Source organism: Desertibaculum subflavum (assembly GCA_003576705.1).
GTDB lineage: Bacteria > Pseudomonadota > Alphaproteobacteria > Ferrovibrionales > Ferrovibrionaceae > Desertibaculum > Desertibaculum subflavum.
This window is the reverse complement of record QOZS01000005.1, coordinates 1-56120: the sequence shown is the minus strand read 5'-3', so window position 1 is coordinate 56120 and position 56120 is coordinate 1. Positions and strand designations below refer to the sequence as shown.

General features: G+C 69.1%; 52 protein-coding genes (1 of these 52 running past the window's edge). 17 read left to right on the top strand and 35 right to left on the bottom strand.

What is annotated here, in order from left to right; translation table 11 throughout:
* Nucleotides 1–659 carry the 5' portion of a rod shape-determining protein gene (locus tag DT074_RS04020; RefSeq protein ID WP_119418527.1) on the bottom strand. The gene continues 385 nt to the left of window position 1, outside the view, so 659 of the gene's 1044 nt are visible here — the first part of the coding sequence; the start codon lies at nt 657–659; its stop codon lies off the left edge, out of view.
* Between the two features lie 131 nt (nt 660–790).
* Entirely contained in the window at nt 791–2035 is a 1245-nt protein-coding gene (locus DT074_RS04015) for a CaiB/BaiF CoA transferase family protein (RefSeq protein WP_119418526.1), read from the bottom strand.
* Between the two features lie 135 nt (nt 2036–2170).
* Between DT074_RS04015 and DT074_RS04010 the strand changes: the two genes are divergently transcribed.
* A complete protein-coding gene (locus tag DT074_RS04010; protein ID WP_368744410.1) occupies nt 2171–2671 on the top strand; it encodes a peptidoglycan-binding domain-containing protein in 501 nt (166 codons plus the stop codon).
* 67 nt (nt 2672–2738) lie between these two features.
* On the opposite strand, the gene DT074_RS04005 is transcribed toward DT074_RS04010, so the two are convergent.
* Together DT074_RS04005 and DT074_RS04000 are read right to left on the bottom strand one after the other, a co-directional pair.
* Nucleotides 2739–3659, bottom strand: a complete 921-nt coding sequence (locus tag DT074_RS04005) for a hypothetical protein (protein ID WP_368744409.1) — start codon at nt 3657–3659, stop codon at nt 2739–2741.
* A 19-nt stretch (nt 3660–3678) separates the two neighbouring features.
* Nucleotides 3679–4512 (bottom strand): alpha/beta fold hydrolase, encoded by an 834-nt coding sequence (locus DT074_RS04000; RefSeq protein ID WP_162914601.1) that lies wholly within the window; start codon nt 4510–4512, stop codon nt 3679–3681.
* A 235-nt stretch (nt 4513–4747) separates the two neighbouring features.
* On the opposite strand from DT074_RS04000, the gene DT074_RS03995 reads away from it, so the two are divergent.
* On the top strand, nt 4748–5938 hold the full coding sequence (locus tag DT074_RS03995; RefSeq protein WP_368744408.1) for an alpha/beta hydrolase: 1191 nt from the start codon (nt 4748–4750) through the stop codon (nt 5936–5938).
* Here the strand turns inward: DT074_RS03995 and DT074_RS03990 are convergent.
* From DT074_RS03990 to DT074_RS03955, 8 genes are all read right to left on the bottom strand, one after another.
* Entirely contained in the window at nt 5935–6411 is a 477-nt protein-coding gene (locus tag DT074_RS03990; RefSeq protein ID WP_119418524.1) for a DUF1772 domain-containing protein, read from the bottom strand. The genes DT074_RS03995 and DT074_RS03990 overlap by 4 nt on opposite strands.
* 68 nt (nt 6412–6479) lie before the next feature.
* On the bottom strand, nt 6480–7490 hold the full coding sequence (locus DT074_RS03985; protein ID WP_119418523.1) for a phosphotransferase: 1011 nt from the start codon (nt 7488–7490) through the stop codon (nt 6480–6482).
* A gap of 94 nt (nt 7491–7584) precedes the next feature.
* On the bottom strand, nt 7585–8604 hold the full coding sequence (gene ilvC, locus DT074_RS03980) for a ketol-acid reductoisomerase (protein WP_119418522.1): 1020 nt from the start codon (nt 8602–8604) through the stop codon (nt 7585–7587).
* 40 nt (nt 8605–8644) lie between these two features.
* Nucleotides 8645–9151 (bottom strand): acetolactate synthase small subunit, encoded by a 507-nt coding sequence (ilvN, locus tag DT074_RS03975; protein ID WP_119418521.1) that lies wholly within the window; start codon nt 9149–9151, stop codon nt 8645–8647.
* Between the two features lie 75 nt (nt 9152–9226).
* Nucleotides 9227–10993, bottom strand: a complete 1767-nt coding sequence (locus tag DT074_RS03970; RefSeq protein WP_119418520.1) for an acetolactate synthase 3 large subunit — start codon at nt 10991–10993, stop codon at nt 9227–9229.
* A gap of 103 nt (nt 10994–11096) precedes the next feature.
* The gene (gene miaA, locus DT074_RS03965) at nt 11097–12059 is read right to left on the bottom strand and encodes a tRNA (adenosine(37)-N6)-dimethylallyltransferase MiaA (RefSeq protein WP_119418519.1); all 963 of its coding nucleotides are present in this window, start codon (nt 12057–12059) and stop codon (nt 11097–11099) included.
* 55 nt (nt 12060–12114) lie between these two features.
* Nucleotides 12115–12945, bottom strand: a complete 831-nt coding sequence (locus DT074_RS03960) for a matrixin family metalloprotease (protein WP_119418518.1) — start codon at nt 12943–12945, stop codon at nt 12115–12117.
* Nucleotides 12946–13136: 191 nt separating this feature from the next.
* Entirely contained in the window at nt 13137–13688 is a 552-nt protein-coding gene (locus DT074_RS03955; protein ID WP_119418517.1) for a PRC-barrel domain-containing protein, read from the bottom strand.
* A 431-nt stretch (nt 13689–14119) separates the two neighbouring features.
* On the opposite strand from DT074_RS03955, the gene DT074_RS03950 reads away from it, so the two are divergent.
* The gene (locus DT074_RS03950) at nt 14120–15610 is read left to right on the top strand and encodes a DEAD/DEAH box helicase (RefSeq protein WP_368744407.1); all 1491 of its coding nucleotides are present in this window, start codon (nt 14120–14122) and stop codon (nt 15608–15610) included.
* Between the two features lie 74 nt (nt 15611–15684).
* Here DT074_RS03950 and DT074_RS03945 read toward each other — a convergent pair whose 3' ends face one another.
* The 4 genes from DT074_RS03945 to DT074_RS03930 form a co-directional block, all read right to left on the bottom strand.
* Nucleotides 15685–16218, bottom strand: coding sequence for a hypothetical protein (locus DT074_RS03945; RefSeq protein WP_162914600.1), 534 nt, complete (start codon nt 16216–16218; stop codon nt 15685–15687).
* 65 nt (nt 16219–16283) lie between these two features.
* Complete coding sequence (locus DT074_RS03940; protein ID WP_119418514.1) at nt 16284–16613, bottom strand: antibiotic biosynthesis monooxygenase family protein; 330 nt, start codon at nt 16611–16613, stop codon at nt 16284–16286.
* Complete coding sequence (locus tag DT074_RS03935) at nt 16613–17503, bottom strand: alpha/beta hydrolase (RefSeq protein WP_162914599.1); 891 nt, start codon at nt 17501–17503, stop codon at nt 16613–16615. Before DT074_RS03935 ends, DT074_RS03940 begins: the two co-directional genes overlap by 1 nt.
* Nucleotides 17504–17597: 94 nt before the next feature.
* On the bottom strand, nt 17598–18161 hold the full coding sequence (locus DT074_RS03930; protein ID WP_119418512.1) for a TetR/AcrR family transcriptional regulator: 564 nt from the start codon (nt 18159–18161) through the stop codon (nt 17598–17600).
* A 198-nt stretch (nt 18162–18359) separates the two neighbouring features.
* Here DT074_RS03930 and DT074_RS03925 point away from each other — a divergent pair, with 198 nt between their 5' ends.
* Together DT074_RS03925 and DT074_RS03920 are read left to right on the top strand one after the other, a co-directional pair.
* Nucleotides 18360–18842, top strand: coding sequence for a YHS domain-containing (seleno)protein (locus DT074_RS03925; RefSeq protein ID WP_119418511.1), 483 nt, complete (start codon nt 18360–18362; stop codon nt 18840–18842).
* A 183-nt stretch (nt 18843–19025) separates the two neighbouring features.
* Entirely contained in the window at nt 19026–19715 is a 690-nt protein-coding gene (locus DT074_RS03920) for an ArsR/SmtB family transcription factor (RefSeq protein ID WP_119418510.1), read from the top strand.
* Nucleotides 19716–19727: 12 nt separating this feature from the next.
* On the opposite strand, the gene DT074_RS27900 is transcribed toward DT074_RS03920, so the two are convergent.
* From DT074_RS27900 to DT074_RS03905, 4 genes are read right to left on the bottom strand one after another with little or no spacing between them, the layout of a single operon-like run.
* A complete protein-coding gene (locus DT074_RS27900; protein WP_162914598.1) occupies nt 19728–19892 on the bottom strand; it encodes a hypothetical protein in 165 nt (54 codons plus the stop codon).
* Nucleotides 19856–20815 carry a hypothetical protein gene (locus tag DT074_RS03915; protein WP_119418509.1) on the bottom strand — a complete coding sequence of 320 codons (960 nt, stop codon included), beginning with the start codon at nt 20813–20815 and terminating at the stop codon, nt 19856–19858. The genes DT074_RS27900 and DT074_RS03915 overlap by 37 nt, the downstream gene beginning before the upstream one ends.
* Nucleotides 20816–20865: 50 nt before the next feature.
* Nucleotides 20866–21048, bottom strand: coding sequence for a hypothetical protein (locus DT074_RS03910; RefSeq protein ID WP_119418508.1), 183 nt, complete (start codon nt 21046–21048; stop codon nt 20866–20868).
* Nucleotides 21049–21108: 60 nt separating this feature from the next.
* Nucleotides 21109–21795 carry a YggS family pyridoxal phosphate-dependent enzyme gene (locus DT074_RS03905; RefSeq protein ID WP_119418601.1) on the bottom strand — a complete coding sequence of 229 codons (687 nt, stop codon included), beginning with the start codon at nt 21793–21795 and terminating at the stop codon, nt 21109–21111.
* Between DT074_RS03905 and DT074_RS03900 the strand changes: the two genes are divergently transcribed.
* Nucleotides 21794–22408 (top strand): thiamine phosphate synthase, encoded by a 615-nt coding sequence (locus DT074_RS03900; RefSeq protein WP_119418507.1) that lies wholly within the window; start codon nt 21794–21796, stop codon nt 22406–22408. The genes DT074_RS03905 and DT074_RS03900 overlap by 2 nt on opposite strands.
* Before the next feature lie 97 nt (nt 22409–22505).
* Here DT074_RS03900 and DT074_RS03895 read toward each other — a convergent pair whose 3' ends face one another.
* The 5 genes from DT074_RS03895 to DT074_RS03875 all read right to left on the bottom strand — a co-directional run bounded on the left by DT074_RS03895 (nt 22506) and on the right by DT074_RS03875 (nt 28494).
* Nucleotides 22506–23336 (bottom strand): hypothetical protein, encoded by an 831-nt coding sequence (locus tag DT074_RS03895; RefSeq protein WP_119418506.1) that lies wholly within the window; start codon nt 23334–23336, stop codon nt 22506–22508.
* A 101-nt stretch (nt 23337–23437) separates the two neighbouring features.
* Nucleotides 23438–24547: a GTP cyclohydrolase II gene (gene ribA / locus DT074_RS03890; RefSeq protein ID WP_119418505.1), complete on the bottom strand. Its 1110-nt coding sequence runs from the start codon at nt 24545–24547 to the stop codon at nt 23438–23440.
* Nucleotides 24548–24603: 56 nt separating this feature from the next.
* Nucleotides 24604–25830: an amidohydrolase gene (locus tag DT074_RS03885; RefSeq protein ID WP_162914597.1), complete on the bottom strand. Its 1227-nt coding sequence runs from the start codon at nt 25828–25830 to the stop codon at nt 24604–24606.
* A gap of 33 nt (nt 25831–25863) precedes the next feature.
* Entirely contained in the window at nt 25864–26469 is a 606-nt protein-coding gene (locus tag DT074_RS03880) for a hypothetical protein (RefSeq protein WP_162914596.1), read from the bottom strand.
* Nucleotides 26470–26541: 72 nt separating this feature from the next.
* On the bottom strand, nt 26542–28494 hold the full coding sequence (locus tag DT074_RS03875; RefSeq protein WP_162914595.1) for a beta strand repeat-containing protein: 1953 nt from the start codon (nt 28492–28494) through the stop codon (nt 26542–26544).
* A gap of 159 nt (nt 28495–28653) precedes the next feature.
* Here DT074_RS03875 and DT074_RS03870 point away from each other — a divergent pair, with 159 nt between their 5' ends.
* Nucleotides 28654–29868: a cobalamin-independent methionine synthase II family protein gene (locus tag DT074_RS03870; RefSeq protein WP_119418501.1), complete on the top strand. Its 1215-nt coding sequence runs from the start codon at nt 28654–28656 to the stop codon at nt 29866–29868.
* 6 nt (nt 29869–29874) lie between these two features.
* Here the strand turns inward: DT074_RS03870 and DT074_RS03865 are convergent, their stop codons facing one another.
* Nucleotides 29875–31209: an adenylate/guanylate cyclase domain-containing protein gene (locus tag DT074_RS03865; protein ID WP_119418500.1), complete on the bottom strand. Its 1335-nt coding sequence runs from the start codon at nt 31207–31209 to the stop codon at nt 29875–29877.
* Between the two features lie 216 nt (nt 31210–31425).
* On the opposite strand from DT074_RS03865, the gene DT074_RS03860 reads away from it, so the two are divergent.
* The 5 genes from DT074_RS03860 to DT074_RS03845 all read left to right on the top strand — a co-directional run bounded on the left by DT074_RS03860 (nt 31426) and on the right by DT074_RS03845 (nt 37400).
* On the top strand, nt 31426–33330 hold the full coding sequence (locus DT074_RS03860) for a propionyl-CoA synthetase (protein ID WP_119418499.1): 1905 nt from the start codon (nt 31426–31428) through the stop codon (nt 33328–33330).
* Between the two features lie 713 nt (nt 33331–34043).
* Nucleotides 34044–35018: a quinone oxidoreductase family protein gene (locus DT074_RS03855; RefSeq protein ID WP_119418498.1), complete on the top strand. Its 975-nt coding sequence runs from the start codon at nt 34044–34046 to the stop codon at nt 35016–35018.
* Nucleotides 35015–35221 carry a hypothetical protein gene (locus tag DT074_RS27895; protein WP_162914594.1) on the top strand — a complete coding sequence of 69 codons (207 nt, stop codon included), beginning with the start codon at nt 35015–35017 and terminating at the stop codon, nt 35219–35221. The genes DT074_RS03855 and DT074_RS27895 overlap by 4 nt, the downstream gene beginning before the upstream one ends.
* Entirely contained in the window at nt 35208–36626 is a 1419-nt protein-coding gene (locus DT074_RS03850; protein WP_162914593.1) for an amidase, read from the top strand. The genes DT074_RS27895 and DT074_RS03850 overlap by 14 nt, the downstream gene beginning before the upstream one ends.
* A gap of 12 nt (nt 36627–36638) precedes the next feature.
* Nucleotides 36639–37400 carry a sulfite exporter TauE/SafE family protein gene (locus DT074_RS03845; protein WP_368744406.1) on the top strand — a complete coding sequence of 254 codons (762 nt, stop codon included), beginning with the start codon at nt 36639–36641 and terminating at the stop codon, nt 37398–37400.
* A 4-nt stretch (nt 37401–37404) separates the two neighbouring features.
* Here DT074_RS03845 and DT074_RS03840 read toward each other — a convergent pair whose 3' ends face one another.
* The 6 genes from DT074_RS03840 to DT074_RS03815 all read right to left on the bottom strand — a co-directional run bounded on the left by DT074_RS03840 (nt 37405) and on the right by DT074_RS03815 (nt 44236).
* The gene (locus DT074_RS03840; protein WP_119418495.1) at nt 37405–38424 is read right to left on the bottom strand and encodes an endonuclease/exonuclease/phosphatase family protein; all 1020 of its coding nucleotides are present in this window, start codon (nt 38422–38424) and stop codon (nt 37405–37407) included.
* Between the two features lie 6 nt (nt 38425–38430).
* Entirely contained in the window at nt 38431–39399 is a 969-nt protein-coding gene (locus DT074_RS03835; protein ID WP_119418494.1) for a hypothetical protein, read from the bottom strand.
* A 75-nt stretch (nt 39400–39474) separates the two neighbouring features.
* The gene (locus DT074_RS03830) at nt 39475–41445 is read right to left on the bottom strand and encodes an acetoacetate--CoA ligase (protein WP_119418493.1); all 1971 of its coding nucleotides are present in this window, start codon (nt 41443–41445) and stop codon (nt 39475–39477) included.
* A 16-nt stretch (nt 41446–41461) separates the two neighbouring features.
* On the bottom strand, nt 41462–42166 hold the full coding sequence (locus tag DT074_RS03825) for a superoxide dismutase (RefSeq protein WP_119418492.1): 705 nt from the start codon (nt 42164–42166) through the stop codon (nt 41462–41464).
* Between the two features lie 104 nt (nt 42167–42270).
* Complete coding sequence (locus DT074_RS03820) at nt 42271–43071, bottom strand: crotonase/enoyl-CoA hydratase family protein (protein ID WP_119418491.1); 801 nt, start codon at nt 43069–43071, stop codon at nt 42271–42273.
* 70 nt (nt 43072–43141) lie between these two features.
* Nucleotides 43142–44236 (bottom strand): alpha-hydroxy acid oxidase, encoded by a 1095-nt coding sequence (locus tag DT074_RS03815; RefSeq protein ID WP_119418490.1) that lies wholly within the window; start codon nt 44234–44236, stop codon nt 43142–43144.
* Nucleotides 44237–44347: 111 nt separating this feature from the next.
* Here DT074_RS03815 and DT074_RS03810 point away from each other — a divergent pair, with 111 nt between their 5' ends.
* The gene (locus DT074_RS03810; protein WP_368744405.1) at nt 44348–45622 is read left to right on the top strand and encodes an MgtC/SapB family protein; all 1275 of its coding nucleotides are present in this window, start codon (nt 44348–44350) and stop codon (nt 45620–45622) included.
* Nucleotides 45623–45628: 6 nt separating this feature from the next.
* On the opposite strand, the gene DT074_RS03805 is transcribed toward DT074_RS03810, so the two are convergent.
* Nucleotides 45629–46153, bottom strand: a complete 525-nt coding sequence (locus DT074_RS03805; RefSeq protein ID WP_162914592.1) for a PAS domain-containing protein — start codon at nt 46151–46153, stop codon at nt 45629–45631.
* Between the two features lie 397 nt (nt 46154–46550).
* Between DT074_RS03805 and DT074_RS03800 the strand changes: the two genes are divergently transcribed.
* Nucleotides 46551–47600, top strand: coding sequence for a zinc-dependent alcohol dehydrogenase family protein (locus DT074_RS03800; protein ID WP_119418488.1), 1050 nt, complete (start codon nt 46551–46553; stop codon nt 47598–47600).
* Between the two features lie 7 nt (nt 47601–47607).
* Here DT074_RS03800 and DT074_RS03795 read toward each other — a convergent pair whose 3' ends face one another.
* Together DT074_RS03795 and DT074_RS03790 are read right to left on the bottom strand one after the other, a co-directional pair.
* Entirely contained in the window at nt 47608–51930 is a 4323-nt protein-coding gene (locus DT074_RS03795) for a translocation/assembly module TamB domain-containing protein (RefSeq protein ID WP_119418487.1), read from the bottom strand.
* Nucleotides 51931–51932: 2 nt separating this feature from the next.
* Nucleotides 51933–53699, bottom strand: coding sequence for an autotransporter assembly complex protein TamA (locus DT074_RS03790; protein ID WP_119418486.1), 1767 nt, complete (start codon nt 53697–53699; stop codon nt 51933–51935).
* A 178-nt stretch (nt 53700–53877) separates the two neighbouring features.
* Between DT074_RS03790 and DT074_RS03785 the strand changes: the two genes are divergently transcribed.
* The 3 genes from DT074_RS03785 to DT074_RS03775 are packed head-to-tail and all read left to right on the top strand — an operon-like array spanning nt 53878 to nt 56036.
* Entirely contained in the window at nt 53878–54669 is a 792-nt protein-coding gene (locus tag DT074_RS03785; RefSeq protein ID WP_119418485.1) for an SDR family NAD(P)-dependent oxidoreductase, read from the top strand.
* 32 nt (nt 54670–54701) lie between these two features.
* Nucleotides 54702–55757 (top strand): alcohol dehydrogenase, encoded by a 1056-nt coding sequence (locus DT074_RS03780; protein WP_119418484.1) that lies wholly within the window; start codon nt 54702–54704, stop codon nt 55755–55757.
* A 24-nt stretch (nt 55758–55781) separates the two neighbouring features.
* Nucleotides 55782–56036: a Rossmann-fold NAD(P)-binding domain-containing protein gene (locus DT074_RS03775; protein WP_119418483.1), complete on the top strand. Its 255-nt coding sequence runs from the start codon at nt 55782–55784 to the stop codon at nt 56034–56036.
* Nucleotides 56037–56120 lie beyond the last annotated feature (84 nt).

Genomic DNA, 56120 nt, shown 5'->3' with positions numbered 1-56120 from the left:
CCGATCTGCTTCTTGATCCGCTCCGCGCTCGCCTCGCCGACGAGCAGATTATGGTTGCGGCGGATATAGGCGATGATCGCCTCGTCCATCTTGTCGCCGCCGACGCGCACCGAGCGCGAATAGACGATGCCGCCGAGCGAGATCACCGCGACCTCGGTGGTGCCGCCGCCGATATCGACCACCATCGAGCCGGTCGGCTCGGTCACCGGCAGGCCGGCGCCGATCGCCGCCGCCATCGGCTCTTCGATCAGGTAGACGCGGCGCGCACCGGCGCTTTCCGCGGATTCCTGAATGGCGCGGCGCTCCACCGCGGTCGAGCCCGACGGCACGCAGATGATGACCTGCGGCGAGGCGAAGGAGCGGCGGTTGTGCACCTTGCGGATGAAGTGCTTGATCATCTCCTCGGCGATCTCGAAATCGGCGATCACGCCGTCGCGCAACGGTCGGATCGCTTCGATATTGCCGGGCGTGCGGCCGAGCATCAGCTTCGCCTCGTCGCCGACGGCGAGCACCTGCTTCTTGCCCTTGTTGTTGACGATGGCGACGACCGATGGCTCGTTCAGCACGATGCCGCGGCCTTTGACATAGACGAGGGTGTTGGCCGTGCCGAGGTCGATCGCCATGTCGGCCGACAGCATGCCGAAGAGGTTTGAGAACATGTTTGTTAGCGATCCATTCGATGCGGCAACATGGCGTGCCCCCACGACACCGGAAGCGAAAGATCTCCCCTCCCACACCCGGTGGCGGCCACGCGCGTTAATCATGAATTGGCCGCGTTAACGCAAGCTTTCTACGCTGACTTTCTTTGGCCTCGCAACGGCTTTGTTGCCCTTTTGCCGCGTGTTTCGGCTTTCTCGGCGGCTTTGCGGATCTCTGGGCCGTGTTGATTCAGCACCGGCGCTGGCCGGACCGCCCGCGCCGGGGTTACCGAAAGCTTAACGGGATTGCCGAGCACCCGAGTCGCACCGGCCCGTGGATGCTTCAGCGCCACCACCATGCCGCGCGCATGCGTGTGCTCGCCCTCCAGCACCTCGTCGTAACCCTGCACCCGGCCGTAGGGAATGTCGTGCGCTGCCAGGAACGTCTCCCATGCCGCGGTCGGTCGTTTGGCGATTTCGTCGTTCAGGATGGCGACCAGGGCGGCGCGGTTGCGCACGCGGTCGGCATTGCTGGCGAAGCGCGGATCGGCCAGCAGATGCGGTCGATTGAGGCCGGTGCAGAGCCGCTGCCAGAGATGCTGCGCCGCCGCGCCGATGGTGATCCAGCCGTCCTTGGTGCGGAACACCTGGTAAGGCGAGGAGCCGCGATGCGCCTGGCCGAGCCTGGGCGGCGCCGCGCCGGCGGCGAAGTAATGCGCCGCCTCGTAGAGGCCGAAGGCGAGCGCGGAATCGTAGAGCGAGACGTCGACCCGCTGGCCTTTTCCGGTGCGCTGCCGGGCCAGCAGCGCCGCCAGCACGCCGACCGCCGCCTGCAAGCCGGCGCCGATATCGGAGATCGGCATCGGCACGCGGTGCGGCGGCCCGTCCTCGGCACCCGTCACCGACATGATGCCGGACAAGGCCTGGGTCATCAGGTCGAAGCCGCCGCGCGCTGCCCACGGGCCGTTCTGGCCGAAGCCCGAGACCGAGCAATAGATCAGCCGCGGGTTCAGCCGGCGCAGGGCAGGCCAGCCGAGACCGATCTTCGCCGCCGTGCCCGGCTTGAAATTCTCCACGAAAACATCGGCCTGGGCGACGAGCTTGCGGCAAAGTGCCAGATCATCCTTGCGCTTCAGGTCGAGCGCGATCGAGCGCTTGCCGCGGTTGACGATCATGAACGGCACGCTCTCGCCGCCGACATGCGGCGGCATGGCGCGCGCATCGTCGCCACTGCCCGGTCGCTCCACCTTGGTCACCTCGGCACCGAGATCGGCCAGGATCATGGTGCAGTAGGGCCCGGACACATGACCGGTCAGGTCGATCACCCGGATGCCGGCGAGCGGCCCGCTACGGCCGGCCGGCTTCGGCCGCCGGCGCTTCTGCCCCTGTGTCCCCATTTTCGGCCCAATCCCGCCCGAATTCGCCGCCATGATCGCAGATGATCTATGTCACTGCCCAACCGGCGGCGACGCGGCTATGTATAAGCCACACCGATTCGGCAGTCGAACCATCGGGTTAAAGGAGCGGGACACATGCTGGCAACATCGCCCACCCGGATTCTGCTCATGCTGTCGCTGGTTGGACTTGCCGCCTGCGGCAGCCGGCCGGAGGACCGCGCCATCACCGGCGCAGGCGTGGGCGCCGCCGCCGGCCTGGCCGTCGGCGCGGTGACCGGGCTCACCCTGCTGCAGGGCGCCGCCATCGGCGCCGTGGTCGGCGGCGTCACCGGCGCGGTGACCGACGAAAAGGACGTCAATCTCGGCACGCCGGCCTGGCGCAAGGGGTCGAGCGGCGGCAGCGCCGGCGTTCCGGCCAACCAGCCGCCGCGCGGCGCCGCCCAGGCCGCCCACAACGATCTGGTCTATCGCACCCAGTCGGCGCTGGCGGCGCGCGGCTACGATGTCGGCACGCCGGACGGCGTGATGGGCCCGCGCACCCGCACCGCCATCGAGCGCTATCAGGTGCAGCACGGCATTCTGGTCGACGGCCAGGCGAGCGAGAACCTGCTCCTGCATATCCAGCAGCAGAGCTGAAGGCCCAACTTGGTATCGGCGGGACCGGCCGGCGGTTCGACGCACCGCCGGCCTGCCGCGGCTGCCCCTAGCAGAAAGTGGGCACGATCTCCGCCAGGCGCTGCCGGCTTTCGGGGTGCAGCGCGCCGACGCTCGCCAGGAAGTTCGGGTGCCCCATGCCCGAGCCGATGAAGGTCCAGCGCTGCGCCTGGTGCTGCTGTTTCGTCAGGGCGTCACGCTCGGCGGCGGTGAGCACCCGCCCGCTGGCCCGGACCAGCGCGTCGAGGTCGAAGGCGACCTGCTGCGCCAGCCCGCCATCGATCATGCCGCCGATCTCCAGATAGCCGTCGACCGCCTTGGCGAAATCGGTCCCGCTCATGTCCTTGGCCAGCTCCTCGACCATCAGAGTGTCGAGCTTGGCGTGCTGCGCCTCCTCCATCCAGTGATGGCGCAGCAGATCGCTGAACTGCCGGTCGAGCGTCGCGTCGTCCTTCACGCTCTCGACATAATGCTTCTGCGTCATCCACTCGATGTGCAGGATCAGCAGCGCGACCGACAGCGGATGGTGCGCCAGCACCGCCTGGGCGATCGCCTCGGGCGGGCCGATCACGTCGCAGTTGGTGGCAAAGCCGGCCTCGAACTCGCGGCGGAACCGTTTGAACAGGTCGATGTGCTTCGCCTCCTCACCGGCGAATTGCAGGAAGGCGCGGGCCCGCGCGTCGTCGCCGGCGAGCCTCGGCCGCGCGTGGTCGAGCACGAAGGGCAGGATGAATTCCTCGACCAGGCCGAAGATGTAGAGATAGCCGTTGCCGCGGATCTGGTTGAGCAGGAGCCGCTCCTCGGCGTCCAGCAGGTCGATCGCCGCGGTGCGCGCCAGCGCCTCCGGCATGAACGGTTTCTCGAAGTCGAGCCGACGGTCGCCGCCGATGATGTCCTCGACGCGCCAGCTGATGCGCTGCGAAGCCGCGAGCGTCGCCGCGTAGGTGAAGCCGTGCTGATGCATGATCATGTCTCCGTTCGTTGGGCCGCTAGCCATCGGTTCCTGTGCGCGGCGCCTGGACACAGGCGGTATTCGCCTCGATGTGCTCGAGGATCAGGGGGTTCACGTCGTCGGGGCGCAGGATCGGCGCCATGTGGTTGCCGCCGTCGATGGTCCGGTGCCGTGCATTGGGCAGGGCGCAGGCCACGAGCCGCGTGATCGTCCGCGACGGCTGCGGCGAGCGGTTGCCGCACAGAACCAGGGTCGGCACCTCGATCGCGCGGTAGGCGGCGAGCGGCGTCGGCTCCTCGAGCAATCCGTGGAAATGGTGCGCGACATGCACGGCGAGCGCGGCGAACTGCGCCCGCTTCTCTTCGCCGAGCGCCGCCCAGCTGCCCGGCCCGCTCCAGTAGTCGATGAACACCGCCATGCCGGCGCGGTAATCGCCTGAGATCACGCCGCGATTGACCGCATCGACCACGGCGCGGATCTCATTCAGGAGATGCGCCTCGCGCCCAGCTTCCTTCAGCAGGTGAAAGCAGCTCGGCTCGATCAGGGTCAACGATTGCAGCCGCTCCGGATGCTCGAGCGCGAAGCGCAACGCCACACCGCCGCCATAGGAATGCCCGACGAGGTGGAACGGCGCCTCCTCCCCGACTGTCGCCTCGGCGATGACGCGCGCTTCCTCGGCCAGCGTCAGCGGGCCGGCGCCGTGCCATCCGCCGCGCCCGCCATGCGCCAGCAGATTGACGGCCACCGGCCGCAGCGCGTCTGCGAACCGGCCCGTCAGCCCGCACCATTGGCGCGCCGAACTGGCCGAGCAGTGCACCAGCACCACGCGAGCCCGCCTTGCTGTGCTGGTCCTGTCGATCCGAATGTGCACGCCGCGCCTCCTTTGCGTTCCGGCTGCGATCTGCGGCGGAACCTATGGGCGCGGCGCCCGGCAAGCTTGTCGGATTCCTGGAGAATTCCTGCAGAGGGCTTGGATTTTCGTGGCGGTCGCGGATTGTGAACTCGACCACAGAGCGAGGGCGCGATCCGCGCTATTCTGGCTCTATTGGCCTGGGAGGCCTCACGCGCGGCACGCTGGGCGCATTGGCCTGGCCGAAGGGGACGCGTTGGCAGATACGCCATTGATTCGCTTCGCCGATTGCGAGCTCGATCTCGTCGCGCACGAGGTCCGTCGGGCCGGAGAGCCGTGCGCGGTGGAGCCGCAGGTCTTCGACCTGCTCGTTCATCTCGCGCGCAATCCCTGCCGCCTCGTCAGCAAGGACGAATTGATCGCCGAGGTCTGGGGCGGCCGGATCGTGTCCGACGCGGCGCTGTCCAGCCGCATCAAGTCGGCACGCCGGGCGATCGGCGACGATGGCGAGCAGCAGCGCCTGATCCGCACCGTGCACGGCCGCGGCTTCCGCTTCGTCGCCACGCTGGAAGCCGCCTTGCCTGCTATTGAGCCCGCCGAGATGCCGCGACAGGACATCCAGTTCTGCCGAACCGCCGACGGCGTGCGCATCGCCTATTCGCGGATCGGCAGCGGCCCGGTCCTGGTCCGGACCGGCAACTGGATGACGCATCTCGAATACGATCTCGAGAGCCCGATCTGGCGTCACCTCTGGCGCGGCCTCGCGCGCGAGCGCTGCGTGGTCCGCTACGACGCGCGCGCGAACGGCCTGTCGGACTGGGATGTCGGGGAACTCTCGCTCGACGCATTCGTGCGCGACCTGGAATCGGTGATCGAGGCGAGCGGCGTCGACCGGTTCGACCTGCTCGGCATCTCGCAAGGCTGCCCGGTCTCAATCGCCTACGCCGTGCGCCATCCGGACCGCGTGCGCCGCCTGGTCCTCTATGGCGGCTTTGCCGTCGGCCGCGCCAGGCGCGGCGCTGTTGAGCGGGAGCAGAACGCGGCCAGCCTGACGCTCGTGCGCCATGGCTGGGGCCAGGAGAACCCGGCCTTCCGCCAGCTCTTCACCTCGCAATTCGTGCCCGACGGCACCAAGGAGCAGGAGAACTGGCTCAACAACCTGCAGCGCGTGACGGTCTCGCCGGAGAATGCCGCGCGCTATCTCGCCGCCGTCGGCGAGTTCGACGTGTCCGACATGCTGGGCGAGGTGCGCACGCCGACGCTGGTGATGCATGCGCAAGGCGACGCGCGCGTGCCGTTCGAGTCCGGGCGGCAACTTGCCGCCGGCATTCCCGGCGCGCGCTTCGTGCCGCTGGAGAGCCGCAACCACCTGATCCTGGAGGGGGAGCCGGCCTCCCCGCGGTTTCTCGCCGAGCTGCGCGCCTTCCTGGATGCGCCCGCCACTTAGATCGGGCGGTCGAGCGGATAGCCCTCGCGTTTCCAGACCAGCAGCGACAGAACCAGCGCCGCCACCGCCAGCAGGTTCAAGCCCGCGCTGGCGGCATGCGAGTATTCCCACTCGGCCCGGAGCCGCTCCCAATCGGATGGTACCATCGTCCAGTTCGCGGTCGCGCGGTTCGCCGGATAGGTCCAGGTCCAGAAGATCCCTTGCGTGCCGGCGATGCAGAGGAAGGCGATCAGCGCCCAGCTCCGCGCCGCGCCCTGGCGACGCAAGGTCCAGGCCAGGGCGAGCGACGACAGCAGCGCCCCGAACACCAAGACGCCGAGCAGCGCCCAGCCGCGATAGATCTGCTGCGCGACGAAGTAGTCGGCCTCCGTCATGCCGATTTTGTTCGGCAGCGCGAACAGATGCGCCAGCGCCGGCCCGAGCGCCAGCGCGGCGAAAATCAGTGCCATGAAGTAGAGGATGCGGGTCGCCATCAGCCGCTAACGCCGCAGCGCCAAAACGAGTTCCGCGGCTGACGACGGGGGCCCCTGCGCCCTTCCCTTCAGTCGTCGGCGATGGCGGTGTCCAAACCTGGCGGCAAGTCACCGGACAGGAATGCGGCGAGGAACATCTTCCCCATGACGTGCTTGGTCTCCAGCGTGCCGGGCTTGAGGCGGCCGTCGCGGATGGCGCTTTGAAACGACGCCACACCGGGCGCGGAGAGATCGTCGTCGGGTGCCGCCCGAGATCCGGTCGCGGAGGCGCTGAGCAGGACGCCCGCGAAATAGAGGCGTGTGAGCGCGCGCACCGGTTTCAGCCGCTCACGCAGCGCATCCTCCGGTGCGCGACCGAGCCACGCCTGCAGCAAGAGCTCCTCCAGATCCGGCGTCCGCGCCAGGTTGTCGAGCATGATCGCCACATCGACCAGCGGATCGTTGCGATAGGCCGATTCCCAATCGATCAGCCACAGGCGCGCGCCGTCGTACAGAATGTTGCGGGGGTTGCAGTCGTTGTGGCTCGAAACCGGCGCCGTCGTTCCCGCGGCATAGGCTTCGCGGATCTGCTCCAGGCGCTCGACATGCCGGTCGAGCAAACCGGCGGCGAACAGGCCGGTCCGGCGCACATGCGCGAACAGGCGCGCGACGATATCCGGGTAATCGACGAAGTGCGGGAAGACCGGCGTCGCCTGCAGGCGCGCGACCAGCGCGCCGAGTGCCGCCGCCAAGGCGCGCGGCCCGCCGGGAAAGGTGTGCAGCGGCTTCGCGGCGATGTAGTCCATGATGGCGACGCGGCCGACCTCGTCGACATGGCGGAGCCGAGGCGCGACCCCCGCCGCCGCCGCGATGCGCATGGACAGATACTGGCGCGGGTTGCGGAGCGGACTGGCAGCCCCCTCCGCGCGCAGCACGAAGTCCCGCTCGCCGACCCGCAGCCGGAAGATCGCCGCACTCGTCGCGCCGCCGGCCATGCGTCCGACGACGCCGATCGGCGCGGCACCGAATGCGGCGGACAGCGCTGCGCGGATGCTTTCGCGTTGTTCGACGGAAAGGGAGCCGAAGCCGTCATCGATCATGACGGCTCCCTACCACGCAGCGTTCCGACCCGGCGAAAAAAGGGCGGACCTTTCGGGCCCGCCCCTCTGTCGTTCCCGCCTTTCGCGAGGCGCGTCAGTTCTTCGTCTTGTCGACCAGCTTGTTCTTGGCGATCCAGGGCATCATGGCGCGCAGCCGCTCGCCGACCTGCTCGATCGGATGCTCGGCGAGCTTGGCCCGTGTCGCCTTGAACGAGGTCTGGTTCACCTTGTTCTCCAGCATCCAGTTGCGGGTGAAGCGGCCCGACTGGATGTCGTCCAGCACCCGCTTCATCTCCGCCTTGGTCTCCGCCGTGATGATGCGCGGCCCGGTGACGTATTCGCCGTATTCCGCCGTGTTGGAAATCGAGTAGTTCATGTTGGCGATGCCGCCCTCGTAGATCAGGTCGACGATCAGCTTCACCTCGTGCAGGCACTCGAAATACGCCATCTCCGGCGCATAGCCCGCCTCGACCAGGGTCTCGTAGCCGGCCTTGATCAGCTCCACCAGGCCGCCGCACAGCACGGTCTGCTCGCCGAACAGGTCGGTCTCGCATTCCTCCTTGAAGCTCGTCTCGATCACGCCGGCCCGGCCGCCGCCGATCGCCGAGGCGTAGGAGAGCGCGATCTCCAGCGCGTTGCCGGAGGGGTTCTGGTGCACCGCGACCAGGCAGGGCACGCCGCCGCCGCGCTGGTACTCCGAGCGCACGGTGTGGCCCGGGCCCTTCGGCGCGATCATGAACACGTCGATATCGGGTCGCGGCTCGATCAGGTTGAAATGGATGTTGAGGCCGTGCGCGAAGGCCAGCGCCGCGCCCTGCTTCATGTTGGCGCGCAGGTCGTTCTCCCACAGCGCGCCCTGCCCCTCGTCCGGGGTCAGCACCATAGTCACGTCGGCCCATTTGGCGCCCTCGGCGGGCGTGATGACAGCGAGCCCGGCACCCTCCGCCTTGGCGATGCCGGCCGAGCCCTTGCGCAGCCCGACCTTGATCTCCTTGGCGCCGCTTTCCTTCAGGTTGATGGCATGGGCATGGCCCTGGCTGCCGAAGCCGACCACCATGATCTTCTTGCCCTTGATCAGGTTCAGGTCGGCATCGCGATCGTAATAGACACGCATGGCTGTATCCCCTCGCTGGGTCCCTTGATTGTAGCCGGTTTCAGGTGGTGGCAGCGCCGCGGCTGATGGCGACGACGCCGGTACGGGAGAGCTCGACCAGGCCGAGATCCTTCATCAGCTGGATGAAGGCATCGATCTTCTCGGTGGTACCGGAGATCTCGAACACGAAGGAGTTCTTCGAGGTGTCGACCGCGCGGGCGCGGAAGATGTCGGCGACGCGCAGCGCCTCGACCCGCTTGTCGCCGGTGCCGGCCACCTTCACCAGCGCCAGCTCGCGCGCCAGGAACGGGCCTTCCATCGTCAGATCGGTCACCTTGTGCACCGGCACCAGGCGGCCGAGCTGGTGCTTGATCTGCTCGATCACCATCTCGGTGCCGGAGGCGACCACGGTGATGCGGGAGATGTTCGCCACCTCGTCGATCGCAGCGACGGTCAGGCTCTCGATGTTGTAGCCGCGGCTGGAGAACAGGCCGATGACGCGGGCGAGCACGCCCGCCTCGTTGTCGACCAGCACGGAGAAGGTATGTCGGCGGAGTTGTTCGCTCACGTTGGCGTCCCGCGGGCCCGGACGGCCCGCTCCCCTATCGGCGTTGCGGTTGGCGACGGCTGGATCCGGTCCCGGCTAGACCAAAGCAAGGCCGGCGTCGGTTACCCTTGCCTTTGGCTCGCCTACCTCGTCGCCGAGGATCATCTCGTTATGGGCGGCGCCGGACGGCACCATGGGGAAGCAGTTCTCCGCCTGGTCGACCGCGATATCGGCGATGACCGGCTTCTTCACCTTGATCATCTCCTTGATCAGGTCGTCGACCTCGGAGGGCTTGCTGGCACGGAGCCCCACGGCGCCGAACGCCTCCGCCAGCTTCACGAAGTCCGGCAGGCTGTCCATGTAGCTCTCGGAATAGCGCCCGCCATGCAGCAGCTCCTGCCACTGCCGCACCATGCCCATGTAGCGGTTGTTCAGGATGAAGGTCTTCACCGGCAGGCGGTACTGGGCGAGGGTCGACATCTCCTGGATGTTCATCAGGATCGAGGCCTCGCCGGCCACGTCGATCACCAGCGCGTCGGGATGCGCCACCTGCACGCCCATCGCGGCCGGCAGGCCATAGCCCATGGTGCCGAGCCCGCCCGAGGTCATCCAGCGGTTCGGCTTCTCGAACTTCAGGAACTGGGCCGCCCACATCTGGTGCTGGCCCACTTCCGTGGTGATGTAGGCGTCGTCTCTCCCCTTGATCGCCGCATAGAGCCGTTCGAGGGCGTATTGCGGCTTGATGATGTCGTTCGAGGCCTTGTAGCGCAGGCAGTCGCGTGCCCGCCATTGGTCGATCTGTTGCCACCAGGCATCGATCGCCTCCTTGCGCGGCCGGCGCGTATCGGCCCGCCACAGCTTGATCATGTCCTCCAGCACATGCGCCACGTCGCCGACGATCGGCACGTCGACCCGCACGTTCTTGTTGATCGAGGAGGGGTCGATATCGATGTGGATCTTCTTCGAGTTCGGCGCGAAGGCATCGAGCCGGCCGGTGATGCGGTCGTCGAAGCGCGAGCCGACCGCGACCATCACGTCGCAGCCGTGCATGGCAAGGTTCGCCTCGTAGGTCCCGTGCATGCCGAGCATGCCGAGGAACTGCCGGTCGCTGGCCGGATAGGCGCCGAGGCCGAGCAGGGTCGAGGTGATCGGGAACCCCGTCATCTTGACGAAGTCGATCAGCAGCTTCGAGGCGTTGGGGCCGGAATTGATCACCCCGCCGCCGGAATAGAACAGCGGCCGCTTGGCATTGACCAGCAGCTCCACCGCCTCGCGGATCTTGCCGATGTCGCCTTTCACCTGCGGACGATAGCTCTTGTGCTTGCCGGCCTTGGGCGGGACATAGGTGCCGGAGCCGAGCTGGATGTCCTTCGGCAGGTCGACCACGACCGGGCCGGGCCGGCCCGAGGTCGCGACGTAGAACGCCTCGTGGATCACCCGCGCAAGGTCGTTGATGTCCTTCACCAGGTAGTTGTGCTTGGTGCAGGGCCGGGTGATGCCGACGGTGTCGCATTCCTGGAACGCGTCGTTGCCGATCAGATGGGTCGCCACCTGGCCGGTCAGGCAGACCACTGGAATGCTGTCCATCAGCGCGTCGGTCAGACCGGTGACGGCATTGGTCGCGCCGGGGCCGGAGGTGACCAGCACCACGCCGGGCTTGCCGGTCGAGCGGGCATAGCCTTCGGCCGCGTGCACGGCGCCGCCTTCCTGGCGCACCAGGATATGGCGGATCGCGTTCTGCTTGAAGAAGGCGTCGTAGATCGGAAGGACGGCGCCGCCCGGATAACCGAATACGACCTCTACACCCTGATCGGCCAATGCCTTCAGGATGATTTCGGCCCCGGTCATCTGGTCGGTGGACATGGCCTTTCCTTCGACAAAACAGCGGCTTGGAGCGCGGGACAAACGATCCCGGACCCGCCACGCCGCTGGCCGCGGCGAGTTAAGGGAGGCGCAAGCTAGAACCTCACCCCGACTCGGTCAACGGAATTCGACGAATAAACGATAAGATTTCCGCCTCCAGACTTTCCGAAAATTGCGCCACGCGGAGCCGCTCCGATGGAAGCTGATGCCGGAACCAAGTGGTCTGGCGCTTGGCGTAGCGGCGGGTCGCCAGCACCGCCTGCTCGATGGCGGTATCGAGGCCGATCTCGCCCCGGAGATGCGCCGCAATCTCCGGCACGCCGAGGGCCTTCATCGCCGGCAAAGCCGGATCGAGCTCGAGGGCGAGCAGTCCTCGCACTTCGTCGAGCGCCCCCTGCGCCACCATCTGGCGGAACCGCATCTCGGCCCGCTCCCGCAACAGATCCCGCGGCGGGTCGAGCCAGATCCAGACCGCCGGCTCGTCGAGCGAGGGTCCGGCCGCGCCGCGGGCCTGCCAGGCGGCGAGCGGCTTGCCGGTGGCCGCCAGCACCTCCATCGCGCGCAGCGTGCGCTGCGGATCGCTCGGCCGGATCGACGCCGCCGAGGCCGGGTCGAGCTCGGCGAGCCGCGCATGGAAGGCCGCCTGCCCTGCCGCCACCTGTTCGGCCCGCAGGCGGTTGCGCAGCGCCGGCGATATCGCCGGAATGTCGGCGATGCCTTGCTTCAAGGTCCGGAGGTAAAGCCCGGTGCCGCCAGCGATGATCGGCACCTGGCCCGCTTCGCGCGCCGCCGCCACTTCGGCCAGCGCCAGGTCGCGCCAGCGCGCCGCCGAGCAGGCTTCCGCCGCCGCCAGCACGCCGTAGAGCCGGTGCGGCGCCCGCGCCTCCTCCGCCGGGCTTGGCCGCGCGGTGACGACACGCAGCTCGCGATAGACCTGCATGCTGTCGGCATTGATGACGACGCCGCCCAGCCGCTCGGCGAGACCGAGTGCCAGCGCCGACTTTCCGCTCGCTGTCGGGCCGGCGACGATCACCGTGGGCAGGGCTGCAGTGTCTTCGGAAGTCATCAAGGGGCGCTCGGTCGGCGCCCCTCCTAGCTGGTAATGCCGACGTTGAGGAGCGCTATTGCAGTGCCATGCCGCGGGGATCGGCCGGACGGGCCGGGAGTACCTGCGTCGGGCTCTTCGCCACCGGCAGGCCGCGCCGGCCATAAAGCGAGATGGCGCCGGCCAGGTCGCCCGGCTGCAGCACCCGGAAATGCTCCTCGTAGGCAAAGCCCATCAGCTGGCCCGACGGTCCGGGATGGTCCAGGCCGATGGCATGGCCGATCTCATGTGCGATCGTGTAGCGCAGGTCGTAGACCTCGACATCGCCGCCGAAGCCGAGCTTCCACGGCTTCTCCGGATTCAGGCAGATCAGCGCCTTGTCGATGCGGCGGATCGAGCCCGCCACAGGCTGCACGTTTGTCGGCCCGGCACCGGTCAGGGTCACCGGCGGCCTGCGGTCGTAGATCACCTCGGTGAAGGCGCGGCCGCGCGGCACCGCCTGGGCGCCGATCAGAATGTCGGCGACGGCCGGATGGTCGACCCGCTGGAAGCTGATATTGGCCGCCCGCTCCCACATCTCGAAGGCGGCAGCGACCTCCCCCGGCACCCTGGCCGGATCGATGCCGGAAGCGGCGAGCAGCTCGTCCATCGGTTTCAGGCCGCGGCAATTGCGGGTCTCGCCGAAATCCATCGCCGCCGGGACCAGCATGTAGCGGACCTTGGCGCCGGCGCCGATGGCGCTCGCCCCCCACTTCACCTGATGGCCGTCCAGCTGCAGCAGGCGGTAGTCGACGCTCCGCCGCGCGGCGGCGCCCCGGTCAGCAGCCTTGGTGATGTCGTCGGCATGAGCGGCTGGCAGTGCCGCGGCCGACAAGGCGAACAGAACGCCCCCCAGCAGCTTTCTCACTCAACCTCCGCGGCCCCAGACCACCCGAAGGAACGGAACCGCAAACTCGCGACCGATTCCAAGCAATATTGTTGCAATGCGGCAGGGGTCCGCGCAAGTAGGCCAGATGGGCGAAGCGGCGCGCCGGATGCGCGCGCGAAGACCGGCGGCAGCCCGGAGGCTGCCGCCGGCCGACGCGGTTCAGCTGGTGATCACTGCGGCGGGCGCGGCGCCCCGCCGGTCGCTCCGCCCGGCGTGGTCGGGCGGCTCATGTCCCGCGTCTTCTGCTCCGCGCGGATGCGCTCGGATTCTCGCTCCGACTTGAGCTGGGCCAAGGTCTTGAATTCCGGGGCTTTGGCCAGCTCCTCGCTGCTCATCGGCACGATGGCGAGCTGTTTGCCGCCCTTTTCGTCGAATTTGAGGCTCTCCCACGGCACCGCGACCGTCTTGGTGCCGATGCCGAGGAAGCCGCCGACCGACAGGACGGCGCCGGTGACCTGCTGGTCCTGGTCGATCAGCAGGTTCGAGATCTTGCCGACCGTCGCACCGTCCGGCGCGAAGACCGGCATGCCGATCACCTCGGCCGTCGATTTCTCCGTTTCATGCTGCACCACCAGGACGCTGCTGGAACCCGGTGCGGCCGGCGTGGTCGCCTGGGGCGTAGCCGCAGGCGGCGACGATGTCTGAGCGATCGCGGTGCCGGCCAGGAGCATAGCCAGCGCACCACCCAAGGCGGCGCGACGGATAACCTGCTCATGGGACATGACACACCTCTCTTCGTTTGCCCTGATTCACACGACAGCAACGCTTAGATAGGTGCGACGGTGCCTGCCGGTAGCCGCCGGCCCGACAAGGTCACGTTGGCATCACACCCAGCGGCAGCGAGCGAGAATTTTCCGATCGAGGGGCGTCCGCTTGGCAGATGCCGAAAGCGGGCTTGACATTGCTGCGCCGCAGCATCACATTGCGCGGGACCGCTGGACGGTCATTGGTGTTTCGGCCGCGTGAAGCGGCGCCGGTCCCCGCATTTCGCGATTGGTCCGGAACGTCGCCCTGCCGACACCCTCTCATCCCCATCCGATTGCCCAGGTCACGCGGGGCACTCCCCCGAAGTCACCGCGCGAGTGCGACGTTGAACCGTCGCCGTGCCTGCGCGCACACGCGGACCTGTTTGAAAGCAACTCCACTGACCCAGTTGACCGATTCCCCCCAGATCACCGGCGCCCAGTTCTCCGACCTTGGCCTCTGCCAGCCTCTGCTCAAGGCGCTGACCCAGGAAGGCTATGTCACCCCGACGCCGATTCAGTCCCAGGCCATTCCCCACATCCTCGCCGGGCGCGACATGCTCGGCACGGCGCAGACCGGTACCGGGAAGACCGCCGCCTTCGCGCTCCCCATCCTGCACCGGCTCGCCGCCGACCGGCGCCAGGCGCCGCGCAAGGGCAGCCGCGTCCTGGTCCTCTCGCCGACCCGCGAGCTCGCCCTGCAGATCGCCGAAAGCTTCCGTACCTATGGCCGTCATCTCGGCCTTTCGGTCGCGGTGGTGTTCGGCGGCGTCGGCGCCGGCCCGCAGATCCAGGCGCTCGCCCGCGGCGTCGACATTCTGGTGGCGACACCGGGCCGGCTGCTCGACCACCTGCAGGCCGGCTTCGCCCGGCTCGACCAGGTCGAGACCTTCGTGCTCGACGAGGCCGACCAGATGCTCGACATGGGCTTCATCCCGGCCATCCGCCGCATCGTGAAGACCCTGCCGGCCCAGCGGCTCAACCTGTTCTTCTCCGCCACCATGCCGCCGGAGATCGGCAAGCTCGCGGGCGAGCTCTTGAACCGACCGGAGCGCGTCTCGGTGGCGCCGGCCGCCGCCGCGGCCGACCGCGTCGCCCAGCATGTCGTCCACGTTTCGGGCGCGGACAAGCGCGCCCGGCTGACCCAGCTGCTACGCGACGGCGGCTATGGCCGCACGCTCGTCTTCGCCCGCACCAAGCACGGTGCCGACAAGATCGTGAAGGGGCTCGAACAGGCCGGCATCCGTGCCGTCGCCATCCATGGCAATAAGAGCCAGTCGCAGCGCGTCCAGGCGCTGGACGGCTTCAAGTCGGGCAAGACGCCGATCCTGGTGGCGACCGACATCGCCGCCCGCGGCATCGACGTCGACAACGTGACCCACGTCATCAACTTCGACCTGCCGCATGTCGCCGAATCCTACGTGCACCGCATCGGCCGTACCGCACGGGCCGGTGCCGAGGGCGTGGCCATCTCGCTGGTCGCACCGGACGAGCGGCCCCTGCTCCGCGCCATCGAGCGGCTGATCCGCCAGACTGTGCCGGTGATGGGCGAGCTGCCGCCGCTGCCCCAGCTGCCGCCGCAGCCGCACGAGCCGCGCCAGCGCCAGGACGGCCGGCCGCAGCAGCGCAACGGCAAGCCGCATCACGCCCACGGTCATAGCGGTCGCGGGCACCAGAGGCCGGAGGGCCGGCACGGCGGGGCGCATCACAATGGCGAGTCCCGACCGCAGCGCCCGGCCCAGCCGGCGCCGGCCGGCGACGGCGAGATTCGCAACGTCTCCTTCATGCGACCGCAGGAGAACCGGGCGCCGCACCAGCCGCATCTCCCGGCCGGCGCGCCGAAGCGTCACCGCCGCCCGCATCGCGGCCAGGGCCCGCGCCGCCAGCAGGCGGCAGGATAAGGGTTCCAAGCACGAAGCGGTCGCGCCCATGAGCCCTCCCTCGCGCTGCGCAGCAGCGAGAGGGAGGGCTGTCGTCACCTCACCTGGTAGCGCTGCAGCGAGCCGCGCAGCTCGCGCCGCGGCTTGCCCTCGACATAGGACAGGAAGTGGATGCGCATGCTGGAGCCTTCCAGCGCGCGCTCGGTCACCTGCGTCTCGATGGCGCCGTTCTCGTCCACGTCGATCGCGGTGACCACCAGCCGGTTGCCGTCGACCCGGGCCCAGGCGCAGCCCAGCGCCCCGCTCGGGTCGCAGCTAAGTTGCGCCTGCCAGAGATGCGGCGTCTTCGTCGGCTTGAACTCCATGGCGCGCACACGTGCCGCCTCGCCGGTGCGCGCCGCCTTGCCGATCCGCGCCAGCGACAGCATGGTGAAACTGCCGTCCTTGTGGACGTTGATCTTCACTTCCAGGTCGCGCAGCGAATCGCCGAGCGGGTTCGGCGTCACCAGGTCGATGCTGCCGCCGCGCCAGTCGCCGGCGAAGGCCTGGATGCCGCCATGTTGAGCGGCGGCGGGATGGCCGAACAGCAGCATGGCGGCGAGCAGAGCGAAGACGGCGCGCGCGATCACGGAAACCCCCTCGGAAATGAGGTGCGCATCCTCGCCGAGCGCGGGTTCCTCGGCAAGCGGCGCAATCACCCCCGGTCCGGCGCCATCTCGCGCCGGTCCAGGCCGTAATCTCGCAGCACCGACGCCACCAGGATGCGGTAATCGGCGAAGATCTCGCCGCGCCCCTTGGCCTGGGCCGCGCGGTGGCCGGTGCGGCGGCGCCATTCCGCCACCGCCGCCTCGTCGCGCCAGAGCGAGAGCGACAGGTATTTGCCCTCGTCGGTCAGCGAGCGGAACCGCTCGACCGAGACGAAGCCGTCGATGCTCTCGAGCTCGGCCTTCAGCCCGGCCGCGAGATCGAAATAGTCGCCCGCCCGCCCCGGCTTCGGCCGCACCTCGAAGATCACCGCGATCATCACATCCCTCCCGGCAGCTCGAGAAAGGCCGCGACGGCGGCATAAAGCTCGAACCGCGCTGCTTCCAGATGTGCGAGATGCGTCGCCCGCGCGATCTTCACATCCCATTTCGCCGCCGCGCCGAGCCCGCGGTAGAGCCGCCCCGCATCCTCGTCCGTGGTCAGGCTGTCCCATTCGCCGCGCACGATCAATGTCGGACACCTCACGGCGCCCGGATCGTAGAGCGCCGTGCCTGACCACAGCGCCATGATGTCGGCCGCCGGCCCGGCCGGCACGCGGACCGCCGGCGGGTCGCGCTCCGCGGCGTCGGGATCGCTCGCCAGATAGTCCGCCGCCCACAGGGCGAAGTGGCGCTCCGACAGCACCGGCGCCGCGCCGGCCGGCACGTCCTCGACGAAGCGGCGGTGCTGATTGGCGGCTCTGACCAGGCGCCAGGGCTCGCGCGGCTGCGGCATCACCTGGCCGTCGCGGCGCACGATCGGCCCGAACAGGGCGAGCCGGTGCACGCGGCCTCGCGCCGCCGCGATCTGCGCCGGCACGCAGCCCCAGGAATGCGCGATCACGCGAATGTCGGCCCGCACGCCGGCTTCGCGCATCACACCCAGCACCGCTTCGATCTGCCGCGCCGCATCTTCGCTTCGGCCGGCCGGTCCGTTTTCGCCGGCCGGACGCGAGGAGCGACCATAGCCCAGGAAGTCGAAGCCCCAGACCTGGAAGCCGCGTGCCACCAGGTCGTCGGCCCAGGAAAGCCCGTCGAAGCGATAGCCGACCGCGAGCCGGCTCGGAAAGGTCGCGCCATGCACATAGAGCACCGGCGGCGCCGCGGCCGCGCCGATCCGCCAAGCATTGAGCCGCTCGCCCTCGAACGGGATCTCGAACACGCTTTCCATCATCGCCTCCTCGCAAGCGAGGCTCTGCTCTAGCGGGCAGGCTCGGCGGGAAGCTTCGACCGGCCCCGAATTGGCACGGTCGCGCGGCGGCCGATCAGCGCCCGGCCAGCAGGTCGGCGGGTATGCGCGCCAGCGTGCGCCGGAACGGCGCGGTGTCGCCGAGGCCGCCGCCGACGATCAAGGCGCCTTGGATGCGGATCACCGCATCCTGCGCGCGCTTTGCCGCCTCAGCCCGCGGCAGGCCGGCCTCGGCGGCGAGAGCGGCCAGCGCGTCGATCCAGCGCTGGAACACCTGAGCGAGCTCGGCCTGGAACAGCTGGCGCGATTCGCCGATCACCAGATTGCCGAGCAGGCAGGACGCGCGGCCCCCCGCATAGAGGCCGTCGAGGTTCTTCAGCATCCGACCGAGCCGTTTCGCCGGCGTGCCGGCGCCGCTGAGCGGCGCGATGGCGTTGTCGCGGAGCCAGCGGGCGCCGCATTCGATCGCCGCGCGGCCCATATCGGCCTTACCGCCGGGAAAGTAGTGATAGAGGCTGGACCGCCCGAGCCCGGTCGCCTTCGACAGCTCGCTCAGCGAGGCGCCGTCATAGCCATAGCGCTGGAACACCGGCAGCAGGCGGAGCACCACCTCGTCGCGCGGGATCAGGGGGGCAGGCATCGGTCTCGGCCGGCAGGATGGGGCAGGCGGCGACGCTATGAACGCGTGGACGGCGTGTCAAACCGCCGGCCACGGGCCACGCGAACGTGAAGCGCAGTGATTTTGTGGGGACCGTCCATCGCCGTATTATACCGATCGTTCGGTTCAATACAAGGCCGTTCGATCTGACCACCCCGACCACACGATGGAGGAATTCCCATGCCAACCGTATCGACCCTGATCCGCCGCCACGCGATCGGCGCCCTGGCCGCGCTGGCGATCGGCGTCGCCGCACTGCCCGCCTTCGCCATCGACCGTACCGGCGGCACCTATAACAGCCTCTATGCCGGCCTCGGCGCCAAGGGCTATGACGTCGTCGCCTATTTCACCGACGGCAAGCCGGTGAAGGGCAAGAACGACATCGAGGCCGTCCATGGCGGCGTCACCTGGAAGTTCGCCACCGCCGAGCACCGCGACCGCTTCATCGCCGACCCGGCCAAATACGCGCCGCAATATGGCGGCTTCTGCTCCTGGGGCGTCGCCAACGGCAAGCTGTTCGACGTCGACCCCGAGCGCGGCTGGAAGATCGTCGACGGCAAGCTCTACATGAACTTCAACGCCGACATCCAGAAGACCTGGGAGGAGAACCCCAAGGCCTTCATCAGCAAGGCCGAAGGCCACTGGCCGAGGCTGAACCGCTGACCACTGCAACCAGCAGCGTCGTGGCCGGGCTTGACCCGGCCACCCACGCCGCTGGGCAGTGCGGCGGATGGCCGTGGATGCCCGTGCCAAGCACGGGCATGACGAAAAGGGAGCCGCCAAACGCCCCCCCGGTTTCGATGCGGAGCGAAGCGATCCGCCCGAGGGCGCGCTAGATTGGCGCCCATGACGACACCGACCGACCTTGCCACCACCGCCCGCCTGATCGGCGACCCGGCGCGCGCCGCCATGGTGCTGGCGCTGATGGGCGGCACCGCGCTCTCGGCCGGCGAGCTCGCCCGCATCGCCGGCATTACCGCCGCCACCGCCAGCGGCCACTTGAAGCAGCTGGTCGCCGGCGGCCTGCTCGCCGTGGTGCCGCAGGGCAAGCACCGCTATTTCCGCGTCAATGGGCCTGACGTGGCGGCGACCATCGAAGGGCTCGGCGCGCTGGCAGCCGTGACGGCGCCGGTGCGCGGCCATCCGGCCTGGCGGAATGGCGGCGAGCTTCGGCACGCGCGCAGCTGCTACGACCATCTCGCTGGCGAATGCGCCGTCGCCCTGCACGACGCCCTGATCGGTCGCGCGCTGATCCGCGAGGACGGCAACGGCTATGTGGTGACAGCGGAGGGCGAGGCGACCTTCGGCAAGCTCGGCATCGACCTCGCGGCGGCGCGCAACCGGTCACGCATCTTCGCCCGGCCCTGCCTCGACTGGAGCGAGCGCCGCCCGCATCTCGGCGGCGCGCTCGGCGCCGCTCTGATGGATGCCTGCCTCACCCACGGCTGGGTCCGCCGCGGCGACAAGCCCCGCCTCGTCTGCTTCACCCCTAAAGGCAAGCAGGCCCTGCATGAGCGGTTGGGGGTCAGGATCTGACCGGCCGCCCGGCTATCGCGTGGGCTGGGCGAAGCGTGTCACCTGCTTGAAGCATTGCAACGGATGGCCGGCCCGATAGTCGAAATGGCCGTGGACATCGCGCCATTCCCAGTACTCGGCAAACTGCCGGCGCTCGCCCTTCAGGCCGGCGAGATCAAAAAAAAAGCGGCGGCCCATTGGCGGGCTTGCTCGGCGCGAGGCGACGCGAGGTCGCTTCCAGCCAGATGCGCATGGAGACAGGCGAGGTGGTACTTGGCCCAGTGCTTATGGTCGATGCCGGGCCACGACCCGTCCAGAAAGGCACGGAAGTCGCTTTCGATCTGCGCGGCATCGCGCGACCAGGCGGGTTCGTCCCTGGCCATGGCCTGCATCGCCAACAGCAATCTCAGGCGACCGCGTTCATAGAGAGCGTCGCCATAGAGCGTGGTCCCCGGCGTCGCCGTGCGCAGGACCATTTCGATCTCCGTCGATGCTCGGGCTGCGTCGCCCTGCAGATCGGCGAGCAGAGCCCGCTGATAGGCGATTTCGGCCGGTGCGACGGCAACGAAGCAGGGCTCGGCGGTTGCCGCCGCACTCGAGACCGCATCGAAATAGTGCTTGGCGATGTCGAGCTGGCCGCGCTGGCGGCTGACGATGCCCTGCAAGTAGGTCACATCCGGACAATTGGGAAGCAGTCGCGATATCTCCTGCAGCTTCCCCGCGGCCCAGTCGGTATTGCCGCGTGCCAGCGCGAATTGGACATCGAACAGGGCGGAACGAACCTGCTTGCTGTGCTGCACCAAAGCCGGCGGATTGACCAGATAGACCAGCGCCCCGAGCGCAAGGGCGCCGCTGCCGCGCACCGCGACACCCGGGATCGACTTGATCTCGACATGCAGCAGTCCGGGCAACACCGCCCCGATGCCGGCGGCCGCCAGTGCCATGACCACACGGGTCACGAAGACGGCGAGATCGGTCGGGTCGCGAACGAAAAACGCCAAGGCCAGCAGCACCAGCGAAAACACCGAGCCGAACGCGAAAGCGAGGATGATCTCGAGCTTTCCGCCCGCGCCCTCCTCGCGCTTCACGGCGTCCGTGGCTTTGCCGGCATCGCCCGCCATGGGTCGTCAATCCCGTCCCACTGTTCCCGCCCGTCGTCGGAGACGCAACGCTAGCCGCAGGGCGGATTGGGACAGGGCTTCGGCCCGTCCTTGCCGTCCTTCTTATCCTTGCCGTCGGATTGCTGCGCTATCGCCGGGTCGGTCCCGCCCATGGGGCCAACGCCCGCCCAGGTCAGAAGGGCGATTGCCAGAATCGCAATGCGAAGAAGATTGCTCCCGAAGTCCGCGCGCATGGCCGTCCCTCCGCCAATGCCCGACACGAGTTGCACCGCAACTATAGCACGTGCTGGCAATTAAGCGGAGGGCCTCGCGCCGAAGATGGCCGAGCCGACCCGCACTTCGGTGGCGCCGAGCTGCGCTGCAACCTCGAAATCGCTGCTCATGCCCATGCTGAGCCGGTTCAGGCCGTTGCGCGCGGCGATCTTGGCAAGCAGGGCGAAATGCGGTGCCGGCTCCTCCTCGGCCGGCGGGATGCACATCAGGCCGATCACCGGCAGACCGAGCTCGTCGCGGGCAAGCCGGACCAGCGCATCCGCTTCGAGCGGCAGGGCGCCCGCTTTCTGCGGCTCCTCCCCGGTATTGACCTGGACGTAGCAGTCGGGCCGGCGGCCCTGCTTCTGCATCTCGGCCGCCAGCGCGCGGGCGAGCTTCTCGCGGTCGACCGTCTGGATCGCGTCGAACGTTGCCACCGCCTCGCGCACCTTGTTGGTCTGCAGCGGGCCGATCAGGTGCAGCTCCAGATCCGGAAACTCGGCGCGCAGCGGCGGGAACTTCGCCATCGCCTCCTGCACCCGGTTCTCGCCGAACAGGCGATGGCCGGCGGCGAGAGCCTCGCGCACCGCCTCCGGCGGCATGGTCTTCGACACCGCAATCAGGCGCGGCGGATGAGCCGGATCGGCCGCCGCCTTGACCAGCTTCGCCTTGACGAAGGCGAGATTGGCGGCGATGTCGGGGCGGGACGGGGGAAGGGCGGAGCTCATGGCGATCGGGCGCAACCTAGCAATCGCGCTGGGCGGCGGGAAGGCGAAGCGAAAGGCAAAGCGCCGTTCGCCCGGCGGCGCCGGATTGCCGCGTCTCTGGCTGATGACCGACGCGCAACGCCTCGCCGATCCCCTGCCGGCGATCGGGCGCCTGCCGCGCGGCGCCGGCGTGATCTTCCGCCATTACGAGGCCAAAGGGCGCGACGCGCTCGGCGCAGCCGTTGCGCACGCCTGCCGTGTACGTCGCCTGACCCTGCTGGTGGCAGAGGATGCCGGCCTCGCGCTCCGGCTGCGCGCCGACGGCATCCACCTGCCGGAGCGCGCGCTCGGCCGGCTCCGGCACCTGAAGCGGCAGGGCTGGACCGTCACCGCGGCCGCACATGGCCCGCGCGGCCTGCGCCGCAGCGGCGGCGCCGACGCGATCCTGCTCTCCCCTGTCTTCCCGACCGCGAGCCATCCCGGCGCGGCCGGCCTGGGGCCGGTCAGATTCGCCGCGCTCGTCAGGCTGGCCGAAGCCCCGGTCCTTGCGCTGGGCGGCGTGAATGCTTCGACACAGCGCCGGCTGCGCGGCAGCGGCGCCTATGGGGTTGCCGGCATCGGCTGGGCCGCCTGAAGTCTTGGTTCGCTTCGGCCCAGATACCCGATTTACCGGTGCGATATAGCGAAGACGGCAACGCGCTTGCGGGTCCCCGCCTGCCAACACGCCCGCATCAATTGCGGACGCCCATCCCGTTGTAATGGCGCTGCAGCTCGCGCGACAGTTCCAGGGCCTGGTCATAGGCGCCGGCACCCGCCCGCGGCACCATCGGCACGGCGGCGTTCGGCATCCGGTTCTGGGTCTGCGCCAGCATGGCAGGCGACAGCGAGGGACCGGTGGCTGCGAGCGCGCCGCGGCTCTTCTCGCGTCCGCGGGCCGGGAACCAGCGGACATCGGCAGCAGCGGCCGGGGCCGCGGCAGCCGGGGCGGCAGTGACCGGCGGGGCGGCCGCCACCGTCTCGGCCGGCGGCGGCTTGGGCAGGGGTGCGGGCGGCGCGGCTTCGCCGGTCAGCTCCGCCTCCAAGGCGTCGAGATCGAGCGGCGCGCCGGCATCGGCGATGACGGTCTGCGCTGCGAGCGCCGAGGTTTCGGCCGGCGCGGGCATCGCGGCGGCGGCCGTGTCGTCCTCGCCCTTCAGCGTGGCGATCACATTGCCGGCGATGTCCTTCCCCGTCGCATATTGCACCAGCGCGTTGACCGCGCCGGAGATCATCCCGAAGACGCCGCCGAACAGGGCGCCGCCCAGGATGCGCTGACCCGGCTCGATCTCCTCGCCGGTGATCTCGCGATAGACCAGGCTGACGCCTGGGATGTGATGCAGCGGGTTGAGGCCGGACAGGAACTTCTTGAACCGCTCCGCCTCGTCGGCCCGGTTCTCCCAGGTCTTCGGCGCCATCTGGCCGAAATCACTGCCGGTCTCGGCATATTGCTCGCGATAGCCGGGCTCCAGCCACCATTTGGTGGCTGTCGGGGCAGGCGCGGCGGCGGAGACGGCATCGCTCATGACCCGGCTGCCTTTGCAACCGCCGGGCCAATCTCTACCTCAATGATTTCAGCCGGTTAGCCGGCCGGTACCCGGCAATTCCTGCCGCACGGACGGGATGGTCAGAAGAGATGGCCGGCCTTGTTCTTCTTGGTCGCCAGATAGACCGCATTGTGCGGGTTGGCCGGGAAGATATGCGGCACCCGCTCCACCACCTCGATGCCGAAGCGGCCGAGGGCGCCCACCTTCTCCGGGTTGTTGGTCATCAGCCGCACGCGCTCGAAGCCGAGCAGGCGCAGCATCTCGGCCGCCGGGCGGAACACCCGCTCGTCGGCCTCGAAGCCGAGCCGCTCGTTCGCCTCGATGGTGTCGAAGCCCTGGTCCTGCAGACGATAGGCGCGCAGCTTGTTGAGCAGGCCGATGCCACGGCCCTCCTGGGCGAGGTAGAGCACCACGCCGCCACCGGCGCGGCGCAAGGCGGCGATGGCGCCCTGCAGCTGCTCGCCGCAATCGCAGCGCAGCGAACCCAGCAGGTCGCCGGTGAAGCATTCCGAATGCAGCCGCGCCAGCACCGGATCGCCGCGCGGCGGGTCGCCCACCATGATGGCGATGTGCTCGACCGCGCCGTCGGCCGGGCGGAAGGCGAACAGCCGCGCATCCTCCGCGCCGGCGAGCGGCACCCGGGCCGAGGTGACCAGCGCGAGCCGGCTCGCCTCGCCGGCTTCATAGGCCTCGATGGCGGCGGCATCGGCGGCGAGCAGATCCTGCGCGGCAGCGAAGGCTCGCGCCGCCGACGGCGTGCAGCCATGCACAACCGCGGCCGGCAGCAGTCGCGCCAGCTTGCAGAGCCGGACCGCCGCCGCCTCCGCCGCGCTTGGCGGCGCCCGGCGGGCGGTGAACGGGCCCTTCAGCGGGTTGGCGAGGTCGAGCGTCGGATCGGCCAGCGCGTGCAAGGTTTCGAGGCCGAGATCGGCGGGCAGCGGCACCAGCGTCGGATCGGAGCCGGCGGTGCGGACATGCAGCCGCTGCGCGCGCGTGAAGCTGAGCGCGAAGTCGAGCGGGCCGAGCGCGCGCAGGCCTTCGAGCGTGGCGGCCGAGACGGTCTCGATGGCCAGCACGATCGCCGCCGCATCGCCCGCCAGCAGAGCCACGGCCCGGCCGCGGCGCAGCTCGCCGGCGGCACGTTCCACGGCATAGGGCCCGGTCGGGGCCGGCTGCAGCGCCTGGGACATGCGATCCGATCTAGCCCTGCCGCCCCGCCCCGGCAAGCGCCGGCCGTGCAGGCGGGCTATGCGGCGGCCGGCACCCGCTTGCCGTCTCGCCCGACCACCCGGCCGCGGTGCAGTACCAGCTCGCGGCGCGGATGGCCGGCCACGGCGGCCGGGATGTGTTCCGCCTCGACCAGGGCGAAGGAGGCGTCGGCGCCGACTGCGATGGCTGGAACGGGCTGGCCAAGCGCGCGGGCGCCGTGGCCGGAGCAGAGCTCGAAGGCGAAGCGGAGCTGCGTGTCGCGCCGGTAATCGGCCCGCCAGCAGATCATGGTGGCGCGTTCCAGCATGTCGGCATTGCCGATCGGGTTCCAGGTGTCGCGCACGTCGTCGTTCCCAGCGAAGACGAGGACGCCATGTTCATGCAGCAGCTCCAGCGGCGGCACCGCCCAGACCGCGCCGCCATGGGTGACGAGGCCGACGCCGGCCTTGGCCATGCGGTCGGCCATCGCCTTCTGCTTGTCCGGCGGCGCGGAGCCGAGGCAGAAGCCGTGGGAGACCGTCACCTTGCCGCCGAGGCCGAGCGCCGTGGTGCGCTCGCAGATCTGGTCCAGGCTGTGCAGGCCCATCTCGCCCGGCTCGTGCAGGTGGATGTCGACGCCCTTGGCCCGGTGGTCGGCGATCTCGAACACGGTGTCGAGATGGCCTTTGACGTCGCGGTCGATCTCCAGCGGGTCGAGCCCGCCGACCAGGTCGGCGCCGCTCTGCACCGCCCGGTCGAGCAGGTCGGCGACGCCCGGGCAGCGCATGATGCCGGATTGCGGGAAGGCGACGATCTCGACCGTCACCTCGCCCGCGCGCGACGCCTTGGCCGCCAACACGCCCTCAAGCTTGGAGAGTCCGCCTTCGAGATCCACGTCGACGTGGGTGCGGACATGCGCGGTGCCGTGGCCGATGCACCAGTCGAGCAGCGCCGTCGCCCGCTGTTCGACGCTGCGGTTCAGCATGGGCCAGATCTTCTTGTCGGTCTCGATCCGGCTCATCCGCTGCGGCTCGGCCTGGTGGGCGAGCCAGGGCCCGCCGGCCAGCGTCTTGTCGAGATGCATGTGGCCGTCGACCAGCGCGGGGATGGCGAGCAGGCCGTGCCCGTCGATTGTCTGCTTCGCATGCGGCGCCGGCGCGCCGGCCGTTACCAGCGCGGCGATGCGGCCCTTGTCGATCAGGAAGCCGCCGGCAAAGCCGTCATCCAGTCGGACGTTCGCAACGAAGCAATCGGCCATGGCGCCCTCCTCCGGCTGCCGCGCCATCATGCAGCATCCGGGCCAGGAGGTGCGGCGCGATCAGCCGCCACGGCGCAGGAACGGCGTGCCCGCCTTGTCCGGGTCGGGAACGATGTTGACGATGTCGGCGGGCGGCGGCGGCGCTTTCGCCGCGGCACGCCGCTTGGCCAGCAGCTCGCGCGCCCTGGCCTCGCGATCGGTGAAGGTGAAATAGCCGCCGGCGCGGGCCGGATAGGCGCGGACATCGCCGAGATAGTGCGTGCGTCCGGCCTGAATGGTGAAGGGCAGCGAGAACGGCGTGCGGGCGCTCCATTCGCGCGAGGCGCCAAACAGGCCCATGGCGAGGAACGAGACGTCGTAGAATTCATAGCGGCCGGGCGGCAGGGTCACCTCGAAGAAACGCCCGACCACCCTGCCGCGCTCGCGGAGATCGTCGTCGCCGCTATCGTCGAGCGGCTCAACGTTGAGGGCCGCGGTCTCGCCCGTATCGAAATTGCGATAGCGCAGCATGTAGCGGTTGATCGCGCCGGCGCTGATATCGGCCGTGATGGTGCCGAACATGACGGCACGCTGGCCCTCCGGCAGCGCCTCCCAGCGGGTCGGCGCGATCGAGGGCGCGCAGGCGAACAAGGCACACAGAAACCCGAGGACGATCCCCCACCGCACGAAACGCATCGCCGATACCAGCAGTTGTTTCGCGCATCGTACGGGCTGGCTGGCGCCCTCGCCAGTCGTTGCTCAGCGCCGCCGGCGCAGAACGAGCGCGCCGAGGCCGACGAGCAGGGCGAGCAGGCCCGACGGCTCCGGCACGTCGGTCATCGCGATCAGCTCGCCGCCGTTGAGCAGCAGGTAGTTGCGGCCGGCAAGATAGGCGTTCCCGGCGAGGCCAGGGTCGTAATAGATGTTGAAGCCGTTGCCGGCGATGTTGGCGATGCTGTCGCCCTGGATCTCGGCGCCGAGCAGCTCGCCGAGATAAAGTGCCAGATCGTCTACGCCGTCGATGCCGGCGCCGAGCGCGAGGTCGTTGCCGAGCTCGATCAGCAGGCTCGCCCAGCTGAAGTTGTCGATCAGGCCCGCCTTGGTCGCGCCGAGATCGCTGCCGGTCAGCAGCATCAGATGCGAGGTGTCGGACGGACCGACCAGTTCGAGCCTGGCGAGCTCGGTCATCCAGATCGTGTTCTGCTGGCTGCGGTTCAGGAAGTCGCCGCCGACACGGAGCACGTCGCCGGCGCCGGCCTGGATGGCGCCGCCCTGAGCCACCTGCACCGTGCCGGTCGCGATCTGGGCGCCGGCGAGCTTCATGACGGCGCCGTCGGCAACAGTTACGCTCTGGCTGAAGCTCTGCGCGCCGGTCAGGGTCCAGCTGCCGCTCTCGACCTTGAGCTGCTCGAAATTGGCCGTGTTGGCGAGATTGCCGGTGCCGGCGAGGCGGACCGCGTCGATGCCGACGCCGCCATCGGCGAGGCCGGTGATGGCCGAGCCGGTCTTTAGGTTGAGCGTGTCGTTGCCGGCGCCGAGGTCGAGGGCGAGGCCGTTGGTGCCCGAGATCACGCCGGCATTGGTGACGGTGTCGTCGAAATTGCCGACCAGCTTCACGCCGAAACCGTTCAGGCCCTGGATGGTGCCATCGTTGGTCAGCGCGGTGGCGGCGTAGGCGCTGTTGCCGTCGCCGTCGTCGATCAGGATGCCGTGGTTGGCGCCGCTGATCAGCGCGCCGGTGTGGTTGGTGATCGAGCCGCCGCCGGCCGCGATGCCTTCGCTGGCATTGGGCGAGCCGGCGCCGCCGACCGCGCCGGTGCCCTGGATGATGCCCCAGTTGATGATCGTTGCGGCGAAGTCGATATCGACCCCATCGCCGTCGCCGACCAGCGAGGTGCCGTCGACCGCGCCGGTGATGGTACCGAAATTGGTCACGGTGCCGGTGCCGTCGGAGCCGACGCCGGAGCCGTTGCGGCCGGTGATGGCGGCGCCGGCCGCATTGGTCACGGTCAGCCCGACATCGCTGGTGATGCCGTGGCGGGCGCCCGAGATGCTGCCGCCCGCGAGGTTGTTCACCGTGGCGCTGCGGCCCTGCATGTCGACGCCGTCGAAGTTCGTATCCGGCGCCGCCGTATTGACGACGATCTGCCCGGCATTGTTGACCACGGCGCCCTCGCCGGTGCGGAGCGCATCCTGGCCGACCGACTGGATCAGGCCGGTCGCGAGATTGTTGATCTGCACCGTGCCGGTCGCCGAGCCGTTGCCATCGAAGTCGAGCGCCTGGCCGTCGACGGTCGAGCGGATGGTACCGGCGTTGTTCACGATCACCGTGCCGTTGCCGATATCGGTGTTGATGCGGAAGCCGTCGCTCGCGCCGCTCAGCAGCGCGCCGAGATTGTTGTTCAGGGTGAAGTTCCGCGGCGGGTTGGCGCCCGATGTATCGATGCCGCGGTTGCCCGACGTGATGGTACCGGAATTGTCGATCGTCACGCCCGCCGAAGGCCCGCTCCAGGTGATCGCCGTGCCGCTGACCGAAAGGGTGCCGCCCGCCTCGACCGTGCCGGTATCGGTGCCGGTGACCGGCTTGTTCGCCGTGTCGGTGACGCCGCTGCCGACAGTGAACGGAATGGCGAAAGCGGGCATGGCGCCGCTCGCGGCGAACAGGCAGCCCAAGGCGAGCGCATGGGACAGGCGCGGCGGCATAACGATCATGATTGGATATCCCCGGGAACGTCTTGGTTGGCCCGGTCTTAGCGGGGCTGCGTGACGGATCGATGACGAGGCACCGCCGATGGTCACGAATGCAGTTGGGCGCCGCGCGGCCTCGCGCTACTGTTGTCGACAGCAACAATATCCGGGGAGACGACGCCGATGCGCATGAGCCGCGACCGCATCCTGACCAGCCATGCCGGCAGCCTGCCGCGCACCGAGGAGCTGATCGAGGCGAACCGCCAGCGCGAGGCCGGCGGCATGAAGGAGGAGCCCCGCTTCCAGGGCCTGCTCAAGGCGGCGGTCGGCGAGGTGGTGAAGCGTCAGAAGGCCGCCGGCATCGACATCGCCGGCGACGGCGAATACGGCAAGTCGATGGGCCACAAGATCAACTACCGCGCCTGGTGGAGCTATTCCTTCCACCGGCTCGGCGGGCTCACGCTTCGCGGCCTCAATCTCTACGACTTCCCGCCCAACCGCTCCGAACCCGGCAAGGTGGTGCTGTCGAGCTTCTCGGACCGGCGCGATCGCAACCGTTTCAAGGCGGCCTACTCCGACCCTGAGTCGGGCGTCTCCACCGGGCCGCGCACCAACGACTGGCCGGTCTGCACCGGCCCGCTCACCTATATCGGCCAGGCGGCGATCAAGGCCGATATCGACAACTTCAAGGCGGCCCTGGCCGCCGCCGGCGTCGAGGAAGGCTTCATGACCTCGATCGGCCCGGGCAGCTGCTCGCGCATCGGCAACGAGCACTACAAGACCGACGAGGAATTCCTCTGGGCCTGCGCCGACGCCATGCGCGAGGAATACAAGGCGATCGTCGATGCCGGCCTGGTGCTGCAGATCGACGATCCCTCGATCGCCGAGAATTTCGACCAGATCGTCCCCGAGCCCTCGGTCGCCGATTATCAGAAATTCACCATGCAGCGGGTCGAGGCGCTGAACCACGCTCTGAAGGGCCTGCCGGAAGACCGCATCCGCTTCCATCTCTGCTGGGGCAGCTGGCACGGCCCGCACACCACCGACATCCCGATGAAGGACATCGTCGAGGTGATGCTGGCGATCAAGGCCGGCGCCTATTCCTTCGAGGCCGGCAACGTGCGGCACGAGCACGAGTGGAAGGTGTGGGAGGAGGTGAAGCTGCCCGACGGCAAGCTGATGCTGCCCGGCGTCGTCAGCCACGCGACCAACGTCGTCGAGCATCCCGAACTGGTCGCCGAGCGCATCCTGCGCTTCGCCAGGCTGGTCGGCCGCGAGCGGGTGATCGCCGCCACCGATTGCGGCCTCGGCGGCCGCGTGCACCCGGAGATCGCCTGGGCCAAGCTCGAGACGTTGTCGCAAGGCGCGGCGCTGGCGAGCAAGCAATTGTGGCGCTGAGCCCTACTAAGCCAGTGTCCAGATTTCGATCAGGTGGGCGCGGCCGCGGAGCTGGACGGGCGGCTGGGCGAGGAAGCCGTCGAGCAGGGTGATCGCCTCTTCCAGGTCGGCCTGGGACAGCACCGCCCAGCGCAGCGCGCCGCTGATGACCACCGCCACGTCGAGGCCGCGGGTCGCCTCCTGCAGGCGGCTCGCTACGTTGACGGTATCGCCGAGCGTGGCGAGCTCGACCCGATGCTCGCCACCGATCTCGGTCAGGACCACCGGACCCCAATGCACGCCGATCCCGACCTTGACCGTCGGTTGCCCGGTGGCAACACGTTCTGCATTCCAGGCCGTCACCGCCTGTGCCATGTCGCGGGCCGCGGCCAGCGCGTCGACCGCGTCGCGCTTGCCCGCGACCGGCAGGCCGAAGGTCGCCATCAATCCGTCGCCGAGATATTTGTCGAGCGTGCCGCCATGGCTCCCCACGCAGGGCGCGACATGCCGGAAGAAGTCGCGCAGCAGCTCGACGGCATGCTCCGGATCCACCTCCTCGGTGAAGCGGGTGAAGCCGACGATGTCGACGAACAGGATGGCGGCGGTGGCGCGCGTCGGCCCCTTGACCGCCGACAGGCTGGTCACGTTGGGCGAGACGTAGCGGGCGAGATTGGCGCGGCCGCGCTCCGCCTCGGCCTGGCGGGCGACCAGCCGCCGCGCACGGGCGACGCCCAGCGCCACCGTGCCGGTCACCAGCCCCAGCAGGATCATCTGCTTGGACAGCGTCAGGACGCGAAGGTCCCAGGGATCGGTCAGGTAGACCAGGCGCTGGGCGTCCGGCGCGCCGATCCAGGGCTCCGGCGCCGGGCTGCGCGGGCCGAAACCCGGCTGCGACATGACCCAGAGCGCGGCGCCGAGCCAGGCCGCCGCCGCCGAGGCGCCGACCCAGAGCACCAGCCGGGCCGAGAACGACAGCGCGTAATGCGCCACCAGCACCAGGAGATAGAGGCTGTTGTCGAACTTGAAGCGCGCCGCCGGGGGCAGGATGTCCTCCGGGTCGAACGGGTTCGGATAGAGGATGGCGAAGGCGACCAGCGCCGCGTCCAGCGCCGCGCCGACATAGAAAGTCCAGGCCGGCCAGCCCCGCCGCGCCGCCAGCACGCTCAAGCCGCCGAGCCCGAGCAGCGCCAGCAGCAGGGCCATGTGATAGAGCGGCGCCGTGTAGTAGTTGGAGAACACGATCAGAAAGGTCGAGATCGCCGCCACCGCCACCGCGCGGGCATAGAAGGCGAGCTTCAGCCCTTCGATCTCCGCCCGGCGGAACGCCGCACGGTGCTCCCGCGCGAGGGTATCGAGGCCCATCCGCCGCCGCCAACTCGCGGCGCGTACCAGTGTTCGCAACATGCTCAGAGGAATCCGAATCCGATCGGCCCCGACCATAACGGTCGCGCGGGCCGAAAGCGCGTGATAACGGTCAATCTGCCGCCGGAATGCCGGGGGCCGTTGCGCCGTTGACACCGCGTGCCCGGCTCCGCTTTCCTGCCCCCATCGGGCCTCGGGCCGGGAGGAATCAGGCGCATGCAAAGCCGCTATCAGGAGGTCTACGACCGCTCGCTCAACGACCGCGAGGGGTTCTGGGCCGAAGCCGCCAAGGCGATCGACTGGAGCCGGCCGTTCGACCGGGTGCTGGACAACAGCCGCCCGCCCTTCACCCGGTGGTTCGTCGGCGGCGAGATGAACACCTGCCATAACGCCATCGACCGGCATGTCGCCGCCGGCCGGGCCGACCAGGTGGCGTTGATCTACGACAGCCCGGTGACGGGCACGATCCAGCGCTTCACCTATCGCGAGCTGCAGTCGCGCGTGGCGCGGATCGCCGGCATGCTGACCACGCTTGGCGTCACCAAGGGCGACCGCGTGCTGATCTACATGCCGATGGTGCCGGAAGCGGCCATGGCGATGCTGGCCTGCGCCCGCATCGGCGCGGTGCATTCGGTGGTGTTCGGCGGGTTCGCGCCCAAGGAGCTTTCCACCCGGATCGACGACGCCAAGCCCAAAGTGATCATGGCCGCGTCCTGCGGCATCGAGGGCGCGCGCGCCATCCCATACAAGCCGCTGCTCGACCAGGCGATCGACATGGCCAGGTCGAAGCCGAATGCCTGCGTCGTGCTGCAGCGGCCGCAGGCGCCGGCCGAGATGCTGGCCGGCCGCGACCACGACTGGCGCGCGCTGGAAGCGGTGGCGCCCGAGGCGGGCTGCGTGCCCGTGAAGGCGACCGACCCGCTCTACGTGCTCTACACCTCCGGCACCACCGGCATCCCCAAGGGCGTGGTGCGCGACAATGGCGGCCATGCGGTCGCGCTCTACTGGACGATGAAGAACGTCTACGGCGTCGAGCCGGGCGAGGTGTTCTGGGCCGCCTCCGATGTCGGCTGGGTGGTCGGCCACAGCTACATCGTCTATGCCCCGCTGCTCTACGGTGCGACCGGGATCATGTTCGAGGGCAAGCCGGTCGGCACGCCGGATCCGGGCACCTACTGGCGGATCATTGCCGAGCATAAGGTGGCCGCGCTGTTCACCGCGCCGACGGCATTCCGCGCCATCAAGCGGGACGACCCGAAGGGCGAGTTCATCCGCAAATACGACCTGTCGAAATTCCGTACCCTGTTCCTCGCCGGCGAGCGTGCCGATCCCGACACCATCCAGTGGGCCGAGCAGATGCTGCGCAAGCCTGTCCTCGATCACTGGTGGCAGACCGAGACCGGCTGGCCGATGGCGGCAAACTGCGTCGGCCTCGGCACGCTCCCGGTGAAGTACGGCTCCCCGACCAAGCCCGTGCCTGGTTACGAGATCCAGGTGGTCGACGAGCACGCGAAGGAAGTGAAGCGAGGCGAGACCGGCGCCATCGTGGTCAAGCTGCCGCTGCCGCCGGGCGGCTTCCCGACGCTGTGGCAGAACGACGAAGGCTTCGTGAAGAGCTATTTCGAGGAGTTCCCCGGCTTCTACAAGACGGCCGATGCCGGCTACATGGACGAGGACGGCTATCTCTACGTGATGAGCCGCACCGACGACATCATCAACGTCGCTGGCCACCGCCTCTCCACCGGCGCGATGGAGGAGGTGCTGTCGAGCCATCCGGACGTCGCCGAATGTGCGGTGATCGGCGTCGCAGACCAGCTGAAGGGCCAGGTGCCGCTCGGCCTCGTGGTGCTGAAGGCGGGCGTCAACCGGCCGCCGGGCGAGATCTCCACCGAATGCATCGGCCTGGTGCGCGAACGGATCGGCCCCGTCGCCTCGTTCAAGACCGCGCTGGTGGTGCCGCGCCTGCCCAAGACCCGGTCGGGCAAGACGCTCCGCGGCACCATGCGGAAGATCGCCGACGGCGAGGCGGTGACGGCACCGGCGACCATCGACGACCCGGCCGTCCTGCCGGAGATCACTGAAGCGCTGAAAGCCGCCGGCTACGGAGAGAAGGGTCGATGAATCCAGGCGCCTGACCGACGCCGACGTAGCTGCGATCGAACGCGGCGTCCGTTAGACGATAGAGGACGCGCGCGCCGCAATTGCGCGTCGGCCGCCGAGCGGTCGAAACAGCTTGCCTTTGCCAGCACTTGCTCCATCTTGCATTGCGTCGGCAAAAGAAGTGGCGCTGGGCACCAGCGGCTTGGAGAGCCCCCACTCCTTTTCTCTACAAGCGATCCGGGTGCCTGCCTGCTGCGGGCGCTTTTCAGCGACAGCCTGCAGGTTTGCGTCGGCGCCTTCCCCGTGATCCAGGGTCCGGGTCAGAAGCCGTGGTGCGAAGTGGCTCGCGATTCGATCCGCTTTCGGCGTGCGCTATTCGGCAACAATGGCCAATCGGGCCAATTCAGGGAGTGACACACATGGCCAAAGGGCAAAAGCGCAGCAATCGTGAAGCGAAGAAGCCGAAGGCTGCCAAGCCACCTCCGGCGAGCGCCCCGACCGTGCTCCACTCACGCAACGGCTCGCCACCCATCGGCCAGCCGCGCGGAAAGCGTTGAGAGATCGCAGGCAGCAACCCTGGCACCTTCGAGACGCGTGCGGTGCGGGTTTACTTCGATTGACGGGACGGCGACACGCGGATTGCCAAAATGGTAGAGCGACGACGCTGTTTCGAGGGCGCGCGCAAATCTGGCAAGTTTGGTTATGATCGCCCCCCTTAAGAGGGGAGAGCGACGATGACGAAGGCATTCCGCTTTGCGCGTACCGGCGGTCCGGAAGTGATGGAATGGACCGATGTGGAGGTCAAGGCGCCGGGGCGCGGCGAGGCGCTGATCAGGCACACCGCCGTCGGCATCAACTACATCGACACCTATCACCGCTCCGGCCTCTATCCCCTGCCGCTGCCCTCCGGCATCGGCGTCGAGGGCGCCGGCGTGGTGGAGGCACTCGGGCCCGGCGTCAAGGGCCTCAAGGTCGGTGACCGCGTCGCCTATAACGGCGGGCCGCTTGGCGCCTATTCGGAACAGCGGATCTACCCGGCCGACCGGCTGGTCAAGCTGCCCAAGGGGGTGAGCGACAAGACCGCCGCCTCGATGATGCTGAAGGGCATGACCGCCTGCTTCCTGCTGAAGCGCACTTTCAAGGTGAAGCCGGGCATGACGATCCTCTGGCACGCCGCGGCCGGCGGCGTCGGCCTGATCGCCTGCCAATGGGCCAAGGCGCTGGGCGCCACCGTGATCGGCACCGTCGGCTCCGACGAGAAGGCGAAGCTCGCCAAGGCGGCCGGCTGCAAGCACGTCATCAACTACAACAAGGAGAATTTCGTCGAGCGGGTGAAGCAGATCACCAAAGGCAAGGGCGTGCCGGTGGTATATGATTCGGTCGGCAAGTCGACCTGGGATGGCTCGCTCGATTGCCTCGCCCCACTCGGCATGATGGTCAGCTTCGGCAATGCCTCCGGCGCGGTGCCGCCCTTCCCGATCGGCGTGCTGGCGCAGAAGGGCTCGCTGTTCCTGACCCGGCCGACCCTCTTCACCTATTCGGCGCAGCCGAAGGACCTGCAGGCGCTGGCGCGCGACTTGTTCAAGGTGGTCGGCGACAAGACGGTGAAAATCAAGATCAACCAGACCTACCCGCTGTCCGAGGCGCCGCAGGCGCATCGCGATCTGGAGGGCCGTAAGACCACCGGCTCCACGGTGCTGCTGCCGTGAGCGAGGCAGCTGACTACGCGAAGGTGGTGCACGGCATCACCCTCGCCCCGGCGGAGGCAGACGGCGCCGCCGCCGTCGCCGCCGCGACCGCCGAGGCCATCCGGCAGGACGCCTCCGTCCTGCCCTTCGGATCGGAGCCGGGCAGCTACATCGTCACGGTCGGCCTCGTCGCCGGACGGGGAGACGGCCGTGCCGGGCGCTGACCTCGCCGACCTCGGCGTCGCGGAGCTGGCGGAAGGCATCCGCGAGCGCCAGTTCTCCTCGGCCGAGGCGACCGCGGCCTGCCTCGCGCGCCTCAAGACGATCGGGCCGAAGCTCAATGCCGTGGCGCAGATCGACGAGGCCTTCGCGCTGGCCCAGGCCGATGCGGCCGATGCGCTGCTGGCGGCCGGGCGCGTGCCGGGACCGCTGCACGGCGTGCCGATGGCGCATAAGGACATGATGTTCCGCGAGGGGCGCATCTCGGCCTGCGGCACGCGCATCCTAGCCGGCACCGCCGCCGAAGAGACGGCGACGGTGCTGGAGCGGCTCGACGCCGCCGGCGCGATCGAGATCGCCCGCCTCAACATGGTGGAATTCGCGCTCGGCCCTACCGGGCACAACGTGATTACCGGCCATGTGCGCAATCCCTGGGATACGAGCCGGATCACCGGCGGCTCCTCCTCCGGCTCCGGCGCTTCGGTGGCGGCGCGGCTGGTGCCGGCGGCGCTCGGCTCCGATACCGGTGGCTCGATCCGATTGCCGGCCTCGATCTGTGGCGTGGTCGGCATCAAGCAGACCTACGGCCGGGTCAGCCGCGCCGGCGCCATGCCGCTCTGCTTCTCGCTCGACCATGTCGGGCCGCTGGCTCGCTCGGTGCGCGACGCGGCGATGGTGCTGGAAGCGATCTGCGGCCCCGACCCGCGCGATCCGACCACGCTCGACGTGCCGCAGCCCGATCTGCTCACGACGCTGGAAGAAGGTGTGAAGGGCCTGCGCATCGCCGTGCCGGGGGACGAGGCCTTTGCCGATTGCGACAGCGAGGTGATGGCGGCGTTCCATGCGGCCGTCGAAACGCTCAAACGCGCCGGCGCCGAAATCCTACCGGGCCGGCTGCCAGACCTCGACCGCGCCAACCGGTTGACCACGCTGGTCATCTCGGTCGAAGGCGCCGCCTATCACGCCAACTGGCTGCGCGAACGGCCGCAGGAATACGGCGCGCAGACCCGGGCGCGGCTGCTGCCCGGCCTGTACCAGCCGGCGGTGCGCTATCTGGAGGCGCTGAACCTGCGCGGGCCCCTGCTCGCGGAGTTCGTCGAGCTCGGCCTGAACGGCGCCGATGCCTTCCTGATGCCGACCTCGCCGGTCCCCACGCCGACCATCGCCGAGACCGATGTCGGCGGCGATGCCGGCGCGGTGCAGAAGGTGATCGCCATCGCCCGCTACACCCGGCTCGGCAATTTCCTCGGCGTGCCGGCGATCAGCGTGCCGGCGGGCTTCGACCGGCGCGGCATGCCGATCGGCCTGCAGATCATGGGCCGGCCGCTGGACGAGGCGCTGATCTGTCGCGTCGCGCGCGCCTACGAGCGCGAGACTGACTGGGCGGGCCGCCGGCCGAACATCGCCTGACGCCACCCTATCGTGCTGTCATCGCTTGACGGCGTCGCCGCGCCGACCCTGGTCACGCTCGTCCTGGCGGCGCTGATCGCCGGCACCTCGCGCGGCTTCTCCGGCTTCGGCGCGGCGCTGATCTTCATTCCGATCGCCAGCGCCGCGGTAGGTCCCAAGGTCGCGGCGCCGCTTCTTCTGGTGGTCGATTCCATCCTGTCGCTCAGCATGGTGCCGGGCGCCTGGCCGCGCGCCGCGAAGCGCGACGTCGCCGTGATGGCGACCGGCACGCTCGCCGGCGTGCCGACCGGCGCCTGGATCCTGAGCCGGAGCGATCCCGTTTCGGTGCGCTGGGTCATCACGGCGATGATTTTCGCCCTGTTGGCGCTGCTGGTCTCCGGCTGGCGCTACCGCGCTCGGCCGAAGGTGCCGCTGACCATCGGCGTCGGCGCGGTGGCCGGCCTGTTCAGCGGCCTGGCCCAGGTCGGCGGGCCGCCCGTCGTCGCCTATTGGCTCGGCGGCGCCAGCGATGCCGCGCGGGTGCGGGCCAACATCGTGCTCTATTTCGCGGTGTCGAGCTCGTTCGTCTTCGCGAGCTATATCGCCAACGGGCTGTTGACCACGAGCATCATCGGCCTCGCCCTGGTGACCGGGCCGGCCTATGGATTCGGCATCTGGTGCGGCTCCCGTCTGTTCGGTCGGGCGAGCGAGGTGATGTTCCGCCGCACCGCCTACGCGCTGATCGCGGCGGCTGGCCTGATCGGCCTGCCGGCGCTGGACGGCCTGCTGCGCTGAGGCGTCACTCCTCGGCGGGACGGAACGGCAGGTCGAACCAGACCGGGCGGTGGTCGGAGACCGGCAGGCTCGCCTTGGCCAGGCACTTCTTTCGAGCGGCGGTGTGCTCCTTCGTATCCGGTGCCGCGGTGATACCCGCAAGACACGCATCTACGCGGAAGACGGTGAAATCGAACTTCTCGATCGCGTGGATCCGGACCGGGTCCTTGGCCGCGTTGCCGGCATCGAGATAGCAGACGTTGTCGTACAGGCTGACATCGCCAATCGTCGTCTTGACGCCCGGCCCCTCGACGATCCGGCAATTCAGGCGGCTCACCGTCTTCAAGGCTTCGGCGAAGCGCTTGTTCTCCGGCGGCTCGTTGAAATCGCCGAGCAGGATGAGCCGGCGGCCGGCCGGCTGGCGCTTGCGCAGCTTGCCGAACTCGTCCGCGAGTGCCGCAAGCTCCAGCTCGCGGCCCTTGGCGGTGCCGAATAGCAGGTGGATGGTCAGCAGGGTGAACTCGTCGTCGCCGGCACGGAACGAGGCGAAATAGGGCTCGCGGATGAACTGGTCCTTCTTGTCGGCGACAAGGCGGCCCTCGGCCACCACTTCGAGCCTGTCCTGCCGGTACAGGAAGGCATAGAGCTCCTTGACGCCGCGCCCGACGGGCTTGCTCACCTCCGCCTGCCAGGTGTCCTTCGGCACCTTCACGACCTTGTCCTGATCCAGCGCCTTGCGCAGGCGGTCGAGCACGTCGCCGTCACGCAGCTCCTGCAGCGCGACGAGATCGAAATGGCGCAAGATCCCGGCGATATAGGCGAGTTCGCAATCGTCCCGCGAAGCGTTGGAGAGGATGCGCACGTTGAAGGTGGCGATGCGGATCTTGTCCGCCTCGCGGGCGGGGATCTGCAGGCGCTTGCTGTCGGCCCCGGCGGTGCAGGCCGCCTCGGCATCGGCGGCAACAAGGCAGGCGGCCCCGACCAGCGCGATGCATCCCGGCAGTGCGGGCAGCCAGCGCGCAAGCAGGGAGCGGACCTTCTCCATCGCGCGTTACGGCTTCGCGCCGAAGCGCTCGAGCAAGCCCCGTATCGTCTTCTTCTCCTCCTCGTCCTTGGAGATGCGAAGCCGGTCGAGCAGGCCTTCGATCAGCGCCTGCTCCTCCGACATCACGCGCGGCTTGGGCTCGGCACGGCGCACCGTGGTATCGCTGATCTTGGGCAGCAGGGCGGCGACGATGCGCTCGATGGTGTTGAACAGGAAGTCGGAATTGTACCCGGCGATGAAGCCGAGCGCCTTGGCGCTGAGTTCGATGACGCCGCCGCTGCCATCGGGAATCTCCGCCACCAGGAAGACGATCGCCCCGCCGCCGACCACGCCGAGCAGGATGCGGCTGTTATATTCCGGGATGCGCTGCGGGTCGAAGCAGCGCTGATGGATGAAGACATGCGCCGAGCGCAGCAGATAGGCGCAGGCGCCGAGGCCGCCATAGGTGAAGGGCAGCAGCGTATTGAGCAGCGCATAGGGCAGATAGAGCAGCCAGCCCCAGAGGCGGGAGACGACCTCGTCGTCGATCGGCGGCGCGGCGGCGCCGAAGGTCACCTCCAGGGTCTCGCCGGTCACCGCCAGAACCATGAAGATGATGGTCCAGACCCACAGCCGGCGCGACCATTGCGTGGCGCGGTTGTGGCCCCACCGGCTTTCTTCCCAGCCCGGCTCATCTTTGCTTTCTGCCGTCGCTGCAAGGGTGGCCGCCGTCACCGGGCTGACGAACTGGGCGAGGTCGCGGTAGGCGCGTTCGAATTCGGCGCGTTCGGCCGCGCCGACCGTCTTGTCGCCGGTCAGCAGGTCCTCCGCCTTCTTGATGGTCAGGACCACGTTGTCGCTGACGCCGCGTCCGTCGGGGGAGACGATGCCCCGCTTGACGGCGAAATCGAGCAGGTGCTTCGCCTCCCGGATTTCGGCCTCGAACGACTTCTTCACATGCGTCGCCCAATCAGGCGGCGGCGTATCGTTCGCCATGGCCCTTCCCCCTTCCGACAGCGGAAGCCCGTCGACTCAGAATAACACGCTTGTTCAACCGCACATATGGGAGGTTCAGGCGCCGAGCTCGGGCAGATCGCGGAACAGCTCCAGCGCCTCCGGGTTGGCGAGCGCGTCGCGGTTCTTCACCGGCCGGCCATGCACGATGTTGCGCACGGCGAGCTCGACGATCTTGCCGGAGATGGTGCGCGGGATATCGGCGACCTGGACGATCTTGGCCGGCACGTGGCGCGGCGTCGCATTCTGGCGGATGCGGCGGCGGATCTCGTCGCGCAAGCCGTCGTCGAGGGTCAGCCCGTCGCGCAGGCGCACGAACAGCACGACCCGCACATCGTTCTCCCATTGCTGGCCGATGACCAGGCTCTCCAGCACCTGGTCGAGCTGCTCGACCTGGCGGTAGATCTCGGCGGTGCCGATGCGCACGCCGCCGGGATTGAGCGTCGCGTCAGAGCGGCCGTAGATCACCATGCCGCCGCGCGGCGTCAGCTCGGCCCAGTCGCCATGGCGCCAGACGTTGGGGTACTGGTCGAAATAGGCCTCGTGGAATTTCTGCCCATCCGGGTCGTTCCAGAACCGGATCGGCACCGAGGGGAAGGCCTTGCGGCAGACCAGCTCGCCCTTCTCGCCCACCATCGGCCGGCCGTCGTCGTCGAACACGGCGACGTCCATGCCGAGATACTTGCACTGGATCTCGCCGCGATAGACCGGGCCGATCGGATTGCCGCCGACGAAGGCGCCCATCAGGTCGGTGCCGCCGGAAAACGAGATCAGCTGCGCATCCGCCTTCACATGCTCGCGCACATAGTCGAACGAGGCCGGCGCCAGCGGCGAGCCGGTGGACAGCACCGCGCGGACCTTGGAGAGGTCGTGCGTCTTCGCCGGGTCGAGGCCGGCCTTGGCGATGGCGTCGATATACTTGGCCGAGACGCCGAAATGGGTGGCGCCCTCGGCCGCGGCATAGTCGAACAACACGTTATTGTCGGGATGGAAGGGCGAGCCGTCGTAGAGCAGCACCACGACATCGGCAGCGAGTGCCGCCACCGTCCAGTTCCACATTACCCAGCCGCAAGTGGTGTAGTAGAGCAGCCGGTCGCCCGGCTTCATGTCGTTCTGCATCAGGTGCTCGGCGCGCAGCTTGAGCAGCGTGCCGAGCACCGAATGCACCATGCATTTCGGCAGGCCGGTGGTGCCCGAGGAATAGACGATGAAGAGTGGCGCGTTGGCCTCCAGCCGCGTGAAGGCGATCTCGCCGGCCTGGTAGGGCGCGATGTAGTCGGTCAGCAGCACGGCGCGGGGATCGTTGCCGGCGAGATCCGGCTGCTCGGCAAGATAGGGCAGCACGACGAGGCGTTTGAGGCCCGGCAGCTCCGCCGCGATGCCCCTGGCGCGCTCCAAGCTGTCATGCCGCTTGCCGGCATAGGTATAGCCGTCGGCAGCGAACAGCACCTTGGGCTCGATCTGGCCGAACCGGTCGATCACGCCCTTCACGCCGAAATCCGGCGAACAGGACGACCAGATGGCGCCGAGCGAGGTCGCGGCCAGCATGGCGACCAGCGCGTCCGGGATGTTGGGCACGAAGCCGGCCACGCGGTCGCCGGGGCCGACGCCTTCCGCCCGCAGCGCCTGGGCGAGACGGCTCACTTGGTCGTAGAGCTCTCGCCAGGTGAGGCGGCGATGCCCGCCATGCTCGGCACGGAAGGTGATGGCAAGGCTGTCGTCGCGCCGGCGCAGCATGTTCTCGGCGAAGTTGAGCTGCCCGTTCGGGAAGAAGCGGGCGCCGGGCAGCCTGTCGCCGTCGACCAGATGCGGCGCCGGTCCCTTGTCGCCGACGATGCCGGAGAAGTCCCACAGCAGCGACCAGAAGGCCTCGCGGCTCTCGATCGACCATTGGTGCAGTGCGTCGTAGCCGCCGAGCGCGATGCCGTGGCGCTGCCTCACCTCGGCGATGAAGCGGGTCAGGTTGGCACCCGCCACCTTCTCCGCGCTCGGCCGCCATAAGACCGGCGGCTCATTGGCGATGCTCATCTTCGTCCGTCGTGCCTCAGCCCAGATTCTTCTCGGCGAAGTCCCAGTTCAGCAGCTTGTCGATCACCGCGTTGACGTAGTCGGCGCGGCGGTTCTGGTAGTCGAGATAGTAGGCGTGCTCCCAGACATCGATGGTCAGCAGCGGCTTGATCCCGGCGACATGCACCGGCGTGTCGGCGTTGCCGGTCCGGCGGAGCGTGAGCTTGTCGCCCTCCAGGCAGAGCCAGCCCCAGCCGGAGGCGAACTGCCCGATCGTGTTGGCGGCGAAGGCGGCGCGGAACTTGTCGAAGTCGCCGAAGCTCTTGTCGATCAGCGAGGCGATGCGCCCCGTCGGCTTGCCGCCGCCTTTCGGCGCCATGCTGTTCCAGTAGAAGGCATGGTTCCAGACCTGCGCCGCGTTGTTGAACATCGCGGCCTTGGACGCGTCGCCCGCCGTCGCCTTGACGATCTCGGCCAGCGACCTGCTCTTCATCGCATCGCTCTCGAGCATCTTGTTCAAGTTGTCGAGATAGCCCTTGTGGTGCTTGCCGTAGTGGAAGCCCATCGTGTTGGCCGAGATCACCGGGGCCAGCGCGCTGTCCGCATAGGGCAACGGCGGCAGCGCGAAGGGCGCGCCCTGCCCGCGCGCGATGCGGGGCGCCGCGAAGACGGCGGCGACGGCCGCGCCGCTGGCCAGCAGGCCGCGACGGGATGGGTGATGAACGGCGCTGTATGGCTTCATCGTCGCGTCTCCCGAAATGCGCTCGGTGCCGCATGATCCCTGCGGCATCCGATTCTTATACCCAGTTTCCCTCCCCGGCGGCGTCAATCCGGGGTGAGCGCCGGTCAGTCGCCCTTGAAGACCGGCTTGCGCTTCTCCACGAAAGCGGTCACCGCCTCCTCGTGGTCCTTGGTCGCATGGGCCAGGGCCTGCATCGCCGCGGCCAGTTCCAGCAGATTGGCCATCTGCATGTACTGGCCTTCCTTCAGCAACCGCTTGGTCATGCGCAGCGCATGCGGCGGGTTGGCGGCGATGCGCGCCGCCAGTACCTTCGCCTCGGCCAGCAGCCTGTCGTCCGGCACCACCCGGCTGACCAGCTTGATCTCCAGCGCCTCTTTCGCATCGATCATGTCGCCGGTGAAGGACAGCTCGGCCGCCTTGGAATAGCCGACCACCCGCGGCAGCAGCCAGCCGCCACCATCGCCGGAGACGATGCCGAGCTTGACGAAGCTCTCGGCGAACTTGGCGCTCTCGCCGGCGATGCGGATGTCGCACATCAAAGCAAGGTCGCAGCCGGCGCCGATCGCATGGCCGTTGACCGCGGCGATCGCCGGCACTTCCAGCGCCTCGAAGGCCATCGGAATGCGATGGATGCCGCCGCGATAGTTGCGCCGGGTCTGGGCCGGCAGCGACGAGGCGGTCTCGGTCCGCGCCTTCATGTTCTTGACATTGCCGCCCGAGGAAAAGGCGGTGCCGGCGCCGGTGACGACGACGCAGCGCACGGAGTTGTCGCGGTTGATGCGGTCGAGCGCGTCCTCGATGCCGCCGATCATTTCCTCGGCCGAGATCGCATTGCGAATGTCCGGCCGGTTCAAGGTCAGGGTGACGACATTGCCTTCCTGCTCGTACAGCACGGCGTCGGCCATGGGGCTCCTCCAGTGATCTTGTGATTGCGGCGGGCACTCTAGCCGGCAGCGGCGCCGGCTCAAGTCCGGTTCAATGGCTTCCCGGCCGGAGCAGCGGGAAGGCGCTCTCCAGGGTCCCGTCGCCGGCTGGCGGTGCTGGCCGCAGGTAAGCGGGCCCGAGATCGGCGATCCGGGTCACGCCGAGCAGGCCCATGGCGATGCGGATCTCGGTCTCCAGGAGCTCGAAGGTGCGGACCACGCCCGCGGCGCCCGCCGCGCCGAGGCCGAAACAGGGCAGCCGGCCCATGCCGACCAGATCGGCGCCGAGGCACAGCGCCTTGACCACGTCGGTACCGCGATAGAAGCCGCCGTCGACGATCAGCCGGGCCCGGCCGGCCACCGCCGGGGCGATCTCGCGCAGCGCGTCGAGCGCGCCTTCCACATGGTCGAGCTGGCGCCCGCCATGGTTGGACACGTAGACGCCCTCGACGCCGAGCTCGCAGGCCATGGCGGCATCTTCCGGCGACATGAAGCCTTTCAGCAGCAGCGGGATACGATGCTTGTCCTTGAACCGGCGCACATCGTTCCAGCTGAACGCCGACTGGAATTCCTGGCCCGGCACGCGGGTGCGCCAGGGTTTGATGAAGCGCCGCGCGATGTCGCGCTCGCGCCGGCTGTAATGCTGCGTGTCGACGGTGATGCAGAAGGCGGCATAGCCGGCCGCGACCGCACGTTCGACGATGGCGTCGATCCAGGCGGCGTCACCGCGCACATAGAGCTGGAAGATGCGGAACGCATCCGGCGCCGCTGCCGCCGTCGCCTCCAGCCCCGGCTCCGCCACCGATGACAGGAACATCGGCACGCCGAAGGCACCGGCCCCGCGCGCCATGCCGGCGCCGCCCGAGGGATCGAGCGATTCGAGGCCGCCGATCGGCGCCACCGCCACCGGCAGACGCAGGTCGCGGCCCAGGAAGCGGTGCCGGGTATCGACCTCGCTGGTGTCGCGCAGCACCCGCGGGCGGAGTGCCAGTCCCTCGATCGCCAAGCGGTTGCGGCGGAACGCCGTCTCGGTCTCGGTCGCCCCGGCCACGTAATGCCAGATATTGCCGGGCAGGCGCGCCTGCGCCGCCAGCACGATCTCGTGCAGGGTCAGAAACTCGGCCGGGTCGTTCGGGGCTTGGTCCATTTCGGCGCTTCCTCCAGGCTCCGCCCGTCATAGCGGCAGAGGCCATGGTGGCGAAAGAGCCGCTTGCGCCGGATCAAGGCCGGCCGGCTTTCCTTCCGCTCAAATCCGCCGATGGACATGTTGACGGCGCTGCCGCTCGACGACCTTTTCGGCCTCGCCGTCGCCCTGGCGGCCGGCCTGATCGTCGGCCTGGAGCGCGGCTGGAAGGAGCGCGGTGCCGCGGAGGGCAGCCGCGTCGCCGGGCTCCGGACGTTCGGACTGATCGGCCTTGCCGGCGGCATTGTCGGCCTGCTCGCCCGCGAGCACGGCGCGGCCGTGCTGGCCGCCGGAATGATCGCGACCGGCGCCCTGATCGGCATCGGCTACTGGATCGAGCATCAACGGGACGACCGCGATGTCAGCATGACGACGGCGGTCGCCGGCCTCGTCACCTTCGGCCTTGGCGCCGTGGCCGCCGGCGGCCGGCCGGAAAGCGCCGCGGCGGCGGCCGTGGTGGTGGCGCTGCTGCTCGGCCTGAAGCCGCAGCTGCATGCCGGGCTGCGTGCCATGGACCGGCGCGACCTGTCCGCGGCGCTGCAGCTGCTGCTGGTCTCGCTGGTCGTCCTGCCGCTGCTGCCCGATCGCGGCTTCGGGCCGTACGAGGCGCTCAATCCCTATCGGCTGTGGTGGCTGGTGGTGCTGGTTTCGGCCGCGTCCTTCGCCGGCTATGTCGCCATCCGGCTGATCGGCGCAGCCCGCGGCATTGTCGCGCTCGGCTTCCTGGGCGGCCTGGTGTCATCGACCGCCGTCAGCCTGGCCCTGGCGCGATCGGTCCGCACCGCGCCCGCTATCCGCACCACCGCCGCCGCCGGCGTGCTGGCGGCCACGACCGTGATGACCGCCCGGATCGGGATCCTCGCCAGCGTGCTGGCGCCGGCCCTGCTGCCGGCGCTGGTCCCGGCGGTGATGGCCGCCACGCTGGTGGGGCTCGCCGCATCCTTCATCCTGTTGCGTCGAGGCGGCGCCGCCGAAGTGCCGACAGCCGGCGCATTCGCCAATCCCTTCGAACTGAAGGTGGCCATCCAGTACGCCGCGCTGGTCGGCGCGGTGATCCTGCTCGGCCGGGCAATGCGCGAGTGGCTCGGCGACGAAGGACTGCTTCTCGTCTCGGCGGTGGGCGGCCTGATCGATGTCGACGCCCCGGTCATTGCCGCCGCCGGCTTTGCCGGCGGCGAGGTTGCGGCAACGGTCAGCCTCACAGCCATCGCGTTGGCAGTGGCGGCCAATTCGATCACCAAGATCGGCCTGCTCGCGGCCTATGGCGATGTTCGCCTGGCGGCCCAGGTCGGCGCGGGCTATGCGGCCATGGCCGGTACGGCGGCCGTCGCCGCCCTGGCGATTTTCTGATCGGCCTCACGCCGCGTTGGAGTGGCGGCGCCGGCGTAGGGTGGCGGGATCGGACATCTCCAGCAGGCGGGTGACGCGGCCGTGATCGTCGGCCAGCGGAAGGATCAGCGCCACATAGTCGAGATCGGTATCGCGCAGGCGAACCTCCTCGCGGCGCACCAGGATCGGACGGATCTCCGCCGTCGCGACGCGCATGTCGGCGACCACGGCCGCGGCGTCGCAAGGCAGCAGCACCTCGTCGAGCGCCCTGCCCTTCAGTTCGGCGCCCCAGAGATCGCAGAGCATGGTACCGGCGAGACGGATGTGCGGCCCGATCGGCCCGGCGCCGTCGGAAACCAGGTCGATCAGAAGCGCGCCCGGCAGCAGGCGGCGGGGAATGGCGAGCGGATCGATGCGCTGCGGCGGGATCGCGCCGACCATGCCGGCGCGCCACACCGTCAGCAGGGCGGCGAGCTCGGGATAGCCGTCGATCTGCGCCAGCGGAATCTCGCGATGCCGCCTTGGCGGCTGGTCGACCGCACTGTTGTCCACGTATCTCAGTCCTGTCCTCGTCATCATGCAAGGGCTACGGCGGCAAGGTTGACGCGGATCAGCCCGCCCCCGCGCACGATCCCACTATCCTAGCCCAGTGTGACCGCCGTCGCCCGTGAAGTGTGATCCCGGACCGGAAGTTAATTTCCGTTCACCATGTCTCGCCCGTTCGACCTAGCCCGCGATCTAACCCATGAGGCAATCTCGCGCCCGGGTTCGACAAGAGCTACTTTCATCCCTGTCGGGCGGTTGCGATCCCGTGACCCCCGACAGGTTCCTCCCTCCCTAGATACCCACTTCGGGCTGCCTTTTCCCCCAAGGCAGCCCGCTTCTTTTTTGGCCCTCGTCCGATCGCCCGTGCTGCCGTAACCTCGCCGCAAATCCGAGGGAGGGATGCATGCGCGCCGTCGTGTTCACCGGTGATCGCGAGCTGGAGCTGATGGAATTCCCCGATCCGACGCCGGGTCCCGGGGAAGTGGTGCTGGAGATGAAGGCCTCCGGCATGTGCGGCAGCGACCTCAAATTCTATCGGGCGCCGAAGGGCGGCGGCACGGCGGCGCTCGGCCTCGGCAGCCTGCCGGGTCCCGTCATCGCCGGGCACGAGCCCTGCGGCGTGGTCGCCGCGATCGGTGCCGGCGTACCGGAGAACCTCGCGCGCGTCGGCAACCGGGTGATGTGCCACCACTACAAGGGATGCGGCGTCTGCAATCATTGCCGGGTCGGCTGGTCGCAGCTCTGTGCCGGCGGCATCGTGGTCTACGGCGCCACCGGCCATGGCGGGCATGCGCCATATATGAAAGTGCCCGCCTCGACCCTGGTGCATCTGCCGGATGAGCTGTCTTTTGCAACCGGCGCCGCGATTTCCTGCGGCACCGGCACAGCCTACGGCGCGCTGAAGCGGATGAACCTGACCGGCAGCGACACCATCGCCGTGTTCGGCCAGGGCCCGGTCGGACTCTCGGCAACGCAGCTCGCCGCCGAAATGGGTGCACGCGTGATCGCCCTGGATATCGGACCGGAGCGCCTCGCCCGGGCCAAGGAGTTCGGCGCCGATGCGGTGGTCAACCCCGCCAAGGACGACCCGATCAAGGCGATCAAGGACCTGACCCATGGCGAGGGCGCCAGCATGACGCTCGACACCACGGGCGTCGCCGAGGCGCGCCAGCAGGCGGTGCGCTCGGCACGGACCTGGGGCACCGTCTGCTTCGTCGGCGAAGGCGGCAACGTGACGCTCGAGGTCAGCCCGGACATGCTGCGGAAGCAGCTGACCATCATTGGGTCCTGGACCTTCTCTACCGTCGGCCAGGCGGATTGTGCGCGCTTCGTCGCCGATCGCAAGATCGACGTGGACCACCTGTTCACCCACCGCTGGCGGCTCGACCAGGCGGCCGAGGCCTATCGCCTGTTCGACCAGCAGAAGGACGGCAAGGGCGTGATCCTGTTCTGAGCCGCGCCTAGTAATCCTTCTTGATCTTGACGCCGACGCTGGTGGCGGCGTTGGCGCCGACCTTGGATTCGACGCTGATGTTCGGCGTCACTTCCACCTCGATTCCGGCCCGCGGCCCGGTGCTGTCGAGCCCCTTCTCGGCCCGGATCAGCACGTTATCGGACACGTATTTGCCGACCGAGACGGCGCCGGCCGCGCCTTCGCCCTCGGCGGATTCGAAATCGAGCACGTCGAGGCCGGTCGCCCGGCGCAGCCGGTCGACAATGCCGGCGCCGCCGGAGCCCCCGCGCGCCAGACTGAGCGCGGCCTGCGCGACCTGAAATGCCTGCAGCGGCGTCAGGCGCGCCGTGCCGCGATCGAACAGCATGCGCGAGATCACCTCCTCCGGCGGCATGTCGGGCCGGGCGCCGAGGGTGAGCGACGGCGCGTCGAGCGTGCCGCCCACCGTCACGATGGCGGTGATATCGCCGCGCGTCAGCTCGGTCACGATATCGAGATCGGGATTGATGCGCGCCCCGCCGGGAAACAGCAGCCGGCCCCTGGACAGCACGAAGCGCTGGCCGATGAAGTCGAGCTGCCCGTTCAGCGCCTGCAAGGTGCCCGAGATTTCCGGCGCCTGCGTGGTGCCGCGGATCTGCAAATTGCCGCTCCATTCCGATTGCAACGCGCGGCCGCGCACGAAGACACGCCGGTCGGCGCTCACCGCGAGGTCGAGGCCGATCCGCAGCCCCTCGCTGCCGTCCTCTCCCGACGGCCTCTCCCTGCCCGATGGCAGATCGGGCGGCCGGTTGATCTCGATCACGTCGAGTTCCACCACTTCCGGCGGAAGTTGCTCCGGCAACCGCAGATCCGCCCGCTGGATCGCCAGCTTGCCGGCGAGGCGCGGCGCCGCGATGGTTCCCGCCACATCGACATCGCCGGACATCCGCACCGTCGCATCGGCGCGCCGCGCCACCCAGAAATCGCGCAGCGCCAATCTGCCGGCGATCGGCTGCTCGGCCGCGGCAAGATTCAAAGTGCCGTCGAGCCGCACCGTTCCGCTGTCGCCGTCGCCGCCATGGGCGCTCAACTGCACCACGCCGCCCTCGGCGGCAAGCTCGAGCGAGAGATCGGTCACCGCCGCTTCGGTGACCGCATTTTCGTAGCGCGCGCCGGTCAGCCGGGCGCCGCCGTTCGCGGTCGGGCGCGACAGCGTGCCGCCGAGCACGATCTGCAGGGTCGCAACACCTTCGACCTCGTCGCCGTCCGGCACAAAGGGCGGCAGGACCTTGGCCAGGTCGACCTTGCCGTCCAGCCGCCCGTCGAGACGGCCATCCGGCGGCAGATCGAGGCGCCAGGGCACGAGGCTGAGGCGCAGCGGCAACGCCGCCGTGGCGATGAGCGGCTGCGCTGCGAGATTGCCGATGGTGGCACGGCCGCCGAGCCGGCCGCCGCTCAAGGCAGCTTCGAGATCGAACGCGACCGCGGTTTCGCCGCGGCGCCAGCGCAGATCGTCCGAGCGGGCCGCCAGCGAAATGCGCGGGTCGCTCGCCGATCCCGTCGCCGTGCCCTCGATGGCGAGGTGCCCGCGCAGCGGCAGGCCGGGCTGCACCGCGCGGAGCAGCGCCAGCGGAAAGGCGCCGCTGCGCAGGCGGGCATCGACCTGGCCGCCGGCCAGCGTGCCGGCAAGGCTGAGCCGGGTGCCACCGACCGAGACCCCGGTTTCGGCGAGGCGGAACTCGCCGGCATTGCCGCTCAGCTCCGTCGCGGCGTCGAGCTTGATGTCGATTTCGCCATGGCGGCCTTCGAAGCTTGTGAGGCCGACTTGCCAGCGTGGGCCGTCGATGCCCGCCGTGCCGCTCGCGCGCGCCGAAATCGGGGCGCCGGCCGTACCGACGAGCGACACATCGAACGCGGCGCGGGCAAGGTTGCCGCGCATCGTCGCCTCGACCCGATCCAGCTTCATCTCGCCCGCCGCGACGTCGCGGCCGGTCAATGTGAGCTCGCCGCGCGGCGTCCCCAGCGCATCATCCAGCCTAGCCTGCCCTTCGATCCGTCGAATGAGAAGGCCGCCGTAGCGCAATCCGGTGGCGGTGACGTCAGCTGCGACTTGCTGTTTGCCGTCGCCCGTATCGAGGCGGAGGGCAGCCTGAGCCCGGCCCGCCAGAGGCAGTCCTGCCAGCGTCGCGAGCGGGTTGAGATCGGCGGCTTCGATCGAGAGGCGACCGCGCGCCAAGGTCTGCGGCAAGTCCAGCGCAAGATCGCCATCGGCGCTCAGGCCCGGCGCGGACGCCCGCAGCTTGGCCAGTTCGAGCTGCTGGCCATCCCGCAGCTGCATCCGGGCGGCCATCTTGATGTCATTCCCGCCGATACGGGCGTCGATCGCAACCTCGCCCTGCGGCTCGCTGACCAACCGCCCGAGGTCGAAGGCAATCTCGCCGCGCTCGATCCGCTGCGAGGCCGCAGCGAGATCCGCGATCTTGATCTGGCCCCGCGCCGCCGGATCGGCGATCGGCCCGCTGACATGGGCGGTCAGATCGGCGCGGCCTGCCAGCGCTTGCCCCGCCAGCTCCGACAGGCGCGCCAGGTCCGGCACGCGGGCGGCGATTTCCGCCTCGAGCGATTGGCCATCCGCGTCCAAGCTGCCACTTGCCGTCACGGTGCCGGCCGCCAGCTGCAGGCGCGCCTGCGCCACCTGCAGCGGCCTGCCCGGCGCCCGCGCCAACTCGGCGGTAAGCCGCGGCGCGTCGCCGACCGCTCGCCCCAGCGCCGGATCGGCCAGCGCCAGCTTCTCGATGTCGAGAGTCGTGCGAGCGCGGAAGCCGGCGGAGGCCATGTCTCCCCCGCCTTCGATCACCCACGTCGCCTGCCCGGCATTCGCCGGTCCGACACTCGCGGCTTCGGGGATCGTTGCGCCAAGCGTGATCCGGCCGCGGCTATCGCCGCCTGACGGCCGCAGGACTCCGTCGCCTTCGACGACGAGCGCGGGCCCTCGCACGGACATCTGCGCAACGCGGATGTCGCTCGCGTCCCCGGCGATGTCGAGCATCGCCGCGAGGTCGAAGGCACCGGCGAGGAGGGGCGCCAGCGTCTCCGGTGCGCCGACCACGTCGGTCGCCCTGCCTTCGATCCGGACCCCGAAGCGCCCATCGCCTCGCGGCCGCATGTCCACGCGGAGCAGCGCCCGCTCGACACCGACACCCTCCACCCGCGGCGCGGTCAGCGCCAGGTCGGCAGCGATGCCCGGACGTGACGGCGCGCCGGTGACATGCAGCAGGACGCCCAAATTGCCACCCAGTTCCGTCCCGAGAACGGGACTCAAGGCGGCGAGGCGCAGATCGCTGCCGACCTGCAGCTGAAGATCAGTCAGATCGGCCGCGACGGTGCCGGCCACGTCCAGGGCGATTTCGCCGAGCCTGAGCTCGCCGTCGTCGATCCGCAGGCCATCGGCGGCCGACCAGCGCAGCCGCGCGCGGTAAGTGACGGCTTCGCGCAGCAAAGGCGCCAGTTCGGGCAGCAGGGCCGGTTCGATCCACGCCTCGCCCGCCACTGCCCCGACGCCGCGATCGATGCCGATCTCCGCCTTGATCGAGGCGATGCCGTCCATCCCGCCGGCCAGGCGGCCGCGCCAGGCGGAGATCGGGCCGGCGCCATCGAGCTCGACCTGCAGAGCCGCCTCCGGTGCCGCGCCAAGCCGGCGCGCCAGCGGACCGCCGGCCGCCTCCTCTGCGCGGGCCTGAATGGTCAATGTTTCGGCATCGGGGCGATAACGGGCGTGCAGGACCAGGCCGTCGCCCGGCCGGTCGACGCGCTGAACATCGGCGTCGAGCACGTATTCGCCGCCCACGGCGCGTTCCATCGCCGCGACCCGCAGCTCCATCGCCTCGCCCAGGATCGCCGCGCCGAGCTGCAGGCGATCGACATGAATCCCTTCCGCCGGCAGCAGCGGGAGGGCGATGCGGAATCCGGCCGGCTCCTCCTCCCCCGCGCCGCCTGCCGGAAGCGTCTCAATGGCGAGCCGCTCGACATGGATCGCCGTCGGACGGAAATGCCCGCGCAGAAGATCCGTCCAGAGCATGCGCACATGCAGGCCGTCGACCTCGGCCACCGGCGCGCCCCGCATCGCGACGCCGATGCGTCCAACGTCCACGGCGACCGGCGTCAGGCGGCTCACATCGTCGATCTCGAGATCGATATCGGTCGCCGCGGAAACCGCCAGCGCCGCCAGCCGGGCCAGCGCCGCGCGGCCGGCAGGCACGGCCGTCGCCACCGCCAGGCAGGCCAGCAGCACCGCCAGCGCGGCGGCGATCCACGCGAGAACGACGGCAAGGGGGCGGAGCCATCCAAGCATGTCTAGAAGGCCTGCCCGATACCGACATAGAACTGGAAGGCGTCGTCGATCCCGCTGCGGCCGTTGAGCGGAAAGGCGATATCGGCGCGGATCGGAGCGAAGGAGGTGAAGTAACGGATGCCGATGCCGGCCGCGACCCGGATATCGCCGCCGGGATTGGGCACCGTGTTGCGATAGGCGTTGCCGGCGTCGATGAAGGGTACGACGCCGAAATCCTCCGTCACCCGGATCCGGGCTTCCAGCGAGGCCTCGATCGCCGACTTGCCGCCCACCGGGTCCTTGTCCGCATCCAGCGGCCCGGCGAGCTGATAGGCATAGCCGCGCAGGGCGCCGCCGCCGGCATAGAAGCGCGCGCTGGCCGGGATGTCGGTCACGGCGGCGCCGAACAGGCTGCCGGCCGAAAGCCGCGCCGCCAGCACCAGTCGCTTCTTCTCTTCGATGACGGGGAAGTAGCTGGCGATCGAGACCCTCAGCCGGTGAAAGGTGCCTGCCTCGCCGGCGAGGTCGAGATAAGGCGTGTAGCCGAAGGTGGCGCGCAAGCCGCGCGAGGGGTCGAGCGGCGCGTCGGTGGTGTCATAGGCGACCTGTCCCGGCAGCGACAGCAGGAAGAAGGTCTCGGTATCGGCATTGTCGGTGATGCGTGTGACCTCGGCGCCGAGACCGAGGCTGCCGCTCAGCCCGCCGCCGAAGCTTCGCGTCACGCCCACCGTGGTGCTGGCGCCGCGCGAGTCATAGGCGTCGAGCCGCTCGTCCTTCACTTCGGAGGTCAGGCTGAATGTGTCGTCGCGCGTCGGGAAGCCCGGCTTGCCGAACTGGCCGCGCAGGGCCCACCGCTGCAGCGAGCCTTCCGCCGTCAGATTGAGGCGCTCCGCACTGCCGAACAGGTTGCGATGCTCCCAGAATACCGAGCCGCCGGGACCGACATCGGTCGCATATTCGGCTGTCGCACCGATCGATCGGTGATCGGACTCGGCGAGCGTGATGCCCATCGGCACGCGCTGTTCGGCCACATTGTCGGCGCTCGCGGGCTGGCCGATCCGCACGCTGTCGAACAGGCCGGTCCGCGCCAGCGCCCGTCGCGTCCCATCGACCTTGCGCTGGTCATAGGGCTCGCCTTCCTTCCAGGTCACCTGCCGGCGCACGTATGCGGCCCGCACGTCGTCGAGACCTTCGAGGTCGAGCCGGCCGAAAACCGCCGGCGAGCCGGCATCGATCGCGAGGGTTACGTTCACCGTCTCGGTCGCGTGGTCGACCACGACCTTCCGGTCGATCACCTTGGCGAAAGGGTGCCCGCGCTCGGCCAGGCCCGCCAGCAGCCGCGCTTCGGCATCCACGATGTCCGGGGCGCGGGCCGGGCTGCCGTGCGCCGGCAGATCTTTCGTCTTCTCGGCGCCAAGCAGGCCCGGCGCGCCCTCGACCAGCCGCGTTTCGAACTGGCCGATACGAAATCGCGGCCCGGGCGCCACCTCGACCTGCACCTTTGTCGGTTCGACCGAGCGGTCCACCTCCGCCCGGTAGGTGCCCTGGTAGTACCCTTCGGAGCGCAGCGCCTGCTCCACCCTCGCACGGTCCTCGGCGATCCGCCGGCGGAGACCGGCCTCGCTATGCGGCGGCCGGTCGGCCCGCGCCCTCAGCACCGAGACCGCATCGACCAGCTCGGCGAGCTTCTCGTCCTCGATCCCGCTGATCTCGACCTGATACTCAGCCGCCCGCGCCTGCGCAGCGGAAACCAGCGATGTCAGGATCAGGGCGCAGAACAGTGCTCGCAATGGCTCGCCTTACCGGCCCCCTCGCGTTGACGTTCCCCGCACCGACGGCCCGGCGCCCAGGGGCCATTATGGATGACCCACCCGGCATGCCAACCCCTGGCCGCTCGCCACGCTGGTCGCCCGCCGCGCCGGCATCGGTTACCCTGCGGCGCTGGCGAGTTCAGGGAAGGAAACATCGATGAAGGGTTGTCTGGAGGGGCGTGTCGCGCTCGTGTCCGGCGCCGGCGCACCGGCCGACGGGACGAGCAACGGCATGGCCGCCGCCGCCACTTTCGCCCGCGAGGGAGCCGTCGTCGTGGCGATCGACCGCGACATCGAGGCCTGCCGCCGCACAGTCGCGGCGATCGAACAGGCCGGCGGCCGTGCCCAGGCGCTGGAAGGCGATGTCAGCCGATCGGCGGATGTCGAGCGCATGGCGCAGGCGGCGATCAAGGCCTTCGGCCGCATCGACATCCTGCACAACAACGTCGGCATCGAGCTGCTCGGCGACGTGGTCGAGGCGACCGAGGACGATTGGGACCGCGTGCACGACGTCAACCTGAAGAGTGCCTTCCTGATGTGCAAGGCGACGATCCCGGCGATGATCGCCGGCGGGCGCGGCGGCGCCATCGTCAATGTCTCCTCCATCGCCTCGATCCGCTGGAGTTCGACGCCCTATATCTCGTACTCCACCTCCAAGGCGGCACTGAACCATTTCACCAAGGTCGTCGCCCGCGACTACGGGCCGCAGAAGATCCGCTGCAATGCCGTGCTGCCCGGCCTGATCGACACGCCGCATGTCCGCAAGGTCTATGCCCATCTCGGCCCCGAGGCGGTGGAGAAGGAGATGGCGCGGCGGCACAAGCGGGTCCCGCTCGGCCGCATGGGGACGCCGCAGGAAGTCGCCGACGCGGCGCTGTTCCTGGTCTCCGACCAGGCGCGCTACATCACTGGCGCGCTGCTGGTGGTGGATGGCGGCGTTTCGCTCTAACCTTCGCTCAGAAACGCATCTCGGAGGAAACAATGCGCCAGCTGTCGATCGTGGAATGGGGCCAGCCGCTCGCCGTGCGCGAGGCGCCGACGCCGGAACCGAAGGGCGAGGAAGTGCTGGTCCAGGTCGAGGCCTGCGGCGTCTGCCATTCCGACGTGCATATCTGGGACGGCTATTTCGATTTGGGCGAGGGCAAGTCGGTCCGCATGGCCGATCGCGGTGTGCAGTTGCCCTTCACCATGGGCCACGAGATCGTCGGCCATGTGAAGGCGCTGGGGCCGGACGCCAAGGGCGTGAAGCCGGGCGAGAAATACGTCGTCTATCCCTGGATCGGCTGCGGCGCCTGCGCCCCCTGCAAGCGCGGCGAGGAGCTGCTCTGCATGACGCCGCGCACCCTCGGTACGCGCCGCGACGGCGGCTATGGAGATCACGTGCTGGTGCCCAATGCGCGCTACCTGGTGCCCTATGACGGCATCGGCCGCGAGCTCGCCGCCACCTATACCTGCTCCGGCATCACCGCCTACAGCGCGCTGAAGAAGACGAAGCATATCGGCAAGGACGACTGGCTGGTCGTCATCGGCGCCGGCGGCGTCGGCGGCAGCGCCGTCAACATGGCCAAGGCCGTGGTGCCCGGCAAGCTGATGGTCGCCGATCTCGATGGCGCCAAGCGCGCCCATGCGCGCCAGATGGGCGCCGCCGACACGATCGACAATGGCGCCGCCGATGCGGTGCAGCAGGTGATGCAGAAGACCGGCGGCGGCGCCGCGGCGGCGATCGATTTCGTCGGCTCGCCGAAGACCATGCAGTTCGGCATGGACGTGCTGAGGAAGGGCGGCAAGCTCGTCATCGTCGGCCTTTATGGCGGATCGCTGCCGGTCTCGCCGGTCATGTTCCCGTTCAAGATGATGTCGGTCGAAGGCTCCTATGTCGGCACCTTGGACGACCTGAAGGAGCTGATCGCGCTGGTGCAGGCCGGCAAGGTGCCGCCGATTCCGATCCAGACCCGCCCCGCCGACCAGGCGACCGCCGCGCTCGACGACCTGAAGAAGGGCGGCAAGGTCATCGGCCGCGTGGTGCTGACGCACTGAGCGGATTTCGTAGGGAGTGAGGTGATGGCCGAGCGTGTCGTCGTGGTGACCAACGTCACCGAATATGCCGGCCAGCCATCCGCCGCCGCCCTGGCGGCGGACGGCTTCCGCGTGCTGTGCCATGACACGGCGTTCGGCGATGCGGCCGCGCGCGCCGCTTATGCCGAGGCCAATCCCGGCCAGATCGCAGCCGAGGCGACGACGCCGGAAGATCTGGTGGCCGAGGCGGTGCGCCGCTTCGGCCGGCTAGGTTCTGTACCCATAAAGGGATTCCCTTGAGGGCGTGATTGTGATTCAAGCTTCCAAACGGATGGGAGCTTGGCGATGGCCCGGTTTGATCTGAGCGATGCGGAGTGGAGCATC

What these genes read in the sequence shown, in the direction of transcription:
- DT074_RS03860 (WP_119418499.1), top strand. Translation starts at nt 31,426, where the DNA reads ATGCAAAGCCGCTATCAGGAGGTCTACGACCGCTCGCTCAACGACCGC.
- DT074_RS03780 (WP_119418484.1), top strand. Translation starts at nt 54,702, where the DNA reads ATGCGCCAGCTGTCGATCGTGGAATGGGGCCAGCCGCTCGCCGTGCGC.
- DT074_RS03865 (WP_119418500.1), bottom strand. Translation starts at nt 31,209, where the DNA reads ATGGGCCTCGATACCCTCGCGCGGGAGCACCGTGCGGCGTTCCGCCGG.
- DT074_RS04010 (WP_368744410.1), top strand. Translation starts at nt 2,171, where the DNA reads ATGCTGGCAACATCGCCCACCCGGATTCTGCTCATGCTGTCGCTGGTT.
- DT074_RS03930 (WP_119418512.1), bottom strand. Translation starts at nt 18,161, where the DNA reads ATGCCTGCCCCCCTGATCCCGCGCGACGAGGTGGTGCTCCGCCTGCTG.
- DT074_RS03925 (WP_119418511.1), top strand. Translation starts at nt 18,360, where the DNA reads ATGCCAACCGTATCGACCCTGATCCGCCGCCACGCGATCGGCGCCCTG.
- DT074_RS03810 (WP_368744405.1), top strand. Translation starts at nt 44,348, where the DNA reads ATGGACATGTTGACGGCGCTGCCGCTCGACGACCTTTTCGGCCTCGCC.
- DT074_RS03775 (WP_119418483.1), top strand. Translation starts at nt 55,782, where the DNA reads ATGGCCGAGCGTGTCGTCGTGGTGACCAACGTCACCGAATATGCCGGC.
- DT074_RS03800 (WP_119418488.1), top strand. Translation starts at nt 46,551, where the DNA reads ATGCGCGCCGTCGTGTTCACCGGTGATCGCGAGCTGGAGCTGATGGAA.
- DT074_RS03825 (WP_119418492.1), bottom strand. Translation starts at nt 42,166, where the DNA reads ATGAAGCCATACAGCGCCGTTCATCACCCATCCCGTCGCGGCCTGCTG.
- DT074_RS03815 (WP_119418490.1), bottom strand. Translation starts at nt 44,236, where the DNA reads ATGGACCAAGCCCCGAACGACCCGGCCGAGTTTCTGACCCTGCACGAG.
- ribA (WP_119418505.1), bottom strand. Translation starts at nt 24,547, where the DNA reads ATGTCCCAGGCGCTGCAGCCGGCCCCGACCGGGCCCTATGCCGTGGAA.
- DT074_RS03905 (WP_119418601.1), bottom strand. Translation starts at nt 21,795, where the DNA reads ATGAGCTCCGCCCTTCCCCCGTCCCGCCCCGACATCGCCGCCAATCTC.
- DT074_RS03940 (WP_119418514.1), bottom strand. Translation starts at nt 16,613, where the DNA reads ATGATCGCGGTGATCTTCGAGGTGCGGCCGAAGCCGGGGCGGGCGGGC.
- ilvC (WP_119418522.1), bottom strand. Translation starts at nt 8,604, where the DNA reads ATGCGTGTCTATTACGATCGCGATGCCGACCTGAACCTGATCAAGGGC.
- DT074_RS03875 (WP_162914595.1), bottom strand. Translation starts at nt 28,494, where the DNA reads ATGATCGTTATGCCGCCGCGCCTGTCCCATGCGCTCGCCTTGGGCTGC.
- DT074_RS03840 (WP_119418495.1), bottom strand. Translation starts at nt 38,424, where the DNA reads ATGGAGAAGGTCCGCTCCCTGCTTGCGCGCTGGCTGCCCGCACTGCCG.
- DT074_RS03970 (WP_119418520.1), bottom strand. Translation starts at nt 10,993, where the DNA reads ATGTCCACCGACCAGATGACCGGGGCCGAAATCATCCTGAAGGCATTG.
- DT074_RS03895 (WP_119418506.1), bottom strand. Translation starts at nt 23,336, where the DNA reads ATGAGCGATGCCGTCTCCGCCGCCGCGCCTGCCCCGACAGCCACCAAA.
- miaA (WP_119418519.1), bottom strand. Translation starts at nt 12,059, where the DNA reads ATGACTTCCGAAGACACTGCAGCCCTGCCCACGGTGATCGTCGCCGGC.
- DT074_RS03885 (WP_162914597.1), bottom strand. Translation starts at nt 25,830, where the DNA reads ATGGCGCGGCAGCCGGAGGAGGGCGCCATGGCCGATTGCTTCGTTGCG.
- DT074_RS03985 (WP_119418523.1), bottom strand. Translation starts at nt 7,490, where the DNA reads ATGATCGATGACGGCTTCGGCTCCCTTTCCGTCGAACAACGCGAAAGC.
- DT074_RS03795 (WP_119418487.1), bottom strand. Translation starts at nt 51,930, where the DNA reads ATGCTTGGATGGCTCCGCCCCCTTGCCGTCGTTCTCGCGTGGATCGCC.
- DT074_RS03955 (WP_119418517.1), bottom strand. Translation starts at nt 13,688, where the DNA reads ATGTCCCATGAGCAGGTTATCCGTCGCGCCGCCTTGGGTGGTGCGCTG.
- DT074_RS03915 (WP_119418509.1), bottom strand. Translation starts at nt 20,815, where the DNA reads ATGGCGGGCGATGCCGGCAAAGCCACGGACGCCGTGAAGCGCGAGGAG.
- DT074_RS03900 (WP_119418507.1), top strand. Translation starts at nt 21,794, where the DNA reads ATGGCGATCGGGCGCAACCTAGCAATCGCGCTGGGCGGCGGGAAGGCG.
- DT074_RS04015 (WP_119418526.1), bottom strand. Translation starts at nt 2,035, where the DNA reads ATGGGGACACAGGGGCAGAAGCGCCGGCGGCCGAAGCCGGCCGGCCGT.
- DT074_RS03820 (WP_119418491.1), bottom strand. Translation starts at nt 43,071, where the DNA reads ATGGCCGACGCCGTGCTGTACGAGCAGGAAGGCAATGTCGTCACCCTG.
- DT074_RS04005 (WP_368744409.1), bottom strand. Translation starts at nt 3,659, where the DNA reads ATGATCATGCATCAGCACGGCTTCACCTACGCGGCGACGCTCGCGGCT.
- DT074_RS03855 (WP_119418498.1), top strand. Translation starts at nt 34,044, where the DNA reads ATGACGAAGGCATTCCGCTTTGCGCGTACCGGCGGTCCGGAAGTGATG.
- DT074_RS03830 (WP_119418493.1), bottom strand. Translation starts at nt 41,445, where the DNA reads ATGAGCATCGCCAATGAGCCGCCGGTCTTATGGCGGCCGAGCGCGGAG.
- DT074_RS03910 (WP_119418508.1), bottom strand. Translation starts at nt 21,048, where the DNA reads ATGCGCGCGGACTTCGGGAGCAATCTTCTTCGCATTGCGATTCTGGCA.
- DT074_RS03935 (WP_162914599.1), bottom strand. Translation starts at nt 17,503, where the DNA reads ATGGAAAGCGTGTTCGAGATCCCGTTCGAGGGCGAGCGGCTCAATGCT.
- DT074_RS03835 (WP_119418494.1), bottom strand. Translation starts at nt 39,399, where the DNA reads ATGGCGAACGATACGCCGCCGCCTGATTGGGCGACGCATGTGAAGAAG.
- DT074_RS27900 (WP_162914598.1), bottom strand. Translation starts at nt 19,892, where the DNA reads ATGGGCCGCCGCTTTTTTTTTGATCTCGCCGGCCTGAAGGGCGAGCGC.
- DT074_RS03785 (WP_119418485.1), top strand. Translation starts at nt 53,878, where the DNA reads ATGAAGGGTTGTCTGGAGGGGCGTGTCGCGCTCGTGTCCGGCGCCGGC.
- DT074_RS03990 (WP_119418524.1), bottom strand. Translation starts at nt 6,411, where the DNA reads ATGGCGACCCGCATCCTCTACTTCATGGCACTGATTTTCGCCGCGCTG.
- DT074_RS03920 (WP_119418510.1), top strand. Translation starts at nt 19,026, where the DNA reads ATGACGACACCGACCGACCTTGCCACCACCGCCCGCCTGATCGGCGAC.
- DT074_RS03870 (WP_119418501.1), top strand. Translation starts at nt 28,654, where the DNA reads ATGCGCATGAGCCGCGACCGCATCCTGACCAGCCATGCCGGCAGCCTG.